Source organism: Granulicella sp. WH15, assembly GCF_009914315.1.
Taxonomy (GTDB): Bacteria; Acidobacteriota; Terriglobia; order Terriglobales; family Acidobacteriaceae; genus Edaphobacter.
This window is the reverse complement of the sequence record NZ_CP042596.1, coordinates 2,873,571-2,930,508: the sequence shown is the minus strand read 5'-3', so window position 1 is coordinate 2,930,508 and position 56,938 is coordinate 2,873,571. Positions and strand designations below refer to the sequence as shown.

Genomic DNA, 56,938 nt, shown 5'->3' with positions numbered 1-56,938 from the left:
GAGGAACTCGCGCCAGGCGGATTCGCTGATGCCCTTGGTTGGGTCGTCAGCAGGGCCGAGGCCGAAGTAGAGGCGGGTATCTACCCAGTGGGCTGCGCGGGCGGGGTGAGCCTTGTCGCCTTTGAGGGTGGATTGAGCAGGAGATGCAAGGGCAGTCAAGAAAAATACCGCCGCCGCGCAGATGCGCAGACGACGGTATCTTTGGTGTGATTTGGGATCGGCCATCAGGCGTTCATGCTGACCGATTCCTGGGCCTTGAGCGCGTTCTCTTCCTTCATCTTGCGCGAAGCCTTGTTGCGCTGGGCGCGCAGCTTCATGAAGGACTTGGCCTCGACGTAGAGACGGGGCACGTCCCGGTTGACGATGGCCTTCCAGACCACGCGGAACGCGGCCTTGGGACGGAAGTAATACTCGTCGTAGAAGCGGTGCACCATCTCCATGACGTACTCGACCGGCAGGCCGGGGTACTCGATGTGAGCCATCTGGTGGCCCTGGTCGTCTTCCATCTTCTGGTTGGTGATGAAGCCGTTTTTGGCGGCGAAGTCGTAGAACTCGGTGCCGGGGTAGGCGTGCGCGATGGAGACCTGAATGGTCTCGCAGTCGAGCGACTTGGCGAAGTCGATGGTGTTGCGGATCGACTGCTTGGTCTCGCCGGGCAGGCCCAGGATGAAGTCGGCGTGGATGATGAGGCCTAGTTCGTGGCAGTCCTTGACGAAGTCGCGGGCGCGTTCGACGGTGGCACCCTTCTTGATGTTTTTGAGGATCTGCGGATCGCCCGACTCGAAGCCGACGATGAGCAGGCGGCAACCCGCCTCCTTCATGGCCTTGAGGGTGTCGCGGTCGGTGGTGACGCGCGAGGTGCAGGACCAGGTGAGGCCGAGGGGCTTCAGCTTCGCGCACAGCTCGATGGTGCGGGCCTTCTGGATGTTGAAGGTGTCGTCGTCGAAGAAGAACTCTTTGACGTGGGGGAAGAGCTGCTTGGCGTGGGCCATCTCGGCAGCCACGTCGTCGGTCGAACGCTTGCGCCAGGCGTGGCCCGAGAGCGTCTGGGGCCAGAGGCAGAAGGTGCACTGCGCCGGGCAGCCGCGCGTGGAGTAAAGCGATACGTACGGGTGCAACAGGAAGGGCACGTTGTAGCGCGTGACGTCCATGTCGCGGGCATAGATGTCCGTGACCCAAGGCATGTCGGGCTTGTCGAGCTTCTCGACCTGCGGGCGATCCGGATTGTGGATGTGCGCACCGTCGGCTCCACGGTAGCTGATGCCGAGGATCTCTTCGAGCGGCGAGCCATTGGCGAACTCGACGACGGAGAAGTCGAACTCGCGGCGGCAGACGAAGTCGATGGCCGAGCACTCGTTGAGAGCACGGTCGGGGTCGGTGGTGACCGGCGGCCCGACGAAGGTGATCTTCATGGTCGGGTTGGCGCGCTTGATGGCCTGGGCGAGGGCGTGGTCGCCAGCCCAGCCTACGGTCGAGGTGAAGAGGACGAGGAACTCATAGCCCTTGGCGATCTCGATGGTCTCTTCGGCCGAGATGTGATGCGGCGGAGCGTCGAGCAGGCGAGAGCCTTCGAGCAGACCAGCCGGATAGGCGAGCCAGACCGGATACCAGTAGGACTCGATCTCACGCACGGCGGGCCAGCGGGAGCTTGCGCCTCCGTCGAAGTTTTCGAAGGAGGGAGGATTCAGGAGAAGCGTTTTCAGGGGCTTGTTCATTTCGTGTGTCTCGATCTTATCATTCAGGCCGGGGCCTGCTGGGGCTCATTCTTGGTTTGGACGGTTGTGAAGCAGGGAAGGTACTCCCCGGTTCAGGGCTGTTTCTGTGGGAAATCAGGGGGTAGTGGACAGGCTCGTGGACCGCGTGCCACTGGTCAGCCAGTCCTCTAACCCACCTGTTTGCTTCAGAAGATGGATCTCGTTCTGGCGTAGCTGGAACTGGGCCTCCAGCATCTCGATATACCGTTGCCGCTCCAGAATACGGGCATTTTGCTCGTCTTTGGGGGTGAGCGGCGGGGTGGAACCGGCGGGCGCGGCCTGGAGCTGGGTGAGGAGAACGTCCAACTGCTGCTGGGCCAGGTCGCGGTCGAGCGCGGCCAACTCGGCGTGGGCGGATAGCTCGGCCATGCTGCGCTGGAGCTTCATGCGGCCCTCGCGGTAGGTGTCGCGGTCGAGGATGGCCTGCTGCTCGGCGTGGACCGCGTCGGCCTGAGAGATTCGAGCATGGGCCTTGTGGGCCGCGTCGAGGACCGGGATGGTGATGTTGAGGGCGAAGCCGTACGCATTCTCGGATAGACCCGGTCTGCCGACGCTGGGGTAGTAAACCACGTAGGCGTTGTTGTAGAGGCTGACCCGGCTGTACTGGGCCCCGAAGGAGATCTGCGGGCGAAGGACGTAGCGGGCGTCGCCGAAGGCCTGCTCGCGGCGGGCGCGGGCGGTGGCGAAGGAGGCCGCGACCCCGGCGCTGTCGGGGAGAGATGCCACGTCCGTCGAAGTGAGAGCCGCGGGCGGCTGTCCGCCGGGGCCGGACTCGAAGGGGAGACGGGGAATGCTGGCCGGGTCGGCGAGTAGACCCGAGACGGGGACGCCGATGAGGCGCGAGAGGTGGTCCGCGTCGGCGGCGATGGCGTCGTCGAGCTGGAGGCTCTGCAGGCGGAGCTGTACGCCGGTGCGGCGAGCGCGAGTGTACTCCATGGCCGAGTCCTGGCCGGAGTCGAGGCGGTCCTTAGCGATGGCTTCGAGATGGGCGGCGTACTCGGTTTCCTGGGCCAGAGCGGCGCGCTGCTGCTGGTCTCGGGTGAGCGTCAGGTAGGTGACGGCGGTGTCCTCGGCGACCTGCTCGCGCACCTCCTTCAGGGCGAAGCTGCTGGCCGACAGGCCCTGGTCGGCGGAGCGGATGTAGTCCTTCTGCGAGTAGCTGAAGACCAAAGACTGAGCGGAGACGCTGAAGACCGTCGGCGTGCCCAAGGGGAAGCCGCTCGAGTATCCCGCACCGGAAGAGGCTCCGGAGACTGACGGGATGTAGGCATCCTTGACCTCTTCGAGGCTGGCCTTGGCGCGGGCGACGTCGGACTGGGCAATCTTGATCCGGGGGCTGTTCGAGAGCGCGAGGTCGACCGCCGAGGTCAGCGAGATCTGCGCGGAGGCCGTATCCGCCAGCCCGGCCACGGCCAGCAGCAGCCCGGCGGCGGGGAGGAGGCTCGATCTCAGGTCCTGTATCTTCGCTTTCGGCACGTTGCTTGTTTCCTCTTCAATCAGCCATTTCCAGCTTACTTTGTTTCAGGGACGTTGATTCAGGTCTCAACCCAACTCAACCCAGACTGCTGAGGGCCTTGCGGGCGGGACCGTAGTTGGCAGCCAGGGCCAGCGCAGCCTGGTACTGCTGTTTGGCTCCGGTGCGGTCGCCACGGGCGGCCAGGAGCTTGCCTAGCTGCACATGAACTTTGAAGACCGGCGCGGCGTCGGTTTGCGTACCCGAGTCAAGGTACTCGCGCAGGGCCTTTTCGGCTACGTCCGGCAGGCGGTTCGCATCGGTCAGGATGCTGGCGGCGTCCACCAGTACCTCGCCACGGGTGCGGTCGGCGGCGAGGGCCTTCGAGATGGTGGTGGCGGCCTCGTCCGGGCGCTGGTGGCGCTGGTAGAAGAAGCCAAGGTCGATGTAGGCCTCGGCGGACTCGCCTGCTGCGACTGCTGCCTTGAACTCGCGCTCGGCTCCGGCCAGGTCGCCTTGCTTTTCGGCCAGAAGGGCCAGCAGGCGGTGAGACTGGGCGGGGAAGCGGCTCGAGATTGACTGGGCCAGGCGGTGGGCCTTATCCGATCCGCCGCCGACGATACCGGGGGCGGCGATATAGTACTCGCCCAGGTCGCTGGCCGCGCGGGCGTTCTCGGGGCTTAGCTGTACGGCGCGCTCGAAGGCATTGTGAGCTTGGCGGGCCAGTCCGAAGGCGGAGAGCTTGTTGGCATGGGCAGCTTTCAGACCCAGGGCGCGGCCGAGCCACATCTGGTTCTCGCCGCTGGTGGGGGCAGCGGCGACGGCCTTCTGGCACTCGTCGACGGCGGTGTCGGCCATCTCCTCGGCGTAGGCGGCGCGGCAGAGCAGTTGGTGGGCGCCGGCATCGGAGGGATTCTGGGCCAGTTGCAAGCGCAGCAGGGACGAGGCCTCGTCCACCTGGCCGTGCTGTAGTGCCCGGTAGGCGGGGGCATTGTCCGCGCGGGCGGAGACGCCGTTACCCAGGGCGACGATCAGAAGCCCCGATATCAGCAGACGTGCTGGATGCAATACGCTCACTCCACCGGCTTCACTTCGAGGCCGTTTGCGAGATCGTGATTGCTCGTGGCGCTGAGCGCGACCGTGTCCTTCTCGGTCAGGCCGCTGAGGACCTGTACCCGGGTCAGGTTGACGGAGTCGATCTTGACCGGCGTGCGCACGAGCTTGTTATTGATCACGCGGTACACGAAGTTGTTGGCGCCCTCGATGTGCAGGGCCTCGCGGGGGATGCTCAGGACGTTGAAGCGCTCCGAGGTTGTAACCGTTACGGTTACATTGGTGTTGGGCAGCAGGTCTTCCTTGGCGTCATCGACCGTGATGAGGCACTCGCCCACGCTGCGGGTTCCGTAGGGAATGACCGTCGTCGGCGCGCGCAGAATGTGGCCGTGCCACTCTCGGTTGGGCTTGGCGTCCCAGACGATCTTGACGGCCTGACCGGCCAGCAGCTTGCCGATCTCGGGCTCGTCGAAGTAGGCGCGGACCTGGATACGGTTGAGGTCGGCCACGTCCATCAGGTCGTCGCCGCCGGGGACGTAGTCGTACTCCGAGACCGGGATCGAGTAGACCGTGCCCACGATGGGAGAGCTGATATTCGCGTCGGCGAGGTTGCTTTTAGCCGCGGCGAGTGCGGCTGCGGCGTCCTCTACACGGGCCTTCGAGGTGGAGAGATCGGCCGGGGCGTAGCGGCCGGTAGCGCGGAGCTGCGCGTTCTTGAGAACCATGTCGGCGTTATCTGCGCGCTGTCTGGCGGCGGCTACCTCGCTGGCCGAGGCCGACCCGCGCTGCTGGAGCTGCTGGACCAGTGTGAGGTTCCTGGCGGCGCTCTCCTGCTCCGTCTTGGCCGCGTCGATGTCGGCCTGGAAGCGGTTGCGCTCCTCGAGTGCTCCGCCCTGCACCATCTGCTGGTGGTCGTGCTGGGCAGTGACGAGGTTGGTGGAGGCGGTGGCCAGGCGGGCGCGCACGTCGGCATCGGCCATCCGCAGCAGCGGGGTTCCGGGCTTGACGTGCTGGCCGACCTCGACGTAGATCCTATCGATGACGCCGGGGTAGGGGGCGTGCGCCTGGAACTCTTCCACAGGCTCAACCTTGCCGTTGGTCGAGACGGTGCTCAGCAGGTTCTGGTGGGTCACGGGGGCGACGCGCACCTCCACCTGCTCGCGGGTGAGGGAGCGAATGCCAAAAAAAGCGGCCGTGATGAGGGCGATGATGCCTGCCCAGATCCAAAGCGAAGAACTCCGTCGGTATTCAGCAGTGGCCATAGTGGTGACAAAAGACAGTATATAAGACGCCATCCCACTGAAAACGAAGCATCTATTTTAGAGAACTCTAGAGAAGTCTTAAGAAGGGGCTGTTATTTCTGATTCTCCCTTACGCGAAGCGTCCAAAACCGCACGAAGTGCCGCCTGCCCGGCGTGAGGGCGCTTTTGGACGCTTCTACTGCCCTGGAGCGAAATCGACCAGATGAAGCTCGAGACCGCCATACTGGGGGTGGGTGTTCTCCTTCAGCTTATAGACCACGTCGATCTTTGATCCGGCGGTGATGCCCAACTCGCTGATCCGCTCCGCCCAGCTCTGCGCGCCGGAGCGGCTCCAGCCCATTGCGTTGAGCGGACGCTCGCCGGGGGCTGCGGCCAGTGGCAGGCAGACGTGGACCTCCTTGATGATTCGCGGAAAGCCGGTGAGCACGAGGCCGCGGCTCAGGAAGACGGGCTCGGGATGGTCCATGCCGAAGGGTTCCAGGCGCTCGAGCCAGGCGTAGAGGTCCGGCGTCAGCTCGGAGAAGCTGACTTCCAGGTCGCAGTTGACCTGAGGGGCCAGCATCTCGCCGGTCAGGACTCCGGCTGTGTGGTTCTTCATGCGCTCTCGCAGGCGGGTTAACTCGGCTGTCGGCAGGGAGAAGCCCACCGCGTGGGCGTGACCTCCGAAGCGGGTGAAGACGCCGTCTTCGGGGTCGGGGCCATGGACCGCCGTGAGGGCGTCGAGCAGGTGGAAGCCCTCGATGGAGCGGCCCGAGCCGTGCGCCTGGCCGTCTTCGTCGGTCATCACCAGCGCGGGACGGCCGGTGCGGTCGACCACGCGGGAGGCCAGGATGCCGAGGACGCCGCGATGCCACTCGGGATGGCCGAGCACGATGCACTCGGGCGGGTACTGGCCGGTGGCGTCGCGCAGGGTTAGAAGCTGCATCTCGATGGCTTCGAGTGCCGCCGCCTCGCTGGCGCGGCGGTCCTGGTTGAGCGTGTCGAGGCGCGTGGCCAACTGCCGGGCCTGTGCCTCGTCCCGAGTCAGGAACAGCTCGACGACGTCGCTGGCGACGTCCATGCGTCCGGCGGCGTTGATCCGGGGCGCGATGCGGAACCCTACCTCGGTCGCCGTCGGGGAGCGGTCGAGCGGCAGCTTGGCCACCTCCATCAGCGCCCGCAGGCCGGGCTGGACGGGGTTGCGCAACTCGCGCAGGCCGAGCCAGACGATAGCCCGGTTTTCGCCGGTCAGCGGCACTGAGTCGGCTACGGTCGCGATGGCTACGAGCTTCAGGAACGAGGGTAGCAGGCGGTCGTTCAGGAACGTGCGCTGGGCTTCGGTGGTCGCGGCCGAGGCCAGCAGGGCGTGGGCCAGCTTGAACGCCACGCCCGCGCCGCAGAGGCTCTTGTTGGCGTAGCCGCAGCCTGCCTGGGCAGGGTTCACGACCGCGATGGCGTCGGGGACGCCGGTTACGCCGTCGGGCAGGTGGTGGTCGGTGACGATGAGGTCGAGCCCCAGCGCGCGGGCCTCTTCGGCGGCGGCAAAGGCGCGTATGCCGGTGTCGACCGAGATGACCAGGCGCACGCCGTCGGTGGCGGCCTCGGCCAGGCGGCTGTTCTGGATGCCGTAGCCTTCTCGCAGACGGTGGGGAACGTGGTAGCTCACGCGGGCGGGCTGGGCGGGTGTCGCAAGGCGCTCGATGGCGGTTTTCAGCAGCACGGTCGCGGTGGTGCCGTCGACGTCGTAGTCGCCGTAGATCAGGATCGGCTCGCCAGCGTGCACTGCCGCCTGGATACGAGCGACGGCGGTGGCCATGCCCAGCATCGTGAGGGGATCGTGCAGGTCGGCGAGTGTGGGGGTGAAGAAGGTTTGGGCTGCGGCGGCATCGGCGATACCGCGAGAGACCAGCAGGCGGGCGATCGGGGCAGGGCACTCGAGCGCCTGCCGGAGCCGCGCCGCCAGCGCCTCATCGGGCTCGCACACTACCCACCGCTGCCGTGCTTCCATGGTTCGCTTGTCTCGTTTTGTGGGTTTAAATAGGCGCAGACGTATCTATGGGGCTGCTTGGGAGGTGGCAAGGCGACCGGCGACTAGTCCCGGTTGTCCTTGTCGTCCATCACCAGGCCGCTCAGGTCGGTGGCGGCCTCCATCAGGTCCTGGAAGCGGTCGTACCACTCCGTCGAGGTCTCGAAGAGGAACATGACGCCCTGATGGGCGAAGCCGAGCTGCACGTAGCCGGCCTTGCCGACGTGCCGGATCAGTGATTCGGCGTCGTCCAAGTCGACCTCCTCGCGCGCGGGGAAGTCCTGCTCCTGCAACTGCTCGATGAGGATCTCGACGTCGGACTTTTCGAGGATGACCTCGCTCATGGTTACGAAGGGGGCTCCGGCGGCCTTGGCGTGCTCGACAAAGTCCTTCCAGCCGTCGGCGTTCTCCTCTTCGAAGAGCACCGTGGGAACCTCTTCGGTTACGTAGGCGGGCATCCGCCTCATTCCCAGTCCGGCGATAAACGCCACCATGTCATCTTTAAGCGAAAGTAGGTTATCTGCTTGCATCCTTTCTATTGTCTCACCGTTCGCCCCTGGCGGATGCGACCCATTTTGCGGTGGAAAAGGCGTCCCAATTAGGTGGGGCGCGGGGTGCGGGCCAGTGCGGGGAACTCCCGCATAATGCTATACTTCACCTCAACGACCATGATTTTTTCTAAAGATTACGTTGGATATCTGACGCGGCAGACCCTGAAACACCTGGTCGCCGCGAAGATGATTCACACCGATAAACCCGCCATCGTCGAAGAAAAGGTCACCGCTGGAATGATCGACGAGCTCTCGCTCGAGGATCGCATCAACGATGAGGTTCGGGTCATCCTCGAAGCCTTCCAGGACGACATGCGCAAGACCGGCGCGAGCTACCCGGAGATGTTCAAGAAGGTAAAGATGGAGCTCGCCCGCAAATATAAGGCGGTGCTATGAGAATCTCCGACGATAAGGTCAACAAACTCGCACACACAGTTGCGGACACGCTGGCTGAGATAGCCGAGGTCGATTTCCTCGAGGACCGCAACACGATCCGGCAGGAGGCCCGCAAGGCGCTGCAGAAGCTGCTCACCGAGGAACTGAAGATCGACGCGGCGGCACGGCAGAAGATCGCTTCGCAGCGCAAGATCATCGTCGAGGGCTCGCAGGAGTGGGATATTCTCTACCGCAAGTACTACAACGATGAGGTTAAGAAACTCGGTCTCTAGTTTCGAGTTATTTAGTCTTTGGGGTTTAACAAACGCATCTATCTTTGCTATACTTAGAAAGTTGCGAACGGGGGATGCAAGGTCTTCCTAACTGGCTGCGAAGCTGGTCTGCAGCACAAATGGCGTTATGGTGTAACTGGTTAACACGTCGCCCTCTCAAGGCGAAGAGTCCGGGTTCGAGCCCCGGTAACGCTACCAAAATTATTCCCTCCGCAATATTGAAATGAAGTTAGAGCAAGAGTTCCTTCGTGCCGCTTCGGTTGGCAGGTGTTTTTTCTTGCGTTCTCCCGCCAGCTTCTGACCAGCGGGAGAACCCATGCTCTTTACGAACTCATGCCGCAACAAGAACAGCACGAAGTGCCTAGTTTGAGTAGACGCGCATGTACTGCACGATCATGTCCGACTGCTGTGGAGTCTGGTCAGTGGGCCAGCCGCCTCCCAGTCCCAGGTCGATGATGGGGTAGTAGGGCTGATTCATGATCGACGGCGTGGCTGTCTGCCAGATCACGGCCCCGTCGAAGTAGAAGGTGATGTTACTCGCGGTCCAGAGCATCCCATAAGTGTGGAAGGCGGTTGCCATGTTGGCTACCTGGGACTGGTGATAGGCGAGCTGCGTGCCGGTCCCCCAGTCGTGCAGCGTGGTGTTGATCAGGGTTGGAGCGAACATATAGGCTTCCACGAAGTCCAGTTCCCCGGCAGGCACGCCCTGACTTAGATGGGATGGATTCATAAACCAGAAGGCAGGCCAGGTGCCAAGCCCTGCAGGAAACTTGGCGCGCATCTCGAAGTAGCCGTACTTCTGCGAGAAGCCTGCTCCCTTGCCATCCACGGTAGCAAGCACGCCGGAGTACCAGGCCCCATTTGTCTTTTGTAGACGAATATCAAGGCCTTGTCCGGGAATAAGTGAATAAGGGTTCTTACCTGCGCCATCATTAATTCCCGCCATGTAAGTGGGGGTAGATGGATTGGAGGTATCGGACATGCAGCACTGGATGGTGTGGGTGTACCACTTAGTGCCTGCGCCGTTCGTATCCGAAATACTGAGCGACTGGAACTCATCGTCGAAGGTAAGGTGATAGCCAGCAGGGACAGTGGATGAGTTAGTGATCGTACCTGTCGAGCCGGTTGAAGTGCCGCCGCCTAAGTTGAGGGGAGTTACTCCGCTGAACTTCCAGCGCTGGTTTGCGGAGGAGTTACATGTCTGTGCGTCGACAATGGTAAAAGAGCCTGCGGCGTTAATGCAGGTTCCTGTTGCCGATTGAAGAACGTAAGAGCCATCCGATTGTGGCTTGAGTGAGAAGATCTGATTCGTATTGGCCTTGCAAGTAGTGATGGTTACAGTAGACCCGCTTGCTGTGACGCAACGATTGCCGAGTATCTCGATGATCTCGTACTGCGAGTTCCCGAGCGAGAGCACCTCCATCACATCGGGTTGCGCATACCAGTAAGTTGTAAGTTGATCTCCCTCGGTCGACTTACCGTAAAGAATAGTAAGGGAGTTACCCTGCGTTGTAGCTTCGTTCAGCAGGGAAAATACTCCCAGACCAGATGTAGAGGTCGTTCCGCCAGATCCAGAGGTTCCGGTTCCGGTACCCGTGCCCGTGGTTGGGTTTGAGGGCGGCGGCGTGGTTGTTCCGGTTGAGCCGCTGGTTCCCAGGTTGAGCTTGGTTGCTCCGCTGAACATCCAGCGCTGCTGTGGCGAGGATGTATTGCAGGCTACAGCGTTGACGATGGCGAAGGAGTTGGGTGCATTGATGCAGGTATTGCTGCCGGATTTGATGACATAAGAACCATCCGACTGAAGGTTCAGAGTGAAGATCTGGTTCGCGCTTTTGGTGCAGGTATTAATGGTCACGGCGGAGCCGTTTGCGGTGATGCAACGGTTGCCGAGCGTCTCCATAATCTCGTACTGGGAGCTGCCAAGCGAGACTACTTCCATGACATCCGGTTGTGCGTACCAGTAAGTCGTAAGTTGATCTCCCTCGGTCGACTTACCGTAGAGCACGGTAAGTGAGTTACCCGTAGTGGTGCCTTCGTTGAGAAGAGAAAATACTCCAAGGTCAGATGTGGATCCTGTTCCCCCGGATGGAGGTGTGGGTGTCGTCCCCCCTGTTCCGGTACTGGTCGAACTCCCGGAGCCCAGGTCGAGCTTGGTAGCTCCGCTAAACTTCCAACGCTGCTGCGGCGACGATGTATTGCAGGCTACAGCGTTGACGATGGTAAAGGAGTTGGCCGCATTGATGCAGGTGTTGTTGCCGGACTTGATGACATAGGAGCCATCGGATTGCAGATTCAGGGTGAAGAGCTGATTCGAGCTTGCACTGCAGGTGTTGATGGTTACGTCTGCGCCGTTCGCGGTCATGCAGCGGTTGCCGAGTGTTTCCATGATCTCGTACTGCGAGTTGCCGAGTGAGACAACCTCCATAACGTCCGGCTGTGCGTACCAGTAAGTCGTAAGCTGGTCTCCTTCAGTCGACTTACCGTAGAGCACCGTAAGTGAGTTACCCGTAGCTGTGCCTTCATTGAGAAGAGAGAAGACGCCCAGGTTGGTTCCAGTGCTGGATGAGCTTTGCGCGTTGGCAGAGGGTGTTGGATCCTGCGATAGGTTCAACGCGTTCTTGACCGAAGTCATCGCGGAGTTGCAGGAGGTGAGTAAGAGCGCAAAAACAGTCAGGACGAGGAGATACATATAGCGTCTTGCCTGATGAGTAGCCTGCATGATGGAGCCTCCGCATTGCAACCAGGGTTCAACTGTTCGTCGGTATAGGTAGACCAGGCGGACTACAAAGTAAAGGCAGCAGTGTGGCAGTAATGGGCGGAGCGGAGTTTTCAGAGGTTTTGTTTTAGAGAGTAGTGGTCGCTCTGAATGGGTAAAGATAATAGAAAATCACGCGGCTCGATGGGCAGAGTCTACCACTTTTCTCGGAGAGAAAAGATTAAGTGTTTTTTGTGTGGGGAATACTAAGTGCATTATTTTGCACACTCCTGTTTATTCCGGATTTACTGGCGGTCGTCGGTGTCTGAACTACTGCTCTGTGTATGGCCTGACCGAAAGAGTCACTTTTGTCTGAGAGAGCGATTCTGCGTGGTAAAAGTCGACGGTCTGGCGGGCGCAGTCTCCTGGGGTTGTGTTGCCGTTTCTGACTGGAGGCGTGCGGTTCTTTTGCGGCGTTTCTCGAGCGGGGGGAGCAGGAATGGGCGAGCGCTGCGAATCGCGAGCGATATACTAAATCTGTGAGCAAAACGTTTTATATCGAGACTTTTGGCTGCCAGATGAACGCCCACGACTCGGAGAAGGTCGTCGGCACGCTGGAGCAGCAGGGCTATGCCCAGGTGCAGGATGAGGCCGAGGCGGGGTTGATCCTGTACAACACCTGTTCGATCCGCGACAAGGCCGAGCAGAAGGTCTTCCACCGGCTGAACGAGTACAAGCGGATGCAGGGCGAGGGCAAGAAGTTTGCCGTGATCGGCTGCGTGGCCCAGCAGGAGGGCGAGAAGATCTTCGACCGCGCGCCGTATGTGTCGATCGTGGCGGGGTCGGCCTCGTACCGCAACCTGCCTGGGATGCTGGATCGGCTGGAACGTGGCGATACCCGTATCACAGGGCTCGACGACAAGAAGACCACCGAGACCTTTGAGACGCCGTTCGTCGCGCGGACGAATCAGCATCGTGGATACATCACGATCATTGAGGGATGCGATAAGTTCTGCGCCTACTGCGTGGTGCCGTATACGCGTGGCAATGAGCGCAGCCGCACGGCCGCATCGGTGATGGAAGAGGCGCGGCGGATGGCCGACGCCGGGTACACCGAGATTCAGTTGCTGGGGCAGAACGTGAACAGCTACCGCGATCCTTCGGGAGCGATGACGTTTGCCGAACTGCTGCACGCGGTGGGAACGATTCCGGGGATTCGCCGGGTGCGGTTTACGACTTCGCATCCGCGAGACTTTACGCGGGATATCGTGGAGGCCATCGACGCGACGCCTACGCTGTGCGACCATGTGCATCTGCCGGTGCAGAGCGGGTCGAGCGCGGTGCTGGCCGCGATGTCGCGAGAGTACACGCGGGAGTGGTATCTCGAGCGGATCGCATGGATGAAGGCGGCGAAGCGGAGTATCTCGATTACTTCGGATATCATCGTCGGCTTTCCGGGTGAGACTGAAAAGGATCTTGAGGATACGGCTACGCTGCTCGATGAAGTTGGTTATGACGCGATCTTCGCGTTCAAATACTCGATGCGGCCGAATACTCCGGCGATCCACATGCCCGACAGCATCCCCGAAGAGGTGAAGGTGGCACGGTTGCAGGTGCTGCTGGATCGGCAGCGGGAGATTCAGCGGGTGAACTACGAACGGCATCTGGGCGAGGTGATGGAGGTGATGGTCGAAGGCCATAACCGCCAGCGGAACCAGGTGGTGGGACGCAGCAGCCAGAACAAGACCGTCAACTTCACCACGTCGCAGTTGATCTTTCCGGCGCTCGGCAGCTACCAGACCGTGCGCGTGACCCAGACCTTCCCCAACAGCCTGCTGGCCGAGGCTATATGAGCGCGGTGATTCCAGAGTCCGAGATCGAGGTTCAGATTCGCGGGTTGATGCTGGACCCGGTGACGAATATGCCGATCGTCGTGCTGAAGGATATTGCGGGCGATACGGTGCTGCCGATCTGGGTCGGGGTCTTCGAGGCCAATGCGATTGCGCTGGAGTTGGAGAAGACGACGACGCCGCGGCCGATGACGCATGATCTGCTGCGGAACCTGGCGCGCGGGCTGAACGCGACGGTGACCAAGGTGGTGGTCTCGGACCTGCGGGAGGACACGTTCTTTGCGACGATCTGGATGCTGCAGGAAGAAGAGCTGGTGACGCTCGATGCGCGTCCCTCCGATGCGATTGCGATGGCGCTGCGTTGGGACTGCCCGATCTATGTGAGTCGGCGTGTGCTGGAGCGGTCGCGGCAGAGCGCCAATGAGACCGGCACGAACGTGAATGCAGATGAGCTGCGGCGGTGGCTGGAGAACTTAAATGATGAAGATACCGGTCGCTACAAGATGTGAAGATACGTGCCGATAAAAGTAGTCATGCTTTGGTCTTGAGATTTTCCTGAACGCGTCGCCTAGAATAGAAGCAATGGCAACCCAGATCGTCCGTCCCGCACGCACCCTGCAAGGCTCGCTGCTTCTTCCCGGCGACAAGTCCATCTCTCACCGCTACGCTATGCTCGCCGGCCTCGCCGAGGGCACCACGCGTCTCTCGAACTTCTCCACCGGAGCCGATCCGCACAGCTCGCTGGCCTGCATGGCCGCGCTGGGGGCTAAGGTCGAAGACAAGGGCACTCACATTGAAGTCACGGGCACCGGCGGGCAGTTCCATCAGCCGACCGTGGCGCTCGACTGCGGCAACTCCGGCTCGACGATGCGGATGCTCTCTGGCCTGATCGCGCCGCACCCGCACACCTTTACGCTGATCGGCGATCACTCGCTGACGCTGCGGCCGATGGAGCGGATTCGCAAGCCGCTCTCGGCGATGGGGGCGAAGATGGATCTGGTGGAGGGCCATGCGCCGATCACGATTCACGGTGGGCCTCTGAAGGCGATTGATTTTGAGACGCCGATCCCCAGCGCGCAGGTGAAGACGGCGGTTCTCTTCGCCGGATTTCAGGCTGAGGGAACGACCTCGCTGGCCGAGTCGATCCGGACGCGCGACCACTCCGAGCACGCGCTGCGGGCCTTTGGGGCCACGCTTACGCGTAAGGATGATCGGCTCTTTATCGCCGGGGGGCAGAAGCTCACGGCTATCGAGGCGACGGTTCCGGGGGATCTCTCTTCGGCTGCGTTTTTCCTGTGCGCGGCGCTGCTCTTTCCCGATGCAAACCTGATTCTGGACTCGCTAGGGATGAACCCGACGCGCTCGGCGCTGCTCGATGTGGTGACGCTGCTCGGCGGCAAGATCCGCGTGCTCAATGTGGAAGAGAAGCACGGCGAGCTGATGGGGACGATCCAGGTGAACACGGGTGCGCCTGTCACTAAGGGGCAGCTTGAGATATCGGGTGCGCTGACGGCTCAGTTGATCGATGAGCTGCCGGTGCTGGCTGCGATTGCTCCTTATACCCAGCATGGGATTTTGATTCGCGATGCGAAGGAGCTGCGGGTCAAGGAGTCGGACCGCATCGACTTGGTGGCGCGTAACCTGCGGGCTATGGGGGCGACCTTCACTGAGCATGAGGATGGTCTGGATATTCCCGGCGGGCAGAAGCTGCATGGGGCCACGATTGATTCGGGCTCCGATCACCGGATTGCGATGGCCTTTGCCATTGCTGCTCTGCGGGCTGAAGGGGAGACGGAGATTGACGGGGCTGAGGCTGCCGGGATCTCGTTTCCGGAGTTCTTCAGCCATCTCAAGGAGCTTTGCGGGAATTGATGGGGTGGGTTGGGGAAGCAAAAATCCCCAGCTCCTCTGCTTTGAATTGGGCAATGCAGAACGAGATAACGGCAACCAGCATCATCAGATCAACGACTTGAGTTACGCGGGAATAGAGGTTCTGGCAAACTAATGCCATGCATAAAGTGCTGATGACTGGTCACGCCGAAACATCATTGGGTGCGTTCGATTTCAAGGTGGGAAATTGGAACGACGGAATTGGCCTTATGGTGCGGGATACGGGCGCTGGGGATAGAGGGTTCAATGGGGCTGGTATCTGGCCAACAGTTGAAAAAGCTCAGCAGATCGCAGATCAAACCGCAAAGCGGTTGCTAGACCCCAACTGCGCGATTGTTTGGACTGCAATTTCAAACTGAGGCACTACTCAAGAAACCTTGGTATTTTGCCGTCAAGACATACCTCGAGACACTGCGCATTTACTGTTGCCTGTTTTTGTTCGTCATTCCTCCTCTTCGCTCCTGAATGACGACAAATATGCAGTAGCAAGTGAGCTCTTGCGCCGGGCGGGCGGCACTTCGTGCGGTCTTGGACGCTACGCGTGTGGCTAGGTGACCTTGAGGACCACGATGGTCTCGTCGTCGAAGTGCTCGGTGCCTGCGCGGAAAGTGTGGACTGCTTCCAATATGGCGTCGACGGCCTGCTGGGCACTCTGGTGTGCGGTGGGGTGGTGCGCCAGCAGCGTGGCCAAGCGCTCGCTCGAGAACATCTCGCCGTGGCCGTTGGTGGCGTCGACGATGCCGTCCGAGAAGAAGACCAGCAGGTCGCCGGGCTGGGTCTGGATCGTCAGCTCGTCGTAGGTAGCTCCAGGGAAGAGTCCCAGCGGAAATCCCTCGGCGCAGATGGTGCGGATCTCGAGCGCGTCTGTGGCGGAGTTGCCGCGGGTGACGTGGAGCGGTTGCACCGATCCGGCGTTGGCTACGCGGAGGGTGCGGTCGGCGTCGTTCCACAGCGCGATGAGCATGGTGACGTACTGGGAGTCGAGCTTGCGCTCCTGCAATGCGTCGTTCAGTGCCTTGAGCAGGGCGGAGGGCAGCAGGCGCTGGGGCGTCAGTGAGCGCAGGATGCCGCTGACCAGCGCGGCGTAAAGAGCGGCGGGTGCGGCTTTGCCGGAGACGTCGCCGATGGCTAGCGTGGTGCGCATGGGAGCCGGAGCATCAGCCGGAAGCAGAATGGGGTTGGCCAGGCTCTGCGAGTCGGCGTCGAGGCTGGTAGCGGGGCCGTAGTCGAGGAAGTCGTAGAGGTCGCCGCCGATGGAGCGAGCGGGCTGGAAGCTGGCGGCGATCTCGGCGTGGGCGGGGCGCGGCGGGGCGCTGGGGAGCAGACGAAGCTGGACCTCGCGGGCCATGTCGAGGTCGCGCTCCATGCGGTGCTCTTCTTCGGCCAGCCGCTGGTAGAGCCGCGCGTTGGCGATGGAGATGGCAACCTGCGCGGCCAGCGTGGTGAGGGTGCGCTGGTGGTCCTCGTTGTAGTAGTTGACGCGCGTGTGCTCAAGGTCGATGACGCCGATGACGTTGCCCTTGTAGAGCAGCGGCGCGGCCAGCTCGGAGCGGGTCTCGGGATTCTCGTTGCGGTAGCGCGGGTCCTTGCGCACGTCGGGCGAGAGGATGGGCGTGCGCTCGAGCGCGGCAGTGCCGATGATGCCTTCGCCGGGCAGAATGGTGCGCTGGCGGGTGACGCGCTCGCCGTAACGGGTGCTGAAGCGGTGCTCGTACTGCTCGGTGCGCGGGTTCCAGAGCAGGATGGTGAACATATGGAAGTCGATGACGCGCTTCATCAGCGAGCCGATGCGCTCGAGCAGGTCGTCGGGGTCGAGGATGCTGGTGATGTCGCGGGAGATCTCCTGTAGCACCGTCAGCGTCTGGGCCTGGCGCGAGACGCGGGTGTAGAGGCGGGCGTTCTCAACCGCGATGGCCATGCGGGAGGCGGTCAGCTCCAGCAGGCGCTGGTGCTCGACGGTGAAGTAGCCGACCTCCTCGGACTCGATATCGAGCACGCCGATGACCTTGTTCTTGACGATGAGGGGGACGGCCAGCTCGGAGCGGACGAGGGGATTGGCCGGGATGTAGTTCTCGACCAGGGTGACGTCGGGGACGAGGATGGAGTGGCGTTGGACGGCGGCCTGGCCGACGATGCCGCGGCCCAGTCGGACGCGGGTGCGCTCGACCTCAGGGCTGTGGCCGGTCTGGAAGCGCATCCATAGCTCGTGGGTGCGGTCGTTGATGAGCAGGATGGCGAAGATGCGGAAGTCGATGACGGCGCGGACGAGGTCGGCCACGCGGTGCATCAGGGTGTTGAGGTCGAGCGTGGTGTTGAGGGCGTCGGCGAGGCGGAAGAGGAAGTCGAGCTGTAGAGGCTCGAGCCGGATGTGGGGATCGGCGGCGTGGGGGTGGAAGAGGGCCGGTTTCTTCTCCGTAGGAGGGTAGTCGCCCTCGTAGGCGTGCTCCGGTGTCAGCTCCGGTGCGGACTCGGGCGGCTGCTTTTTGCCGGGTTTTAGAGTTGTCGCCATGAGTAAGGGGATGTCGCTTCTTCCAGAGTAACGAAGGAGAGGGAGGTGCGGTATAGAAAGCTGGGCTTGAGGCTAGAGGTATTGGAAGAGTCACCCGAGCGCAGGGCGGCTGACCCTGGTTTTGCAGAGGGGGAGGTGCGCTTTGGAGGAGTCATATCTCTTATTTTCAAGAGATATGACTCCGGTTTAGTAGCCGTTGGAGGTTGGAGCGGCGGGCGAGTTGCCGGATAGCTCGCCGATGATCTTGACGCTGGCGCTGGCCCCGATACGGGTGGCTCCGGCGAAGAGCATGGCGCGGGCGTCGGCCAGCGAGCGGATGCCGCCCGAAGCCTTGACCCCGGCGCGGATGCCGGCTGCTCCGCGAAGAAGCTGGATATCGTCCACGGTGGCCCCGCCGGTGGAGAAGCCGGTGGAGGTCTTGAGGAAGTCGGCCCCGGCGGAGAGGGCCAGCTCGGCGGCGCGGAGCTTCTCCTCGAAGGTCAGCAGGCAGGTCTCGAGGATGACCTTGACGATGGCTCCCTGGGCGTGGGCCAGCTCGACGACACCGCGGATATCCTGCTTGACGGCCTCGTAGTCCGCGACTTCTCCGGACTTGAGCAGGCCGATGTTGAGGACCATATCCACGTCGTGCGCGCCCAGCTTGAGGACGCGGACGGCCTCGTCGCGCTTGGAGCTGGAGAGGGTGGCTCCGAGGGGGAAGCCGATGACGACGCCGACGGGAACGCCGGTGCCTTCGAGGGCGTGGACCGCTGTCGACACCCATGTCGGATTGACCATGGCGCAGGCGAAGCGGTGCTCGGCGGCCTCGGCGCAGAGGGCCAGTACCTGGTCGCGGGTGGCGTCGGGCTTGAGGAGGGTGTGGTCGAGGACCGCAGCGAGCGCGGCGGGGGAGCTAAGGGCGCTTTCGGCGAAGACGGCGGCGTTGTAGCCGGTGGGGTCTTGAGCGAGGGGGGAGGCGGACGACATGAAGAGACCTTCTGCGGGCGGGTGCCCAGTTGCTAGTTCCAGTGGCTAGTTTAGGCCAATGAGGGGGGAGGCGTCATGCGGAGGGATGTGAACTTAAAGACACGGCTTTCCCCGGATTCCCCATCCTGCAGATGGAGTGGTACAGTTTCCGCGCGATTTAAACGCCGCAAGGCAAAGGCGGGAACGATGCGATTCAATCGAAGGGCGTTCGTTGGCTCGATGGTCTCGGTGGCGGCCATGCGGCTGCTGCGGGCTCAAACACCCAGCCATGAACGGAGCCCGGAGTGGGGTTCGCCGGTCATCGACTGCCACTTCCACCCCCGTCCCACCCTCGCGGCGAACCTCGCCCATCTGAACGGCTCCGGCTGCCAGGCCGCCTATCTGCTCACGCGGCTCCAGAGCGCGGACGACGCCCGCCGTTTCATGGCGCAGGAGCCTGCGCGCTTCCACGGCTACTCTGTCAGCACCGACGTCAGCGCTCCCGATGCCGTCAAGCTGCTCACCGCCGCCGTCCAGGCTGGAGCCCACGGTTTTGGAGAGGTGAAGTACCACGTCGAGGCCGACGGCCCCGAGATGCGCCGCCTCTACGCCGCCGCGGCCGAGCTTGGCGTCCCCATCACCATCCACTTCCAGGAGGTCCCCCATACCCCTACCGAGGGCCTCTTCAACACCGGCTTCAAGCGCTTCGACAAGATCTTGAAGGCTTATCCCAAGACCACCTTTGTGGGCCACTGCGACGCTTTCTGGGCCAATGTCAGCGCCGACTACCGCAACGAGGAGGCATATCCGCGCAAGCCCATCGTCCGTGGCGGCATCACCGATCGCTGGCTCTCCGACTACCCCAACCTCTTCGCCGACCTCTCCGCCAACTCCGGCAACAATGCCCTCACGCGTGATCCATCCTTTACCGCCGGGTTCCTCTCTCGGCATCGCACCAAGCTCTTCTTCGGCAGCGACTGCTCCTGTGCGGACGGCCACGGAGCCGGTATCTCCCAGGCTGGGAATCCGGCTGCTGCCCGGCTTGCGGGTAAGTGCGTCGCCCGCGAGACGCTCACTACTCTGAAGGCCAATACAACGCCGGAGCTATTCCGCACGCTCGTTTGGGAGAACGGGCACCGCGTTTATCAACTTATGCGCGGCTGAGGTTGCCTCCGGGATGAGTTTGGGCATCTATCAGGAAAGATATGCGTAAAACCCCGATCGTTCTTGCCTCCGCCGCACTCCTCCTCACTGCCTGCAGCACCAAGCAGAAGCCCTCCTCGGAGAATTTTTTGGCGGCGCTGAACGCTTATCTTGCGGATCATCCCGACTGTCTCCTCGACTCTTCGATCAGGTTCCCTTATGAGACCGGCGACCCGCTCCAGATCAGGCAGCTCGATGCGCTGGTGGGGGCGCAGATCCTTACGGCGGCCCGGGAGCCGATCATCCATGTGACCCGCTACACCATGACCGATACCGGCCAGCGCGTGGGGGCGCATCTCTGTTATGGGCACCGCCTGGCTACCGCCATCGTCAGCTCGACGCCGCCCACGCAGGTCGATGGGTTCACCGAGACGCAGGTGGTCTATCGGTACGAGATGCAGGAGGCCCCCATCTGGGCCAAGGGGACCGCGGTGCAGGCCGTCTATCCCAAGTTGGCCGAGGCTCTAAGCGGCAACGCCACCGCCAAGAAGGCACTGGCCCTGACCGGCGTCGGCTGGAAGGTTCCTGACTGATTCGACGGGGTTCGACTGATTGACCGCCGGGCCTTTTAGAATAGAAGCCATGCTGCTTGAAGGAATCCATCTGCCTATCACCACGCCGTTCTATCCCGACGGCCGCCTGAATCTGCGCAAGCTCGAACAGAATGTGGAGCGTTACTCCCGGACGCCGGTCGCGGGACTGCTGGTGCTGGGTACGAGCGGCGAAGGTTCCAGCCTGACCGATGCGGAGGCGGGTAGTGTGCTTACGGCCGCTATTGGCGCGGCTGCCAGCCACAAGGTGATGCTGGCGAACGTGGGCCGCAATAGTGTATCGGCGACGCTCGAGCTGGCTGCTGTGGCGGCTGAGGTGGAGTACGATGCGGTCGCCGTCGCGGCTCCGGCGCTTTCATTGAGCCGACTCGAAACCCTCACTTACTTTCAGGCGGTTGCGGATCGCTCGCTGTTGCCGGTCGTGATGCTGAGCGAGGCAGGCAGGGAACTCACTGTCGAGATGATCGCCGAACTGGCTGGTCATCCCGCGATTCTCGGTGTCATCGACCATGCTGCCGTGGGGGATCGGCTGGCCGCGATGGTTGAGGCTACCCGTGAGGTCAGCCGCGAGGTTACGGTCACCACGGTATTTGCCGCCGCTACCGGGCGCATGTTGAAGCCGCAGACGACGGGCGGCAGCTTCGTCTCGGCTGAAAGCCTTGGCGGAGGGACGGCTGTGGTGGCTGCTCCAGCCGCTCCGGCGCTGAAGACCCGTACCAAGCGGGTTGGCTTCCAGATTCTCGGCGGCTCGACGGCGGGGATGCTGGATGCGCTTACGAGCGGAGCAGTGGGGGCTGTGCCGCGCTTCGGAGCCTGCGCTCCACAGGCTTGCTACGAGGTCTTTCAGGCGTGGAAGGACGACGATCTGCCGCTCTCGGCGGAGAAGCAGGAGCGACTCCGCGCCGTGGCTGCCGTGATGGAGGGGACGGAAGGTATTGCGGCGATCAAGTTTGGCTGCGATCTGAACGCCTACTTCGGCGGGTTGCCGCGCCTGCCGCTGCTTGGGCCGACGGGGAGTGAGCGGACGCGGATCGAGCAGCTTATGGCGGCTCTGCACAACTAGGATTTCTGACGTTGGTTTTTCGGTCTTCGTGAAAAGAGAACGCCCCATTCATCGCGATGAATGGGGCGTTCGGATGATGCGGCGTCTAAGACGGGATCATGCTCGGGGGCGGATGGGGACACCCATGCCGTTCAGGCGGGAACGGGCCTGCATGGCCTCGGGCGAGTTGGGGAAGCGCTGGATCAGCGTCCGCATCTCCCGGATGCCCGCGTCGTTCTGCTTCAACTGCATCAGCGCCGAGCTCTTGTGCAGGTGAGCCGCCGGAACCTTGTTGTTATCGGGGAACTGCTCAATGACGTGGTCGTAGTTTTTTGCCGCGACCGCGTACCGCCCCGCGCGATACTCCATCTCGCCCAGGTAGTACCACGCGTTTCCCGACAGCGTGTTGTCTGGGTAGGCCTTGATGAGGTCCCCGAACTCCGACGTGGCGAGGGCGTACTTCGCCGACATGTAGTCCCCCAGAGCAGCCTTGTAGAGATCCTCTACCGGTGGCGCATCGCTGGTGGGGGCCGAAGGGGGGAGCGCGCGGACCACGGGGGCAGGGGTGCGCGTGGCGTCAGGCGCGGGAGCGTCGATGGCCGCTGGAGGTGCCGAAGCCGGAGCCGCAGCGGGGCCGCCGCCGATGGGCTGAGGGGCGTTCATCGACTGCTGCTGGCTCTGCACATCCTGCATGATCTTCTCAAGCCGGACCATCCGGGCCTTCAGCTCATCGAGCGAGTCGTTGAGCGACTGGATCTGTCCGGAGACCTGGTCGATCTTGGTGCCGTCCGCGCCCTCCCGGGCTGCCAGTTGCTTCTGCAACGTGTCTACCGAGAGGCCCATGCGGTTGACCGAGTCGGCGGACTGCTGCACCAGGTCCTTCAGCACGCCCATGCGCTCGTCGTTCGACTGTTGCAGGCGAGCCACGGCATCCTGTAGCTGCTGCACCTGAGTCTGTAGCTGGATCATATCCTTGTTGACCGCGAAGGCCGGCTTCGGCGCCAGAATCAGGGCCGAGGTAAGCACGAGGGCTGAGGAGAGACGAAGTGCGCGATTCATGCGATCTGCTTTCCGGGGCGCACTGGGGAGGTAAACGGACAATCCCAGGTTGCTCCATCAAATGCATTGCTAAGCGGATAGGCGCGGCGGGAATGAAGCCGCCGCGCCTGTCCAGTGAACGAGTTGATTAGCGGTCGAGCGAGAACTGAGCCCGACGATTCTCCTGCCAGCAGCTCTCGTTCTCTTCGGTGCAGAACTGCTTCTCTTTGCCGTAGCTGACCACGCGGATGCGGCCCGGAGCCACGCCTGCGTTGACCAGGGCGGTCTTGGCCGCGTTGGCGCGGTTCTCGCCGAGGGCCAGGTTGTACTCGGCCGAGCCGCGCGAGTCGCAGTAGCCGCCGATGATGATCTTGATGTTCGGATGAGCCACCAGGTAGGCCGAGGCCTGGGCGGCGTTGGTCTGGGCATCCGGACGCAGATCGTAGCTGTCGTAGTCGAAGAAGACGTCCTGCACGGCGGCGTGGAAGGCGGCATCCGAACCCATGTCACCGGCTCCAGCAGTGGTCGAAGCCACCGGCGCTACGGGAACCCGCACGGTCACGCGGACGTTGGCCTCGGTGGTGCCGCCGTCGCCCTTGGCGATCAGGTGGAAGTTGGTCGAGTTCGACGGCGAGACGGTCTGGGTGCCGTTCACGTTCACCGGGCCGATGCCCTCAATGGTCACGGCGCTGGCATTGGTGGTCCGCCAGTTCAGCACCACGGAGCCGCCGAGGTCGATGGCTGAGGGATCGGCGGTCAGGGTAGCGGTCGGCGCGGGCGCGGAGGCTGCGGGAGCCGGTCCCAGGCTGTTCGGGTCGATGCCGCTGGCCTTCTTGTGGCAGCCGGTCGCGAGCGTTAGGGCAGCGGCTGTGGTGGCGAGAAGAAATGCCTTGCGAAGGCTGGGATGCGTCATATTCATCGTTGTACTCCTGCGCGAAAGTCGCGCCTCAAAATTGTTCAGGTCACTGCGAACCGTTGCGCCGATCGCAGGGTGTCAGTTATAGGATGCTTGTTTTGCTTACAGCTACTTCCAACTCCAGTTTGGCATGTCCGCCCCGGGGCCCGTTAGTGCGTGCCGCTCTGTCCCATCGGCCAGCATAGTCCAGATCTTATGGTCGTTTGAGAAAACGATGTGCCGTCCATCCGGCGACCACGACGGGAAATCGCACTCGCCGCTGTCGTGCGTCAACTGAATCCAGCGCTTGGTGGCGATCTCCATGACGTAGATATCCTGCCCGCCCGGTGCGCCCGGGCCGTACTTCCGATTCCAGGCGAAGGCGAGGAACTGGCCGTTGGGCGACCAGGAGGGCGACGATACGTATCCGCCGTCGGTCATGCGCTGGATGGCCGAGCCGTCCGTATCCATCACGTAAAGCTGAGGCAGGCCCGTTCGACCACTGATCCAGGCGATCTGCGAGCCGGTGCGCGGGTTGTAGACCGGGGAGGCATCCGGACCTTTGAAACTGGTCACTCGCCGTCCCAGCGCGCCGTTTACGTCCGAGATCCAAATCTCCGGGTCTCCCGTGCGCGAGGAGGAGAAGGCCAGCTCCTTACCGTTCGGAGCCCAGGCCGGAGAGACGTTGGTGCCGTCCGCCGAGGGAAAGTTGACCATGCGACCCAGCAGCAGCGAGTACATCTTGATCTGGAAGCCGTACTTAGAGAGGGAAGAGAAGGCCAGGCGGGAGTTGTCCGGAGAGACGCGGGGCGAGATGGAGATGGTGCCCAGGTGAGTGATGGCGTGCTGGTTCGCTCCGTCGTAGTCCATCTCCCAGATCTCTTTGTCGCCGACCGCTCCGTGGACATAGTAGATCTTCGTCTCGGCGATGCCGGGGACGCCGCCGCCCAGCCGGAAGATGATCTCGTCGGCGAAGCGATGGGCGATCTGGCGGGCGTTGTCCTCGGTAGCATCCTCGGCGTACTGCTTGGCCAGCACCTGCGGGAACTGCGTGTTCTTCACGTCGAAGAGGTAGCCGTTGACTGCCAGCCTGCCGCCGTTGACGCCCAGAGCGCCGAAGGCCACCATGGCCGCGGCCGAGGGCGGCGCGCCCCACTGGCCCAGGCTCATCTCGTTCGGCGAACCCGGCGTCACATTCGGGGCCAGGGACTTCGAGACGATATCGAAGATGCCCGCGTTGGTCAGGTCGGCGAAGAGCGTGGTGTCGAAGGTCTGCTTCAGTGACCCATTGGCCGGGTCGGCAGAGCCGGGCTTGAAGTTGGCGACCGCAACCCGTATGCGCTCGGCGTTGCCGCTCTGGGTCTCGGTCTTGAAGCCGTCCTGCGCCGACAGCGGGGAGTGCAGGACGAAGGTGCACACGAGCGCAAGCAGAATCGTTCTGCGAAGGTAGCGGGCGGGGAGGAAGTGAGCCATGCTTGACATTCTCCCCTATGGTAGACGGAAAAGGGCCGGGATGGTGAAGTGGCTTCGTCCTGGCGGTACTCTTTCGAGTACTGTTTCATTGTGGTGCAGGTGGGTATCACTTTGGGCCGTCGCTGCCGTACTCTTGAGCCGTGCACCTTGAACGCAACGTCTCCCTTGCTCCCTACACCACGCTTCGCATCGGCGGCCCGGCCCGTTTTTACACGCGCGTCACAACTTATGCGGAGTTAATCGAAGCCCTCGGCTTTGCTCGCGCCGAGGGGCTACCCAGCTTTTTGCTTGGCGGCGGCTCCAATCTGCTGGTCGCGGATGAGGGGTATCCCGGCCTGGTGATTCACCTTGGCCTTGCTGGCGATACGGTGGTGGACGGGGAGTTGCATGAGGTCGCCGCCGGAACCGAGTGGGACTCCTTTGTGCGTGGGGCCTGCGAACTGGGATATAGCGGCGTCGAGTGCCTCGCGGGGATTCCCGGGCTGGCCGGGGGGACGCCGGTGCAGAACGTCGGGGCTTATGGGCAGGAGGTCGCCCAGACGATCGCCCGGGTGACCGCTTTGGATCTCGAGACGCTTGCGACGGTTTCCTTTGCCAACTCCGAATGTCGATTTGCCTACCGCCAGAGCCTCTTCAATAGCACGCACCGCAATCGCTATATCGTCACGGCGGTTCGGTTTCGACTTAGCCCGGAGGGGCGGCCCAATTTGACCTATGCCGATCTGAAGCAGCACTTCGGCGATGCCCGGCCTGCGCCGCTCGAGGTCTACGAGGCTGTACGGGGGATTCGCCGCTCCAAGGGGATGCTGCTGGTCGAGGACGATCCGGACTCCCGTAGCGCCGGGAGCTTCTTCAAGAATCCGGTGATCCCGGTGGGGCAGCTTGAAGGTATCGCCAAGGCTGCTGGGGTTGCTTCGGTGCCTAACTGGCCCAGTGGCGTGGAGAATGCCAAGCTACCTGCCGCTTGGCTGCTCGATCAGGCTGGTTTTCATAAGGGCTTTGCGTTGGGAGAGGTAGGTATCTCCTCGCGGCATACTCTGGCGCTCATCAACCGGACGGGGAGGGCGACCTGTGTCGATATTCTTCGGCTGCGCGATGCCATCGTCGCCGAGGTGCAGGGGCGGTTTGGGATTCGGCTCGAGCAGGAGCCGGTCTATCTGGCATAGGTTTCAGGCATAGGAGATAGACTTCCTCTCATGGCCTCCGGAATGGACATACAGGCGCTCTGGCTCACGTTTCGCCTGGCCGGTACGACGACGCTGCTGCTGCTGATCCTTGCAGTGCCGCTGGCCTGGTGGATCGCGCAGGGCAAGGGGCTGGCTCGCGCCCTGACGCAGACCGTCGTCGCGCTTCCTCTGGTGCTGCCCCCGACTGTGCTGGGCTTCTATCTGCTGGTGATGCTAGGCCCGCTTACGGCTCCGGGAAGGTTGCTGACTCGGCTCATCGGGCATCCGCTTGCCTTCAGCTTCAGCGGGCTGGTGATCGGCTCGATGATCTACTCGCTGCCCTTTGCGGTGCAGCCACTGGTGGCGGGCTTTCAGGGCGTCGGGCGCGAGTATCTCGAGGCTGCTGCGGGGCTTGGAGTCGAGCCAGCCGTTACTTTTCGGCAGGTCATTCTGCCCATGTCGCAGGGAGCGGTCGTGGCCGCGGCAGTTCTCACCTTTACCCATACGGTGGGAGAGTTCGGCGTGGTGCTGATGCTCGGCGGCAATATCCCCGGAGCTACGCGCACGCTCTCCATCTCGCTTTTCGACCAGGTGCAGGATGCGCAGTACGCCGCCGCGAATCATACGGCGCTTGTCCTCGTTGTAATTGCTGTGGCTGCGCTTCTGCTGGTTTATAGCGGCATGATTCCGCGGTCGCTGCGGGGCAACGATGTCCTCTAGCCCTTACCTCGAAGTCGTCCTTCGGCACCGCGCGGGCACGCTGGCGCTCGATGTGGCCTTTACGGCGGCCGCACCGTGGACCTTGCTCTTTGGCCCATCCGGCAGCGGCAAGAGCACCATCCTGCGCGCCATCGCAGGGATGCTGCGACCGGATGAGGGAAGGATCGCTCTGCGTGGGCAGGTGGTGGTCGATACGGCTGGCTCGCTTTGGGTGCCGCCCTATCGCAGGACAGTTCGCTGGGCGGGGCAGGGGGCTGTCTTGTTTCCGAAGATGTCGGTTGAGGAGAACCTTGCGTTTGCGCTGCTGGGCGATGCCCGGAGGCAGAGGACGGCGGGCATCGTGCAGGAGGCGGTGCGGCAGTTTCATCTTGCGGCGCTGGCGAAGAAGATGCCGGGAGAGCTGTCTGGTGGGGAGCGTCAGCGAGTCGCGGTTGCCCGGGCTGCGATTGGGGCCAGAGAGAAACTGCTGCTGCTCGATGAGCCCTTTACCGGGCTGGATGTGGGGATTCGAGATGAGTTGATTGAGGATTTGCGTGGGTGGCTCGGTGGAACCCCGGTGCTGAGTGTGACGCACAGTGTCAGTGAGGCTTTTTTGCTGAAGGCCGAGGTGGTGCGGATCGGTGGGGGGAGGGTTCTCGATCAGGGGGCTGCGGAGATTGTGTTGAGGGAGGAGCGGCGAAGGGTGCTTTCGCTGTTGGGGTAAGTGCATCTGGCTGGGAAAGAAAGCATACCTCGGAGGCGAAAGCCCGCTTTGGTGGTGGGTTTTCATGCCCGGGCTAAAGCCCGGACATGCCCCAGAAACAACAGCAAAAGCAACGGTTTGTGCCGTTACAACGCCGGTGCCAGGCCGAAGTCCTTCAGGCGGTTCTGCACCTTGGGGGAGCGCATCCACGCCATGAACGTCTTCGCGTCCGCCAGGTTCTTCGAGCCTTTCATCACTACACCGCACTGCTGGATCTCCGGGTAGACCTTCGGCACCAGTACGTAATCGCCGATCTCTTTGTAGTGCTGCTGGCTCGCCATGGTCAGGGAGATGAAGCCCATCTGGGCGTTGCCCGAGTCGATAAACTGCCCGGTCTGCGCGATGTTTTCTGCTACGACCAGCTTCGGCTTCAGGGCGTCGAGGGTCTTCATGGAGCGCATGGCCGCATAGGCCGCTCGTCCGTAGGGAGCATGAAGCTCGTCGGCTACGGCGATGCGGGTGACCTGTGGATCGGCCAGCTTGTCGAGGGTCAGGGGCTTGATCGGCGAGTCTTTGCGGGCCCAGAGCACTAGCGTGCCCTTTGCGTATGGCTCCGGCGCTTTCTCCTCGGCGAGTTCGGCTGCAACGATCTTCTCGGGGAAAAGAAAGTCCGCCGAGAGGAAGACATCCATCGGTGCGCCGTTCAGGATCTGGGTCGCAAGCGTGGCCGAGGAGCCGAACGAGAGCTCCAGGTGGATGCCGGTCTCCTGCTCGAAGTCCCGGGCAAGGACGGGCAACACGGGCTGGAGGTCAGAGGCAGCGGCGATATGCAACTCGCGTGTCTGGGCAGCAAGTGGTCCAAATGGGAACAGCAGGGCAAGCAGGAACAGGAAGGCGGGAAAGATTCTCGAACGGCTCATGGCGGTGACCTTTTCTATACGTTCAAACTGCTATGCTTAAGGCTGATTATGAGTGGAACACACCAGTTACGATGCACGGAGTGCGGCGCGCAGATCGCCGGAGAGGCGGTAAGCAGCAACTTTCGCTGCACAAACTGCCAGGGGTTGTACGAGGTAGTTTATCCGTGGAGCCTGAAGGCTGACGAGATTGCCCGTGCCGAGGCCCGTCTGCCCAACCCCAGCGCGCTGCGCTGGCTGTGGCAGGAGCGCAGGACCTCGACTATGCCGGTGGATCAGTCCGGCGTTTGGCGGTTCCGAGACCTCTTTCCTATCGTGAAGGACTTCGACAAGGTGGTGACGCTGCGCGAGGGCAACACGCCGCTGTATGACCTGCCGCGCTGCGCGGCATCGGCGGGGATCGACTGGCTGCTGGCCAAGCATCAGGGTATGAACCCGACCGGTTCCTTCAAGGACACGGGCATGACGGCGGCGCTCTCGGTTGCGGCCGAGCGCGGGTTCGAGTGGGTAGCCTGTGCCAGCACCGGCAATACCTCGGCGGCGATGGCGGCCTATGCGGCGCGCGCGGGGTTGCGGTCGATCGTGTTTATTCCCGAGGGTAAGATCGCCTGGGGCAAGCTCGCGCAGTCGATGGACTACGGTGCGCTGACGGTGCAGTTGAAGACAGACTTCGACGGCTGCGTCAGGCTGGTGAACGAGCTGGTGCAGGCTCAGCCGATCTATCTGCTGAATTCGGTGAATCCTTATCGGCTCGAGGGCCAGAAGACCCCGGCGTTCGAGATGGTGGAGCAGTTGGACTGGCAGGTGCCGGAGCATGTGATCGTGCCGGGAGGCAACCTGGCCAATGCGTCGGCGCTGGCGAAGGGCTTTCTGGAGATGCAGCAATTGGGGCTGATCTCGAAGGTGCCGAAGATCAGTATTATTCAGGCCGAGGGCGCGAACCCGCTCTTCCGGTCGCTGAAGGAGAACGGTGGGACGAAGTTGATTCCCGTGACGGCTGAGACGCGGGCGAGTGCGATCAGGATCGGTCATCCGGCCTCCTTTACCAAGGCCGTGCGGGCGTTGCAGTCGACCGGCGGATGGTGCGAGCAGGCCTCCGAGGCCGAGATTGCGTTGGCAAAGGCGCAGATCGGAGCTGAGGGCGTGGGCTGCGAGCCTGCGTCGGCGGTGACGCTGGCCGGGCTGAAGAAGCTGGTGGCGCAGGGCAAGGTTCTGCGCGAGGAGCGGGTGGTGCTGATTCTGACCGGCCACACGCTGAAGGACTCGGACTATACGATCAACTTCCATCGGGGCGAACTGCTGACGGAGGCGGAGCTTGCGGGTGCCTCGGCGGCTGAGCGGGATCTGGCAAAGTCGTTGCAGAAGCCCCCGATTGTGCTCGATGCGGATCGCGATACGGTGCTGCGGACGCTGGATGCGCATATGCGTCAAACCACGCTGCAACCTGCCTGAGCGTATTAGGTGTGGGCCTCCCGCTGGTCGGCAGCGAGCATATTTTGTTTCCGACCACCGGGAGGACCACGCGAAGCTCTAAAAAGGCGTATGAACGCCCGCCCGCTCCACGCGTAGCGAGCCTGTCCGGCAGGACAAAGTTTTACGGATACTAGGACGAAGATGAACTCACTGAAGATTCGACTGCCGGCGACCTCCGCCAACCTGGGACCGGGCTTTGATGCCCTTGGCCTGGGGATGGCGCTCTACCTGACGATTGAGGCCCGAGTGGCTGGGGACCGGACGGCGCCGGAGTTCCGCGTGGATGCTACTGGCCGGAACCCCGAGCTGTGCAGCTCGCTCGAGCGCAATTTGATCCTCGATACCTACCGGGGCGTCGCGCCGTCGGCTCCACCGCTGCACCTGACGCTCGACAATGAGATTCCTTTGGGGATGGGCTGCGGGTCGAGCGCGGCGGCTCTGCTGGCTGGAGTACATCTGGCGAACCACTTTGGCGGGCTGGGGTGGACGCCGCAGCAGGTGCTCGAGGAGGCTTGTCACAGGGAGGGGCATCCGGACAACGTGGCGGCCTGTTTTTACGGGGGGATGACCGTCTCGTCCGTTATCCAAGAGAACGGGAGCGGCGGAAAGGTGATTGCCACGACCTGCGGCGAGGTTCTGGGCTGGAAGCTGCTGCTGGCGCTGCCGACGGCTTCTCTGGCGACCGAGAAGGCGCGGGCGTTGTTGCCGGAGGGCTACTCGCGGGCCGACGCCGTGGCTAACGTGCAGGCGACCGCGCTGCTGGTGGCGGGATTCGCGCTGGATCGGCCGGAGCTGCTGCATGTAGCAATGCGGGATAGGATTCACCAGCCGTATCGGCTGGCGGCTTGTCCGCTGCTGGGCAGCCTGCTACCGCTGAGCGGGACGCCTGGGGTGTATGGGGTGGCGTTGAGCGGGGCTGGTCCGTCGGTACTGCTGGTCTGTGATCCGGCGTATCCTCAAGAACAGATTGAGGATAGGATTCGACTGGCGGCTGGAGACCCGGGGCTGGAAATTATCTCGACAAAGATTTCGGCAGGCGTAAAGACGCTGGTGTTATCGGAATAGTTGCGGTGGTTACCTAAGTTTTTACAAAATAACTTTACTTATTTCGTCCCCTCTCTTAAGGTAACAGGGTGGGCAGTTCTGGGGAGGGCTGCTGCGCCGCCCGTTGACCTCGTTCGCGAGGTCCGGGCGTTAAACTTTTAAGTCACCCGTATTTGCACGTGGGCTATCTCGTTTAGATATCGCTCCTTGGGGGCTTTATCGGCCGTTCTGTACCGATGTTGAAACTTCCACACCCATTTCGCATCTATTATGAGTGCAGCACTTGAAATGGTGCAGCAAATAGCGCCAGCGTCAAGGCACGACCGAAGACGCGGCGGGAGGATGGACAAGATGGCAGGACAGTTCGTATCGGAAGTGAATGACAGCAACTTTGAACAGGACGTCCTGAAGTCGGACCAGCCCGTACTTGTAGACTTCTGGGCCGCATGGTGCGGTCCGTGTCGCGCGCTTGCTCCGGCGGTCGATGAGGTTGCGACCGAGTACCAGGGCAAGATCAAGGTGATGAAGATGGATGTCGATAAGAACAGCGCGACGCCCTCGCGCTTCGGTATCCGTGGTATTCCCGCGCTGCTCCTGTTCAAGGACGGCAAGGTTGCCGATCAGATCGTCGGCCTGGTTCCCAAGGACACGATCGCGCAGTCGATCACGAAGGTGATTGGCGCGAAGGTAACTGCGTAAGATTCAGGTTTTTCTCTGGTAACAGACGCCCGGCGGCTTCGGCTCCGGGCGTTTCTGCGTTCAGGCGCGGCCATGAACTGCTAGCATTTGCACATGGTGGAGTGGGTTCTTATCCGCGGGATCATGGTGGCCTTTTTCATTCTGGCCAACAGCTTCTTCGTTGCCGCGGAGTTCGCGCTGGTCAGCATTCGGGAGACGCGGGTGGAGCAGTTGATCGCTCTGGGGCGGCCCGGTGCGCGGACGCTGCTGCAGTTGAAGCACGCGATGGATGACTTTCTGCCCGCGGTGCAGTTTGGCGTGACGCTGGCGGCGCTGGCGCTGGGCTGGGTGGGCGAACCCGCGGTGGCGGAGACGCTGCTGGTGGCGGTGGAGCGGGTGTCGCCGCATACGCCGCCGCATGTGATGCTGTACGTTCATGCAGCGGCTACTACGATTGCGTTTGGGGCGATTACGTACTTTGAGGTGCTGCTGGGGGAACTGGTGCCGAAGTCTCTGGCCTTGCAGCGGGCCGAGCGGATCGCGATGGCGGTGGCGGGGCCGATGGATGTGTTTATCCGCATTACGCGGCCTGCTATCCGGTTGATGAACTCGTCGGCGAGCATGGTGTTGCGGGTATTTCGCGCGCCGCTGCATGGGGAGGGCGGCGCGGTCCACTCGCCCGAGGAGCTGAAGCTGATTGCAACGGCGACGCGCAGGATGGGGCTGCTGCCGGTCTTTCAGGAGGAGATCATTCACCGGGCGATTGAGCTGAACCATGTCTCGGTGCGCGAGATTATGACTCCGCGAGGAAAGATCTTCTCGCTGCCGGTGGACCTGCCGGTGGAGCAGGCGAGCGCGCGGATCGTGGATGAGCAGCACTCGCGGGTGCCGGTCTTCGACCCGAAGGTGGGGCCGGATCATATCGTCGGGATCGTTTACTCGAAGGATATCTCGCGGCTGATGCACTTCCGCTCGACGACGCTGGCGCTGGGCGGCACGGGCAAGATGGGGCTGACGCTGCGGCAGGTGATGCGCGAGGTGATCTTCGTGCCGGAGACGAAGCTGGCGGTGGAGCTATTGCAGGAGTTCCAGGATCGGCGCAGGCAGATTGCGATTGTGGTGGATGAGTTCGGCTCGACTGTGGGCATGGTGACGGCTGAGGATGCCTTGGAGCAGATCGTCGGCGAGCTGGAGGATGAGTTCGATGTGGCCTCGCGGGCGACGCCGTTTAACGCGACGGGAACGGTGGTGCTGGATGCGGGGATTACGCTGCGCGACCTGAGCAACCAGTTGCACTGGGCGTTTCCGCGGCAGCCGGGTGTGGAGACGCTGGCGGGGTTTGTGCTGTCGGAGCTGGGGCACCTGCCGACGGTGGGGGAGAGCGTGGTCCACGCGGGGCGGCGATATACGGTGGCGGAGTTGGTCAAGCGGCGGATCAGCAAGGTGAGGGTGGATCTGGAGGCGGTCGGGACGGACGTCAAGACGGACCTGCGGGCGGCGGCTACTGAGGACGATGGGCTGGAGGTCTCGGCTTGATACGAGCTGCGAAGCGGCTGGCGGTGACGCTGCCGGTGCTCTGGCTGGTGGTGACGGTGGTGTTTCTGCTGATTCACCTGGTGCCGGGCGATCCGGTAGTGCAGATGCTGGGTGAGGGGGCTACGGCCTCGGATGTCTCGGCGCTGCGCCATGCGTATGGGCTGGATGCTCCGCTGTCGGCGCAGTATGGGCGGTTTTTGTATGGGGTGGCTCATGCGGATCTGGGGCAGTCGCTGCGGCTGCACGACAGCGTGATGCACCTGGTGGCGTCGCGGTATCCGTACACGGTGGCGCTGGCGTTCTGCGCGATGGCGCTGGGGATTCTGCTGGCGGTTCCGGCGGGGATCGGGTCGGCGCTGCACCGTGGGGGATGGCAGGATCGGGTGCTGGGGGTGGTGTCGCTGGTGGGGCTCTCGTTTCCGAACTTTGCCTTGGGGCCGATCTTGATTTTGGTGTTTTCGATTCGTCTGGGGTGGTTGCCGGTGTCGGGGGCTGGGTCGGTGGCGCATATGGTTCTGCCCGCGATTACGCTGGGGCTGGGGATGGCGGCGATCCTGACGCGCATGGTGCGGACGGCGATGCTCGAAGAGCTGGGGCAGGACTATGTGCGGACGGCGCGGGCCAAGGGGCTGAGCGAGCGGCAGGTGGTGTATCGGCACGCGCTGCCCAATGCGATGATTCCGATCTTGACGGTGGTGGGGTTGCAGTTTGGGTCGCTGCTGGCGGGGGCGATTGTGACGGAGACGATCTTCAGCCTGCCGGGGATCGGGCGGCTGACGCTGTCGGCGATCTCGAACCGCGACTATGCGCTGGTGCAGGGGTGCATTCTGGCGATTGGGCTTACTTATGTCGGGGTGAATCTGCTGACCGATATTGCTTATACCGTGGCTAATCCGAGGATGAGGGTGCAGGGATCTTGAGAATGATTTGCATGATGTGGCTTTTTGTTGGGGCTGTGGCTTATGGGCAGACGCCGCAGGTTCCCAAGGTTGTGCCGGTGCCTCCGTTGCCCAACGTGCGGCCTGCCCCGGCTGAGCCGACCTCTCCTCCGGCGCGGGATTTTGTCGATGCGGTGACGGGGGTGAAGATGCATCTGCCTGCTGGGTGGAATTTGAGCCGCAGGGATGGGGAGTTGAGTACGTTTCGGCTCGATGCGCGCTCGGCGGTGCCGCAGACTCGGCTAAGGGCGGTGGCGGCGCTGGGGTTCAATCCTTATCCGTGGTCTACGTTTAGTGGGGAGTACTTCTATCTTAGTGCTACTCCGCGTAGTACGGCGGAGGCTTGTGCGGCGCAGGCTACGGGGAAGCCGAATAAAGCTGCTACGGCGACGACGGTGGATAGCGTGGCGTTTGCTCATGGTCATGATGAGCATGGGAAGATCTGCGTCGAGTCGCGGGATGAGGTGCTGACGGCTCTGCGGAAGGGAAGTTGTGTGCGGCTTGATCTGGTGATTACGACGTTTTGTGCGGAGCCTAGCGGGGCTCGGGATCTGACCGAGAACGAGATGGAGAAGCTGCGGGAGAGGTTGCAGGGAGTGGTGGGGGCGGTGAAGTTGAAGTAGTTCACGCGAAGCGTCTAAGACCGCACGAAATGCTGCCCGCCCGGCGTTAGGGCGTTTTTGCTTTTGTTTGTGTGGCTGAGTGAGGAAGCATACCTCGGGGGCTAAAGCCCGCTTCTGTGGTGGTTTTGAGGTCCGGGCTAAAGCCCGGACCTCCCCTAGAAGCAACGGCAAAAGCAAAAGCAGATTCCTCCGCTTCGCTCCTGAATGACAACCAAGAGAACAAGCAACGGCAACGGCGCTCTTGCGCCGGGCGGGCGGCACTTCGTGCTGTTTTGGACGCTTCGCGTGAGGGCGTCAGCCCAGGTGCAGGTCGATGATCTCGGGGTGGAGTTGGCCGTTTTCTATCGTGACCAGGGCCACGGTGACGGGCAGGCGGAATCGGCGCGGGCCGGGGCTGCCGGGGTTCAGGTAGAGGACTCCGGAGCGGTGTTCGATGGAGGGCTGGTGGGAGTGGCCGCTGATGACTGCTGCTACTCCGGCGGCGTGTGGGTTGATGTCGAGATCGTGGATCGAGTGGACGAGGTAGAAGAGCTTGCCCGCCAGCTCGACGGCCTCGGTGGCGGGCAGTTCGGCGCAGGGGCCGTAGATGTCGATGTTGCCGCGGATGGCCGTTATCGGGGCGATCTGCGCCAGGGTGGCAAGGAAGTCGGCGTTGCCGATGTCTCCGGCGTGAAGGATGTGGTCGACGCCTTGCAGGGCTGCGATGGCCTCGGGGCGGAGGAGGCCGTGCGTGTCGGAGATGACGCCGATCTTGAAGGTCATGGGAGTTTAAATGCCGGTTGTGAGGCGGGTGCGCGGGTCGAGGTAGTCGCGGAGGGCGTCGCCGATGAAGTTGAACGAGAGGACGCAGAGCATGACGGCCAGGGCGGGGAAGAAGACCATGTGGGGCGAGTCGAAGAGGTGGGAGCGGGCGTCGTTGAGCATGGAGCCCCAACTGGCCGCGGGCGCGGGGATGCCGAGGCCGAGGAAGCTGAGGGTGGCTTCGGCGAGCACGGCTCCGGCCATGCCGATGGCGGCCTGGACGATGAGCGGCTGAACGATGTTGGGCAGGATGTGACGGACCAGGACGCGTACGTCTGACGCTCCGAGGGCGCGTGCGGCTTCGACGAACTCGCGTTCTTTGACGGTCATGACCTGGGCTCGTACGAGGCGAGCGTAGCCGACCCAGCCGGAGATCGAAAGGGCCAGGATGAGGTTGAGCAGGCCGGGGCCGAGGAAGGCGACGAAGGCTATGGCGAGCAGGATGCCGGGTAATGCCAGGAAGGCGTTCGAGAGGTAGACGTTGACGAGCGTGTCGGCCAGGCCGCCGTAGAAGCCCGCGAGGCTGCCCGCGATGAGGCCGATGGCGAGCGAGATGGCCACGACGCTGACGGCGACGATGAGCGAGATGCGCGCTCCGTAGAGGGTGCGGGAGAGAACGTCGCGGCCAAGCTCATCGGTGCCGAACCAGTGGGCGGCGGAAGGAGTGAGCATGCGGGCGTCGAGGTTGAGCTGGGCGGGATCGCTGGGAGCGAGCAGCGGCGCGAAGATGGCGGCGAAGAGGAACAGCAGAACGAGCAGGATGCCGATCGCCGCGAGCGGCTGATGCCGTGCCGTTGCGATGAGATTGTTGCCGCCGCTCTTCATGGAACTATCTTCTCAGAGTTGGCACGCATCGTTATGGAGTACGAACATGCGTGGCTGAGTGAGACGCTTGTTGATGGCAGCAAGCTGCTGCCAAGTGACGGTATGGTGAATGCCGAAAGACGGTATAGCGAAGTCCGTAATAAGGTAAGACTGATGCCGTAATCGGGTATGACCATTGCTATGATGAGGTGGACGACCTCATCCGAAAGGCTTTCTTCTGAGAATCCTGATCTATGGCTTGAACTATGCCCCGGAGTTGACCGGCATCGGCAAGTACACGGGCGAGATGGCCTCGTGGCTTGCGAAGCGGGGGCACGAGGTGCGTGTGGTGGCCGCGCCGCCTTACTACCCGGCGTGGCGTATCTGGGATGAGTATCGCTCGAGCCTCTACAGGACGGAGCGTGTGCCGGGGCAGCCGGTCGTCTTCAGGACGCCGCTCTACGTGCCGGAGAAGCCGAGCGGGATGCGCCGGATTCTGCATCTGTTTTCCTTTATGGTGGGCAGCCTGCCGGTGATGCTGCGGCAGGTCTTCTGGCAGCCGGAGATCGTCTTTACGGTGGAGCCTACGTTCTTTGGCGCGCCTCTGGCCCTGTTTGTCGCGCAGACTGCGGGCGCGGCGTCGTGGCTGCATGTGCAGGACTTCGAGGTGGATGCTGCGTTCGAGCTTGGACTGCTGCCCGCGAAGGGGCCGATCCATAGCCTGGCATTGACCCTGGAGGTTTTTTTTACCAACGCTTTCACGCGGGTTTCGAGCATCTCAACCAAGATGGTCGAGCGATCGGTGGCGAAGGGCGTGCCGGCGGAGCAGGCGGTGCTGTTTCCGAACTGGGTGGATGTGGAGGCGATTCAGCCGCTGGAGGGGCCGAACGGCTTCCGGCGGGAGTTGGGGCTCGAGGATAAAATTGTGCTGCTGTACTCGGGCAATATGGGCAATAAACAAGGGCTGGAGGTACTGGGGCCGATCGCACAGTCGTTCGCTCCGGGTGCTTCGCACGCCGATGAGCGGGTACACTTTCTGTTCTGCGGAGATGGTACATTCAGGCCTAAGCTGGAGGCCATGGTGGGCGGCCTGCCCAATGTGACTCTGCTGCCGTTGCAGCCGTTTTCCAGGCTGAACGAGTTGTTGAATGCGGCGGATATTCATCTGCTGCCGCAGCGCGCGGGCGCGGCCGACCTGGTGATGCCGTCGAAGCTGACCGGGATGCTGTCGAGCGGGCGGCCGGTGATTGCGACGTCGGATGCGGGGACCCAGGTGGCGCATGTGGTAGGCGATGAGGCCAGGCCGTGCGGGCTGGTCGTTCCGGCCGAAGACGCCGAGGCTCTGCATGCCGCGGTGGTGGAGTTGATTATGAACCCCGGGCTGCGCGCGGAGTTCGGCGCTAATGCACGGGAGTATGCGGTCGAGCATCTGGGCCGGGAGCAGGTGCTGCTGCAGTTCGAGCGGGATCTGGCTCAGGCGATTTGACTTAGTACTTTGGTGTAACACTGGCTCAAGTAAAATAATGGAATCGAGCAAAACTGTTTTAGGGGAGAGTGTCGGTTTGAAGAAAGCTTTGATCACGGGAGTCACCGGGCAGGATGGAGCGTATCTCGCGGAGTTTCTGCTGGCTAAAGGCTATGAGGTTCATGGCATCAAGCGGCGCTCGTCGCTCTTCAACACGGCTCGTATCGACCATATCTACGAGGATCCGCACAACCCGAACCCGAAGCTGGTGCTGCACTACGGCGATATGACGGACAGCACGTCGCTGATCCACATTATGCAGAAGGTGCAGCCGGACGAGGTGTACAACCTGGCCGCGCAGTCGCACGTGCAGGTGTCGTTCGAGGAGCCGGAGTATACCGCGAACTCGGATGCGATCGGCGTGCTGCGGCTGCTGGAGGCGATCCGCATCCTGGGGCTCGAGAAGAAGACGCGCTTCTACCAGGCGAGCACGTCGGAGCTTTACGGGCTGGTGCAGGAGATTCCGCAGAAGGAGACGACGCCCTTCTATCCGCGCTCTCCCTATGCCGTGGCCAAGATGTACGGCTACTGGATCGTGGTGAACTACCGCGAGGCGTATGGGATGTATGCGTGCAACGGCATCCTGTTCAACCACGAGTCGCCGCTGCGGGGTGAGACGTTTGTGACGCGCAAGATCACGCGCGGGCTGGCGCGGATCAAGGTGGGGCTGCAGGAGTCGCTGTACCTGGGCAATCTGGACGCCAAGCGGGACTGGGGCCATGCGCGCGACTACATCGAGATGCAGTGGATGATGTTGCAGCAGGAGAAGGCGCAGGACTTCGTGATCGCGACCGGGGTGCAGTACAGCGTGCGCGAGTTTGTGAAGCGCTGCGCGGAGTTGCTGGAGCTGGACCTGACGTGGAGCGGCTCGGGCGTCGAGGAGAAGGCCGTTGGACCAGATGGCAAGGTGGTGGTGGCGGTCGATCCGCGCTACTTCCGGCCGACCGAGGTCGAGACGCTGCTGGGCGATCCTTCCAAGGCCAAGCGCGAGCTGGGCTGGACGCCGCGGACGAGCTTCGATGAGCTGGTGCGTGAGATGGTAGAGGCAGATCTGCAGTCGGCCAAGCGGGATGCGCTGGTGCGGAAGCACGGCTTCAATGCGTACAACGTGCGTGAGACCTAGAGTGCAGGCGCGGGCCGGGGGAGTGAGTCCCCGGCCTACTCCCATTGTTTCCAACTTTGAGTAAGGGTGATCTATGTCGTCGAGCTTTATGCCGCAGGATGCACGTATCTTTATCGCCGGTCATCGCGGGCTGGTTGGCTCGGCAATTCATCGCGGGCTTGAGCGCAAGGGATATACCAATCTCCTGACGAAGACGCGTGCCGAGCTGGACCTGCTGGACCCGGCTGCCGTGCGGTCGTTCTTTGAGCAGGAGAAGCCGGAGTTTGTCTTTCTGGCGGCGGCTAAGGTGGGCGGAATTCTGGCCAACGATACGTACCCGGCGGACTTCATCCGCGACAACCTGGAGATTCAGACCAACGTTATCGATGCGGCTTACCATAACGGTGTGACGCGGCTGCTGTTTCTGGGGTCTTCGTGTATCTACCCGAAGATGGCTCCGCAGCCGATGCCGGAGTCGTGCCTGCTGACCGGGCCGCTGGAGCCTACGAACCGGGCTTATGCGCTGGCGAAGATCGCCGGGATCGAGATGTGCTGGAGCTACAACCGGCAGTATGGCACGCGCTACCTAGCCGCGATGCCGACGAACCTCTATGGGCCGAACGACAACTTCGACCTGAAGAACTCGCATGTGCTGCCGGCGTTGATCCGCAAGACAGCCGAGGCGAAACGGGCGGGAGCCGGAGAGATCTCTGTGTGGGGAACGGGGACGCCGCGGCGTGAGCTGCTTTACTCGGATGACCTGGCGGATGCATGCATCTTTTTACTGTCGCTCGATGAGGAGCGTTACGGCTCGCTGCTGACGCAGGATGTGCCGCCGCTCATCAACATCGGGACAGGGGAGGATGTGACGATCCGGGAGCTGGCGGAGATCGTAGCGAAGGTGATTGGGTTCGAGGGCGGCCTTGCGTTCGACACGACCAAGCCCGATGGCACGCCGCGCAAGCTGATGGATGTGAGCAAGCTGCATGCGCTGGGGTGGGGCCACACGGTGGAGTTGGAAGAGGGAATCGGCCTGACCTGGGATGCGGTGAAGGATCAGCTTTAATTCTTCACGTATTTTTTGGCTGGGCAGGGGTTCGTCTTGGTTATGAAGAGATTCGGGATAGCCGGTGCGTTCCTGCTGCTGATGCCGTTTGCTGGGGCCTTGGGACAGGAAGATACGCCGCCGGTCCAGAGTGTGGCGGAGCAGTTTTTGCTTTCGGCGGCGAATGCCGACCGGGTTGCGCATGGGCTGGCTCCGGTGCGTGTGGATGGAAGGCTGGTGAGGGCTGCGGCGCTGCACGCACGGCAGATGGCGGCCCATGGGGCGATCTCTCATCAGTTTCCCGGGGAGGCTGAGCTGGCGGAGCGAGCTTCGAGTGCGGGAACGCACTTTTCGCTGGTTACCGAGAATGTGGCTGAGTCGGCAGATCCCAGCAATATCCATGAGCTGTGGATGCATTCGGCTGGGCATCGGGCCAATCTGCTGGACCCGCAGGTGGATTCGGTGGGGATTGCGGTGGTGGCGCGGGATGGGCAGTTTTACGCTGTCGAGGACTTCGCTCGTACGGTGCGGAGCTTGACGCTGGAGCAGCAGGAGAGCGCGGTTGCGCAGCTGATCGAAGGGGCTGGGATTACGGTTTCGGCCACGACGGATGAGGCGCGCAAGGCTTGTGCTTTGAGCTCGGGCTATGACGGGGTGAGGAAGCCGCTGTTTGTGATGCGCTATAGCACTTCGGACCTGTCGCGGCTGCCGGAGCAACTGCGGACGAGGATGGCTTCGGGGAAGTACCATGAGGCGGTGGTGGGGGCTTGTGAGTTGAGTCAGGCCACGCCGTTTAGTGGGTATGCGGTTGCGGTGATGCTGTACCGCTAGGCACTTCGTGCTGTTCTCGGGGCTAAAGGCTGCATCTGTGATGAGTTTTGAGGTCCGCCTTGGCTGCTTCGTTCTCGTACACGCAGATTCGCAGGTCAGCACGGTCAAGTCGCTAGAAGCAATCGAGCTTGAAGCCAAAGCTGTTGACGCCGCCGCAGCGCAGATACCAGGTAAGGCAGAAGAGCACAGTCAAGGCGACGGCCGCCCATAGGAAGACGCGAACAGGAAGTGTCTTCCATAGCGAAATACCGCTGTCGGGGTTTGTCTTGGCGGGGAAACAGAAAAAGAGACCGCTGGCGAAGCTGACGTAGGCAGAAAGAGCAAGCCGGGAAAGTCCCAGGGTGACGCGTTGCTGCCAGGTGGTGTTGGGCTCGAAGAAGCCGCTCATGAGGGCGGAGTAGAGCGATAAAATGCAAAGGACGAACGATACTACTTTGCCGAGTTCGAGAAGCATGGTGCGCCTCCGGCCACAGCTTCATCCAAGGTATTGGACGAAGTATAGTGTGAGGCGAGGTGCCAAGTCGAAGCAGGAAGCGAGCTTCAAGATGGCGCAGATGATCCTGCCCAAAAGGCTCTTTGTGCTTAGGATTCTGTTGTGTGTGGAGGGTATTTTTGAAGGGAAACCGTAACCCTTTAGAATCTGGCTCCTGAGGTAGGACTCGAACCTACAACCCTTCGGTTAACAGTGGCAACGGTTCGAGTCTCAGTTTTGTCACGCTCGAAGCTGTGTTTTCTCCGTTCACATCTGAGAGGGCCGTTTTTTGGGATGCTCCCGTCCTCAACTTCGTTATGGATCTCCGTCCTGGTTTAGAGGAGGAGTTTCATCCCCTGCAGGTTTCACGGTTCATTCAAGGGATACGGGGCGCTTCTATAGACACGGAAACTGAATCGCTTGGCCCAGCTCGCCGCTACTTGGTATCTTTTCCCTTTGCCAGTAGATCAGCCTTCATCGAGCATATTCCGACGTACGACGAAGCGAAGCAAAAGCTGAGAGATGGGGAAGAGCCAATGTTGGCTACTTCCCTGATCGCTGGCGAAATCCCGGAGGGAGCAGACCTAAGCGTCGGCGGTGTGAGGATTTGGTTTCCCACGGATGCCATTATTGCGTTAACTCTCGCAACAGGCACCGAAGTCAGCCTTGGCTTCGTTGAGCTTCGTGCCAGCGAGGGAAGTCTTTGTCAACGATTCCACATCAATTTCATCAATAGTCCGTACAAACATGGACATATGGCGATTTCTGACGTCATCCACAGTGACTATCGAACTTCAGGGGTTGGGCCTCTTATCACCTCGATATTAGCTCTCGCGGGGGATAGCCTCCAGGTCGTTCGCAGGCTGATCGATGCAATCGAGACGTCACAATCGTCTCTCCGAACTCCCGAACACGCCTTCGCATTCATTGTGCGAGGTCTAGACGGGCTCGCAAATTCACTCCAACTCACCCGGACCAACCTGTCGGATAGCCTTTCCGTTCAAGAGGCAACGGAGGTGAGGGCTATCTTGCACCATGCCAAACGTTCGATCCAGAAGCTGGCGAAACGAGGTGTCGGCAAGTCGGGAAGCGTAGATGCGACTCTGTTAAATCGCATAGCGAGCCGCGCCGAACATGCCGACGCAATCGAAGATTCGTTTGGCCTCTCGATCACACGCCTCCTAAAACACTTTAGCCTTCAAGATCAAGAAGCTATCGAAGAGTTTTATAGTGCCGAGCCTCGCCTCGATGGGCTCACATGGAATCAAGCGCTCAACAAGTATCGTGGCGGAGTCATTCATCGTGGTTTTCTTGACTATTCGAGCGACGTGTTAATGGACGATGTCGTTTGCTGTACCCGGCACCTGATTGACGTCGCGATTCGAGTGTGTTTTCGGGTAATCGGATACGAAGGCACCTACAACCCTTTCAACAAATCAGCCATGCAGCGCAACGACGTGAATTGGGTTGTTGATCGAACCTCCATCGCTCAGTTTGGCTTCAATGGTCGGAACCCAAAACTATTCAAGACCGTTGGTTTTGAAAACATTTCTTTGGAGGGAGAGCCATGAGCATTGACGATCCGATCGAAGTACGTCTCCAGCGAGTCAAAGAAGACATGGAGTTCGACATTTCGAAAAACTTGGCATACGCTACAGTCGCCGGCACTCTATCGTTGATGCCGGGCATCGGGTCAGCCATACAGAGTTTGATCGACGGCAAGGCAAAAGCGAATATGGAGCATCGATGGATTGAACTGTTCCTGGAACTCCGAGAGCAGATTGAAGCCGTTCGGGGTTCTATCCCAGATGATTCTTTTTACGGCTCGGAAGAATTCCAGACGCTATTGGCTCTCGCTCAGGAGCAACTCTGGACGACACACGATAAAGAAAAGCTGCGGATACTCGCCACCGCGCTCGCGAACAGTGGCACAGAGGAGTTTCAGAAGGACGATAAAGAGCTTATGCTTCGAGCTCTTCGAGCCCTAAGCCCCAGCGACCTAAAAAATCTTGATCACGAGAATTTAAGAAATTGGACACCGCTCACTAAGCGCTTTGACTACGGCCCGGATGTGCTTGGAAGTCTCTCGCGTTTGGCGAGCTCGGGTCTGGTGATAGAGAAGTTTCTGCGTCCAGATCCAAACGCGAGCGAGGAGCAGAAGCTCACCTCTTTGCTAAAGTTCGGAACTTGGCGCACATTCCAGCTGTCGCCATTCGGAGAGAGATTCCTGCGGTTTGTTGCGAACCATGGAAGGAAGGTCGACTCAGACGTTGCCAACGGCTAAAGCCGGCTCACGAACGTTAGAGACTTTTTGGGCGTTATGAACGTGATCACATAAGTTGATGCTTACTTCGAGAAACAAACCTAGAGGGTTGATAGGAGGCATTCATGACTGGCGAAACATCCCCAGACGAGGAAATCGAGCAAGCCATCCAGAAGTCGGCTGAAAGGGTCGAGGAGCTCGCTCTGAGTATTCGGGATACATCCGCTGGCGAGGAGGATGTCTGGTTCCGCAATCTTCTGTTAGGTATTCTCAACTCGGCCTTGCTCGACTTCCGCTATCTTCAAATTGGCAAAAAGCAGCGCTCTCCATATCTGGCGGCGTGGAGCTGTCGCAATTTACTTGAGCTGAAAGTTATCGCCATCTACGTGCTTGCGTCAGCAGACAATGCCAGAACCTTCAAGAATGATTTCGTCGTCGATGCGAAGGAGTTTTACGAGGCCATCAGTAACAGACACAGGGCGACACATCCAAAGCTCATTGCGGCGTGGCAGGCTGGCATGCAAGAGTTTCAAGGCGATGACCGGCGCGCATTGGAGGCCGCACTGCAACGTGAGATCGAGCGCGGTCCGCAGACTCAGGAGACCGATGAAGAGACGGAAGCATACCGGAAACTGATGGGTGAATTCGGAATCAGTCCGAAGTCGAAGCCCATGCGATCCGGCGAAATCGCTAAACTGATCTCCCAGAACGAGGAATTCAGCCCAATGTTCAAGGTGTGCTCGAAAATCATGCACAGAACTGCCCTATCGATCGCTGCGAGCACAACAAAAGGTTCGCTGGATGAGGTCATTCCACTGCTGGCGTCGACGGGAGCAATCGAATTAATGGCTATCTATGACATGATCGACCAGCACTTCCGGGCTCACGGTGTGCAGTTGCCGTAACTGCGCGTGACCGCACCTCCGCTACGCATCCTTTTTGGGCTCTTGCATTCATTGCGGGATTTGATCGACAAACCAGATCGGTCTAGAGTCGTCGCCCTAGAAAATGCGGGGACAGATGGGCGACTATTAGTCGCAGTACCGGTTCCGATCAAGGAAAGGGCACCGGGAGGCGAGGCTATACGTCAGCTCACAATCCGTTCAGGATGATCGCAACGGGCATATTTGCGCAGTTCTGCGACGAGGATCAGGACACGTCCGCCGATTCTCCTGGTCGGCAAGCGTTTGGAGGCCACAAGGTAGTCAAGTCCACGCTGACTGATGGATAGAAGTTGCGCGGCCTCTTCACGGCTCACCAATATCTTGTCCTCGGGCGCGATGGTCACCCGCTGGGGTGGCTTTCTACGGCCTGGTTCGAAGACAAGCCCATCCGATTCCTGTGTGGACGATTGCAATCTACCTCTGGTGAATTCAACAACATTCTTTCCTGCCATGGCCCGTTTCCCCTTTGATTTTTCTAACTGCTCACTACTGACCCGGCCCGCGTTCGACCGCATTCATCCGTCGTCTGGCACTTCACAGGCCTAATCCAAACCCCATGCTGATCTCGGGCTCTTGATGCTGAGCCGGCACACTCTTTGCCGGTATCTTCGGAATACTCTGCTCCGGCTTATAGGCGCTTTGGTGCGAAACATCATGCCCTAATGCCTTTGGCAACTTCTCCAGACTGTCGGTAAAAATCTGCGCGTCGAATTGGCCGCGCGAGATCGAGACATAGGCCATACGGCTGTTGAGCAGATCTCTTGCGGCAAGCCCCGTATCTACGTTGACCAACACACGCTCCGCCGTCTGCCCTTGGCTTGAATAACTGGTGACGGCATACCCGTGATCGACATGCGGATGCTGTTGCGGATTGAATTCGACTTTGCGCTCATCGTCTAAGCGCAACCGCATTGTTCCGTCCCGCCCTATGCTCTCTACAGTTCCTAAGTCACGATTGGCAATCTTCAGTTCCTGGCTGGGCGCGGTGAACTGGATTCGATCTCCCACGGAGAACCTCTTCTCGTCCTCTCGGTAGACGGAGACTCCAACCTGGCGACGTGGGTCATATGTGGTCCGCTCCCCGTTCCCTCGCACCACCGTCAAAGTGTTCGCTTGAGAGTTCACAGATAAGACACGGGAGTATTCACCTTTCTCGATGCTGGTCTCCTTCGATGTGCGCGAGTACCGCAAGATGTCATCTACCTGATACTGCTGTGCCCAACCTCGATCCGCTCCGGTCATCTCCTGGCGCGGAACAAGCGTCCGCACGGAATGGTCCTGCCTGTTCACCAGTCCGCGCGATTGCAACTCATCATGTATCCGCAGATTGATCTCGCTGCGGGAACGATTGTCGGGCGAAACGACAAGGGTACCGCCGGGAGACTTGGCGTACTCCCGCGCGATGGCGGCAATACGCTCATCGTGTCCTTTCACCTGATGTACTCGGCCCTGCTGATCAAGACTCTCGACGGCGGCTCCTACTTGTCCGCGTGCCAACTGTTCGACGACCTGCTTCAACTCTGGATCGCGCTGCCGAACAATGTCATTCAACGTGGCCGTCCGCATCCCTGCCTCTTGCAGCTGCGCGAACGGACGGCCTGCTTCAACGGCCTCATGTTGGCGGCTGTCTCCTACCAACAACACACGATCATTCCGATGGAGACGTTCGATGAAATCGTGCATCTGGCGCGTGGAGGCAAGCGAAGACTCATCGAGCACATACAAGCGCTTCTCTCCAGTGTCGGACTGCGTCCCTTTCGCAAGGTGACGCTGGAGAGTTGAGGTCTCCATACCGGCCTCAGCCAACTTGTGTGCCGCGCGAGATGTCGGCGCGAATCCTTCGACCTTGTACCCCTGAGCTTCGGCACCTTCACGAACTACGGCGAGGGTCGTCGTCTTACCTGCCCCGGCGACACCATCCAGGCCAACGATCTTCTCGCGACTCAGGAATATCTCATCGACCGCTTGTCGTTGCGAACGATTCAGCTCACGGTGACGATCCTCGGTCCAGATGCGCAATTGCGGAGAAACCAACATCGGATCGTCATAGCCGCGCTGATTGCCGCGCTGCATGTGCCCGACGATCTCCCGTTCCATGCGGATCATTTCAGAGGTCGTATAAAGTGGAGCCGCTCGGCCATCCGTCCGCTCAATCGCCCGAAACTCCCCACGCGCTATCCGCTGTTCAAACTCCTGTCGCACCTGACTGTAGGAAGCCTGCCCCATACTGCGATCTATGGCTGCTTGCAGAATTGCGCGTTCGTCCTGAACAGCAGAGCGTTCAAAGACGTGATTGCGCGAATATGTCACTGACTGTTGCGCCGTCTTCTCCGGCTGCACTTCATGGTGCTGTCCCTGTGCCTTTGCGACGACACGATCTGCTTGATGTCCGAATCGAGCAGCCAGGTCGCGGTGCTGCTTCAATACCTCTTCAGGCGAATGGATCTCCTTGCTGTCGCGTGTGCGATGAGCAGCTACTTGTGCTGCGCCCGCGCCCTCTCTTCCAATCTCCTGTAGGTGTTCTTTGATCTGCACACGACGCGGACTCGATGCTTCCAAATACTCCTGCGAATATCCTTTGATCTCCGGCTGGCCATGCTTGCCGCGTTCAATCTCATATCCGAGAGCTTGCAGCTTCAAGGCAAGCTCGGATCGGTATACCGTGGTCGCGTACTGTTGCGACTGGAAAAGGCTGCGCTCTTGCAATGCGCGCGTCTGCCCATTGTCCCGCTCGGTCACATTGAAAACGACCGCGTGAGTATGAAGCTGCGGCGCAGCATAGCCATCCACTGGACGAGCGGTGTCATGCTCGAAGGTAGCGGCGACGAACTTGGCCGTTGTCTCCGGCGCATGGACGTTACCGATCCGTGCCTGCGTATACCGCTCCAACTCCTGCAACGCCACGCGAACGCTCTCGCGATGTGCTTCGCGCACACGATCATCGTCACCCACAAGGGCTGTTAGCGAAACAGACTTGGGCGCAGAGAACGTCGCATCCCACCCTGCACGGTGTTCTGAACTGGTGATCTGCTTGCCGTACTGATTCTCGTAGGTTCTGGCGGGCTGGTGCTTGACGAGTTGCGCATCGTTCGCTGGGTGCCGTCCTTCGCTCAAACGAGCAAACTCGTCAGCCCCTACGTTGCCACGCAAGCCCCACTCCTTTGCGAGGCTCCCTTGCCACTCGCTATGCCCTTGCTGATCGCGGCTCCAGTAGTTCTGTCGTTCAGAGGTGAACTCACGCGCGTGATACGTCCGTGCTTGTCCAGCAGACAGCGATTTAGAGATAGTCAACATATCTTGGCACGTGAGACAGCAGATAGTTACTGTCTTGGTTCACATCGTAGCCGAGATTTGTGGATAAGTGGGTCGTTATTGCCTAATTATTTTCAGGCTCATAATCGACAAAACACCTATGGCTATTGGTTATTTCTATCTTAAGCAAAGCTATTAGCGGAGTAATTGACCAGTGATTTGAGTAGCAATTACTCGAACTACGCAAGAGCTGTAGCTGACTCAATGGAGGCTCGATACGCTGCTTGAGAACAGTCTCAAACAACACCTTCCTCGTGAGTTCCAACTGGTGTATTCCATGCTCAAGACCGGGACACTCAGCCTCTCAAATAGCTCTCGTCAAGCAGCCCTTTGAGATGAGTTGAAGGCAGATTAACGTGAGGGCTATCGATGCTGCTCGAAGTTGAGCAAAGAGATGCGAATTTGGTGGGTGATCTGACCTCGAATACTCTGAGACATCAGAGGTCGCTCCGTCAATCAATCCACTTCGATTCGTCCCACGGTTCTGAGTGCAAATGTGTAGCATCCGATGGAGACGATCCGGGGAAGATAATACGTCGCTGAGACGGTGGTTTTGGGGAGTGCCAAGGGGGTGGAGTAGCGAGTTGCCGTGCAGTAGGCACTTCCCGGCGAACTTGAGTCGATGCCGGTCGGTCACTCCCACGAAGCGTTTCTGGATTTGGCAACTTCTTGAGACCGAATCTGTGACTGATTGCAGGCCCGAACTTCGTCCATCCAAGCTGTATCTTCTGCCCACTAATCCCGTGGGCAATTCGCAACCGAATTCGAGCGACAATCCCGTCTCGATTCTCGGGCCAATCTCGTCCGTAATTCGTTGACCATTGCGACTCCGTAACCTCTCGTCGAAGTTGTCTCCATTCGTACCCGATGTCCTGTCTCATCATGAATGCCAAATACGCGACGATCATCCAGGCCGCGACACCATAAAGCAGCGGTTCATTGACAAGTCGGCGGAAACTTACGCCGTCATAAAAATCTTCCCGCAGGAGCTTTTCGAGCTCGGTGGAATCCATGCCTTCAACGGCGGTTCTTTCTATGCCTGTCCATCCTTGTTCAATGGCAAAAGACGAGAGGTTCAAAGAGAGGTCGTTCTGCCTTCTCTCGGTGACATCGGGGGCGAACAGCCACTGTCTCTTGCGCCCGGGAGCCGTCTCCATGAGCCATCGGATTTGAGTCCTGGCAGCAGGTTGATTTGCATGTTCGGAACTGTGCCAATATGCGATCAGATAATACCGCTGTAGTGGCGGGACTTCCCACCGCAACCATGCCCAGAAGCCGAGTAATGGCAGGCACGGAAGGAGGACCAGGATCAACGCGATCCGCCAGGGAAATACAAACCGAATACGGGAGAGTTTCATTACGGCTTGTCCGTAGTTTTGGGACTGGTCCGGCGACGCCTCTGCGCCATGTAATCTTGCGCTCTCTGCTCCTTAATGGAGTCCGAATAGGCTGACATCTTGCGTAAGTCTTCGGTCGTCAATGGGCCTTCCGACGCTCTCGCGAACAGATTCAGCATGAGCGAACGCATTCCCATGATCTCCGCCAGCAAGATCGGATCGGTTTGCTCCTCTGAGCCAGCGCTGGCTCGGGCGTGGGCGAGCGCAGCCTCGCGTAGCCATTCCGCAACCTTCTTACCGGCGTTCGCGACTGCTGCCTCAACCTCACCGAACTCGGCGTCGGTAAGGCGCGTTGCAATGGATCTTGCGCGGGAAGTCTCATTTCCCGAGACGGTAGACGCCGACGGCAAAGAAGTTTCTCGCGGCTTGTCGTTATCGGAGGCCATCGATATGCCTACTGGAACAGGTGTCCCTTGAAACGCTTGGATGCTTCGAAGGCGTTATCGGTTCCTGAAAACCGCCGCCGCTTATACGAATGTTATCCATTTCAACGGCGTTTACAGTCGGAAACGCAAAATCACAAGCTATTGAAAGCAAACATGTTATCAATCGTGAATTTTGGGTAGCTCCACAGTTCACATTTGGGGATGACGTGTCAGCTTATACCCGCTGCGAAGCAGCGCAAGTTTAATCCGTGGGACATCACAGCGTCTTCTAAGATGGCAGAACAGAACGCACTACGCCAGCGTGGCGACCATCGACCGGAAAGAGGGCCGGTCCCGGTCCAAGTAAATTGGCTCCTGTCAGCGGTCCGAATAGTCGCTCCAACACTTCTTCGAGCGAGGTAAGTGGATCGAACCGGCTACGTGCGATGATGCGTTGGTCTGGCCGTTCGGCTTTTGTGCCTTTGGCATTTGCCTTGGTATGTTTGGCCACTCTCATATTCCGGATGTCTGGCAGCGGTTGGCCCGGAGCTCCCCCCAACCAGCGGTAGGAAATAAGTTCCAATTTTGGAGTGACAATGATCCAGATTATGCAGCCGCTCGGCTTGTCCATAAGCTTTAGGCTGGCCGTAATACTGGCCGCCTTGCCACCCACCATTGAGGTTTTAAATTGAATGTGCCTGACGATCCTGCCGTGGCTCATTACCAGGTCGTATCCTCCGGCGTCGAACTCGGAACGAAGCACCTCAACATTTGTGACACCATGCACCCACAACCACCGCAAGGCGTCGCCTACGAACACATGCTCGACAATCCGCTCGCGCAGTGTCGACTGGAGATAATGCGAAGTCTCGCCGCCAGATTCGATGTCCATCCGTGCTCCCTTAGTACATCTAGTAATGGACATTAGCAGATATAGAAAACACCCTCAGGCCCGACTGTCCGTCTTTGCGAGCCGTTTGTTCGGCCCAGATGTTCGGGTGGTTTTTGCCCGGCGGGTCGGCGGGAATAGTCGCTTCTGCCATGCATGAGCAATGCCCAGGGTGGGAAGACGGGCTCAAAAAGGGGGAAGATGCAGGAAGGGGGAACGTCTTCCTGCCGCGCTGCCGGCGAGCGGGGGCTGGTAGCTGGATGAGGGTGCAGGGAGAAACCAAAGAGGTTTCTCCCTGCGCAATTTCTAGGTGTGAAAGAAACGAGACGGCAGGTTCGCCGCCTCGCTGGGAGATGACGCTATGCTGTGTTCCTGGCTTCTGTTTTGGCTCCGGTCGAGCGTTCCCCTCCGGTAGTTTCCAGAGCAGAAAGAATGACGGCGGCGGTCTTCTGAATCACTTCCAAGCTCTCGGTCAAAAGTGCGGCGTTGCCGTGGTACAGGTGGATATAATCGGCGGATGCCCGTCCGCTGTCGAGGCCGATGGTCTTGCCGACAACAAAGGCGATTGCTTCGGCTTCAGTCTCGCGAACGGTCTTGGTGGTGGCGGTGCGACGTTCCGCCTTGTGCAACATCTCGTGCGCGAGTTCGTGAACGAGGGTCGAAAACTCCTCGGCGGTTTCCTGACCGGGAAAGAGAACAATCTTCCCGCCATAGCTGACACCCAACGCGGGGGAAATGCTCTCCTTCCAATCAAGCTCGATCCCCTGAGCAATGACAAGATCAATCAAACGTTCGCGGTGTTCTCCGACATTACCCTTCACGCGCTCGGACAGTTCGGGGAGTTCTGCGCCGTCGGTCTGGCTGACATCGAAGACGTAGGCCGAACGAAATCCCACCAGTACCGGCTGGTTCTGGGTGCGGATGTCCTTCTCGACTTCCGCATCTTTCTTCCGCCGAATCCCAATCATCGGCACGAGAATGCGAATGCCTTTCTCGCCCTTCTTGACTCTCCGGCCAAGCTGGTTCCACGCATACATTCCGGCTACGCGGGTTGCGTCCGGTCTCTGCCGCGCAATCTCCATAATGTTCCCGAAGCTATAGTTGTGAAATTTCCCCATCGCCAAAAGATAGGCTGTGAGTCCTTCGCTGTGTCCCTGCTCCAACTGCTCTATGAGGGCTTGCACGTTGGCCGCGATTACCTCTCTCGCGGTCTGTTGCTTTTGCTGCTGCTGTTTAAGGTTCTGGGTAAACGGGGTGACGGTGGCGGTGGTGGCTTGTGTGTTCATGGGTGCTTCCTCCTTGGCGTTGGCCTTTGCATTTCCGCGTTGAAACGCGGCATGTACATGCCGAACGCCTCCTGGCGAAGGTGGGGGGTAGCAACTGCAAGCCGAGGGGTATCCCCACCCTTGCAACGAGAGCGCAGCGGAAGTGGAAAGGGCGGAGCGCAGCGGAGGTCTGCACAAGCGAAGCGCGGAAGATTGGGGAGTGGCTTGCGGGTGCGAGGGGATACCTCCCCTTAGAGGTTTTGGCGGTTGCTGTTGTTCCTTCTCGGAGGGGCGTTGCGGGGAGGGCGGACCGCCCCGCAGAGGTGGGGGCGGAGGATGCAAAGCAGCCGCAGACGGGAGGAGACTTCCTCCCAAACGAAGCAAAAAGTCTTTACGTTATCTCGTCGAGCAAGAGGAATAGGTGCGGTAGGCCTGTGTAACGGGACTACGACGCAATGTTGTATCGGCAAGACGGCAAGTGCTTGGCGCGGAACGATATACTGTCAGCACTCGACTCGACACAAAAAAGCCCACAACACCCTCACAGTCGTATACAAAAATCAGGATCACTTCTGACCGGAGTTCCCTCGTACCGATATGGCCCTTTTAGCAGACGGACTTTGCATCAACGAAACCTATGAGGTCGAGGCCTTTCTCGGTGAGGGAGCATTCGCCGAAGTGTATCGGGTCAAACACAGGTTTCTCGGACGGCAGGCGATGAAGTTTTTCAAAGCACCTGGCTGGTCGCCGGACGAGGTTTCCGCGATGCTCGGAGAAGCCGTCTTGCTGTCCAAGATCAACCATCCCAATATCGTTCGGGTATATGACGCCAATACGGCAAGTCTGATGGGGGACACCTTTGGCTTCTTCACAATGGAATACATCGCCGGGGGCAGTCTCTCCCAATACTGGCGTTCTTTCGGAGCGCAGTTCATGCCGGTAAAGGATGTCGTTGAAGTGATGCGGCAGGTATGCAAAGGGATTGCGGTTGCACACTCACACAATCCACCCATTATCCACCGAGACATCAAACCCCAGAACATCTTGATCGGTCACGAAACCAACGGCATTCGGGCGCGGGTTTCAGACTTCGGACTAGCGAAGAATGTCAATCCACTGACGCTCATGGCCACGTCACGCGGTACCGTTTCTTTTAAAGCACCGGAAGCGCTTCAGGACATTCAAGGCGACTCCTTGAGTGGGGACGTTTGGGCTCTCGGAACCACTCTTTATCTGTTGCTCACTGATCGCTTGCCATATGAAATCGAAGACGGGCTGTCGCATGGAACTGCCGACACATTCAGCAACCCGCCTCCACCGCCTAGCCGATGGAACGCTCTCTGCGATTCTGAGTTGGATCAGGTCGTCCTCAAAGGCTTAAAAGTTGATCCGAAGGAGCGTTATGGATCGGCCATGGAGTTCCTGACTGCGCTTGAGGCATGGCGACCTGACACAAAGCGAACCGACAGAGCTAAGAGTGGTTCCGGCAGCCCTGGGAATACCTCAAAGGGAGTACTGGGAACCACCCCTCAAGCGAGGGAGCACTTAGGGCGGCAACTGGCTTTGCGGTCGATAGCAATCGCACAGGACCCAGCAAGACTCAGCGAAGCCGTGCGCCTGATGGAAAAGGCGCTCAACGAATCGCCGGAACTGAATCGAGAATATGAAGCAAGACTGAGGTTGTGGCGTCGTGGTATTTCGATGTGAGGCAGATGTAGATGACGAATCGTAGAATCCTTATTGCCAATCACGATCAGCGGGTCTCCAACGAACTCTCGTCTTTTTTAAGGCGCAGCGGATACGACGTGTCACTCGCCTGCAATTCGGACGATGCGATTCGAGTTGCAAAGAACGATCCTGCGCTGCTTATCATTGATCCGGTCATGCCAGGCCTATCAGGCCTTGAAGCTGCGAATCACATCTTTGCAGCGACGGGCTGCAAAGTTCTCTTCCTAACTGATCTTGCCGGAGACGAAGACTTTCAAGCTCTCGTTGATGGTCTGGTGCGCGATGGAATCGATTGCGCTGCATTTGCTACGAATAGACCTAACGCTGATCTCGTTGCATATATTCAAGCTGCAATCGGCGTCGGATCTCCGGCTGAACCCCTCACAACCTCATCTTCTACTCAATCTCCCGAACGGCCTCCAGACAGGTCAGAGGGGGCGAATGACGTAGCGCCTACGGGTCAGATTCAGGCGTCTCCCTACACGCCATTGTTCGCAGTCGCCAACGCAAAGGTGTATCAGTCGAACGCCTTTCGTCTCACGGGACTTCAGGTGAGCGCAACTTCACGCGAAATCAAGCGTGCCTACCAAGAGTTTGGGATGAGCAAGAGCTTGAATCGTGCGTGGAAGCCAAAGTGCTTGATTTCGAGTGCCGTCGAGCCAGATGACGACGATCTGGAAGCCGCATTTGCTTTGATAAGCGATCCGGAGAAAAGGCTTCTACAGGATTTCTTTTGGTTCTGGCCGGATGGTGCGGAGGATAGCGCATTTGCTTCACTTGCAGCGAATGATTCGGCTCTGGCTTTAGCCGAGTGGGGACGGCGGTCTATTGGAGATGATCCCCGAGGTATCGCTACCCATAATTTAGCCGTGTTTAGTCACTTGAGGGCATTGGAGGGTGAAACTTCTGGCATCTCTGGCCAAACCATTTCGGCTACTACGCTATGGGGGGACGCTTTCCGTCATTGGCAGACTGTCGCAACCAATAGTCGTTTCTGGGATCACTATATTCAACGCATTAAGGAAATGAATGATCCGCGTATAACTCCAGAGCTTGCGCGAAGTATGTGGAGAACGCTACCGGAGGCGCTGCTTTACATCAACGCTCAGAATGCCGTGAAGGCCGGAGAAAAGAGTGAATACGCCGAGGCCGCGCGGCAACGGCAGCTAATGTATTCATCCGGCCTCGGAACGGAACACGCTGATAAAGCCCTTTACCGTGCGCTCACTCCTCTTCTGGAATATCTGACGCTCATCTGCCAACAGGCGACATCAAAGGTGGACGCTGCTCCCGAACAAGGAGCGACGGTAGTGGAAAGTCTACGAACTGCGAAGACACCCATTCTAAAGACGCTGAACTGCCTCGTCGGAGTCAACGATCAGCGCCGCAATGATGCTCACGATCAAGTCGCACGTACGATTCGAGGATGCCTCATAGACTATGTGAACAAAACTGATGGGTGGGCTGTGGCCCTTCCACTCTTTGAAGACTGCATGGCACTTGCTCACAGCGAAGAACTTCGAGCGAGACTGGCAGAGGAGATTGGGGTAGTAGAGCGGAAATTGGCTGCTTCTGGACAGGGGCGTCCTGGGGCATCCGCTGGGACTCGGAGCCAGTCTTCTTCGCGTGGTGACACTAGACAGGCCTCGAGCGCAGCTCAAGGCACCTCCAAAGCAGTTCGACGGGGATATGCACTCGGACAAGTATGGCGCAAGCTACCAAAGCTTGGCAAGATGGCAGTCGGTATGGTGGTCGCCATTCTCGTGATCGTGATTCTAGTTCTTTCGAGCGGTGGCGAAACGAACAATACAAGTGACAGCTCTCCTGCGTCGGGAACCACGCTTAACACGAATCCACCGGTCGCACCTATCTCGATTCCAGACTCCTCCACTGATAAAGGTTCAACTGCGGGCTCGAATCAGGCAAGCATCACGAGTTTGCGAGAGGAAATTGCACAATCGAAAGCTCGACTAGCGAGCCTTGAGGGAGAACTTCAGAGCCTCAACTCTGAGATGGATGATTACAAAAGCAAGATTGATGCTGACAAGGCCACCTTGGAGCACATGGAGAGCGACAATGGCGCAGGAGTTCAGATCGATCAAGATGAATATGAACGCGTGAGGAGTAGGCACAATCGGAACGTAAGGGACTTCAATGCGGACATTTCTCGTGGTCACAGCCTTCATAGTGAATACGAGGATTTGCTAGGCGAGACGAATACCAAAATTGATAATCTCAACAAGATGGTGAACGCCCAATGAAAGATTTTCGATCTGCCAATGAATTTAGAGGAATCCAGTCCCCTTCGATGTTAGGCGCCGAAGGTGTGGCCGGTCCCCGTCCATTGAGTGTGCCAGGGGACTTTTTCCTTGACCTTGCAAACTCCGCATGGGATATGCGGAAAGGTTGTGTTGACTCCGTCTCGGGAGAGCCAAAGCCCCACTTGGCCAAGATGGCTCGCCATGTGGAACGCCTCTGGGACTCTTTAGAGCGAGTTGGACTCAATATCCAAGATCACTACAACCAGCCATTTGACTCTGGGCAATCGCTTGAAGTCCTCGCATTCCAGCCGACTCCCGGCGTAGAACGAGAGACTGTGGCTGAAACCATCAGACCCACGGTGTATCTCCAGGGTCAACGTATACAGATTGGTCAAGTAATTGTGGCAACTCCGCAGATTCTCCCGAGGTAGCGATTAAATGGAACGGATGACGATTGATTACGGAATAGACTTGGGCACTACCAATAGCTGCATTTCTGTGCTCGAAAGCACTGGGGCCGTTATTATTCGCAACAACGAGGGATGGCCCTATACGCCTTCGGCAGTTTACGTTGACAAGGATGGCAGTATCCGTACAGGGAAGAGGGCTAAAGATCGTCTCGTTTCCCATCCCAGCGACGCAGTTGGAGGATTCAAACGGTGGATGGGAACGACCCAGCACAAGGAATTCGTTCGTAGCGGAATCCGCATGAATGCAGAACAGTTGTCTGCTGAAGTCCTAAAGGCGCTTCGTGATGAAGTTAAAAAGCAGAAGGGCGAAGATTTGGAAGCCACCGTAATTACGGTGCCGGCTTCTTTCGATCTTCCAGCTTCTGAAGCAACGAAGCGCGCGGCATCACTTGCAGGATTTGTATCGAGTCCATTGCTACAGGAGCCAATCGCTGCTGCTCTAGCATATGGATTTCAGGAAACTCAGAAGAATGCGTTTTGGCTCGTCTATGACTTTGGCGGGGGAACTTTCGACGCCGCAGTCATTCATGTGCGCGACGGAGAGATACAAGTAGTCAATCATGGCGGCGATAACTACCTCGGCGGCGGTGATCTTGATTGGGCTTTGGTTGACAACTTTCTAGTCCCACATCTGACGAGCGAATATGCCCTCACGGATTTTCGTCGTGGTAATGAGAAGTGGATTTCGGCGTTCGCAAAGTTGAAGGAGTGGGCGGAGGATGCCAAGATTGCCGTATCGAAAGAGAAAGCAGAGTCAATCCAGAAAGACTTCGTATGCAACGATGACAACGGGAGGCCCGTGGAACTGGACTACCTGCTTACAAGGTCGGAAGTTGAGTCAGTTCTCCGT

The 56,938-nt window shown here is 60.2% G+C and carries 51 protein-coding genes and 1 tRNA gene (2 of these 52 only partly in view); 29 read left to right on the top strand and 23 right to left on the bottom strand.

From position 1 onward, the window contains the following. From FTO74_RS12185 to FTO74_RS12155, 7 genes are all read right to left on the bottom strand, one after another. Positions 1–225, bottom strand: the beginning of a protein-coding gene (locus FTO74_RS12185) for a DUF3574 domain-containing protein (protein ID WP_162538397.1). 246 nt of this gene lie to the left of the window's left edge; only the first 225 of its 471 coding nucleotides appear in the window; its start codon is at positions 223–225; its stop codon lies beyond the left edge, outside the window. Further along, on the bottom strand, positions 225–1,715 hold the full coding sequence (gene hpnJ, locus FTO74_RS12180; RefSeq protein ID WP_162538396.1) for a hopanoid biosynthesis associated radical SAM protein HpnJ: 1,491 nt from the start codon (positions 1,713–1,715) through the stop codon (positions 225–227). Before hpnJ ends, FTO74_RS12185 begins: the two co-directional genes overlap by 1 nt. 114 nt (positions 1,716–1,829) lie before the next feature. Beyond that, complete coding sequence (locus FTO74_RS12175) at positions 1,830–3,230, bottom strand: TolC family protein (RefSeq protein ID WP_162538395.1); 1,401 nt, start codon at positions 3,228–3,230, stop codon at positions 1,830–1,832. Between the two features lie 76 nt (positions 3,231–3,306). After that, on the bottom strand, positions 3,307–4,275 hold the full coding sequence (locus tag FTO74_RS12170) for a tetratricopeptide repeat protein (protein ID WP_255462226.1): 969 nt from the start codon (positions 4,273–4,275) through the stop codon (positions 3,307–3,309). A 5-nt stretch (positions 4,276–4,280) separates the two neighbouring features. After that, on the bottom strand, positions 4,281–5,522 hold the full coding sequence (locus tag FTO74_RS12165; RefSeq protein WP_162538393.1) for an efflux RND transporter periplasmic adaptor subunit: 1,242 nt from the start codon (positions 5,520–5,522) through the stop codon (positions 4,281–4,283). A 175-nt stretch (positions 5,523–5,697) separates the two neighbouring features. Further along, on the bottom strand, positions 5,698–7,509 hold the full coding sequence (gene recJ / locus FTO74_RS12160) for a single-stranded-DNA-specific exonuclease RecJ (RefSeq protein WP_162538392.1): 1,812 nt from the start codon (positions 7,507–7,509) through the stop codon (positions 5,698–5,700). A gap of 83 nt (positions 7,510–7,592) precedes the next feature. Beyond that, a complete protein-coding gene (locus tag FTO74_RS12155) occupies positions 7,593–8,057 on the bottom strand; it encodes a hypothetical protein (RefSeq protein WP_162538391.1) in 465 nt (154 codons plus the stop codon). Positions 8,058–8,195: 138 nt separating this feature from the next. Between FTO74_RS12155 and FTO74_RS12150 the strand changes: the two genes are divergently transcribed. The 3 genes from FTO74_RS12150 (at position 8,196) to FTO74_RS12140 (ending at position 8,944) form a co-directional block, all read left to right on the top strand. Then, a complete protein-coding gene (locus tag FTO74_RS12150; RefSeq protein ID WP_162538390.1) occupies positions 8,196–8,474 on the top strand; it encodes a DUF507 family protein in 279 nt (92 codons plus the stop codon). Continuing rightward, positions 8,471–8,746: a DUF507 family protein gene (locus tag FTO74_RS12145; protein ID WP_162538389.1), complete on the top strand. Its 276-nt coding sequence runs from the start codon at positions 8,471–8,473 to the stop codon at positions 8,744–8,746. Before FTO74_RS12150 ends, FTO74_RS12145 begins: the two co-directional genes overlap by 4 nt. Positions 8,747–8,867: 121 nt before the next feature. Then, positions 8,868–8,944: transfer RNA gene (locus tag FTO74_RS12140), tRNA-Glu, on the top strand. 163 nt (positions 8,945–9,107) lie between these two features. Here FTO74_RS12140 and FTO74_RS12135 read toward each other — a convergent pair. Beyond that, entirely contained in the window at positions 9,108–11,465 is a 2,358-nt protein-coding gene (locus tag FTO74_RS12135; protein WP_162538388.1) for a ricin-type beta-trefoil lectin domain protein, read from the bottom strand. 515 nt (positions 11,466–11,980) lie between these two features. Between FTO74_RS12135 and miaB the strand changes: the two genes are divergently transcribed. From miaB to FTO74_RS12115, 4 genes are all read left to right on the top strand, one after another. Further along, positions 11,981–13,294 (top strand): tRNA (N6-isopentenyl adenosine(37)-C2)-methylthiotransferase MiaB, encoded by a 1,314-nt coding sequence (gene miaB, locus FTO74_RS12130; RefSeq protein WP_162538387.1) that lies wholly within the window; start codon positions 11,981–11,983, stop codon positions 13,292–13,294. After that, positions 13,291–13,800 carry a bifunctional nuclease family protein gene (locus FTO74_RS12125; RefSeq protein WP_162538386.1) on the top strand — a complete coding sequence of 170 codons (510 nt, stop codon included), beginning with the start codon at positions 13,291–13,293 and terminating at the stop codon, positions 13,798–13,800. Before miaB ends, FTO74_RS12125 begins: the two co-directional genes overlap by 4 nt. 73 nt (positions 13,801–13,873) lie before the next feature. Further along, positions 13,874–15,163 (top strand): 3-phosphoshikimate 1-carboxyvinyltransferase, encoded by a 1,290-nt coding sequence (aroA, locus tag FTO74_RS12120; protein ID WP_162538385.1) that lies wholly within the window; start codon positions 13,874–13,876, stop codon positions 15,161–15,163. 137 nt (positions 15,164–15,300) lie between these two features. After that, entirely contained in the window at positions 15,301–15,540 is a 240-nt protein-coding gene (locus tag FTO74_RS12115) for a hypothetical protein (RefSeq protein WP_162538384.1), read from the top strand. A 188-nt stretch (positions 15,541–15,728) separates the two neighbouring features. Here FTO74_RS12115 and FTO74_RS12110 read toward each other — a convergent pair whose 3' ends face one another. Continuing rightward, positions 15,729–17,690 (bottom strand): SpoIIE family protein phosphatase, encoded by a 1,962-nt coding sequence (locus FTO74_RS12110; protein ID WP_162538383.1) that lies wholly within the window; start codon positions 17,688–17,690, stop codon positions 15,729–15,731. A gap of 186 nt (positions 17,691–17,876) precedes the next feature. Beyond that, entirely contained in the window at positions 17,877–18,656 is a 780-nt protein-coding gene (gene deoC, locus FTO74_RS12105; RefSeq protein WP_162538382.1) for a deoxyribose-phosphate aldolase, read from the bottom strand. A 186-nt stretch (positions 18,657–18,842) separates the two neighbouring features. Here deoC and FTO74_RS12100 point away from each other — a divergent pair, with 186 nt between their 5' ends. The 3 genes from FTO74_RS12100 to FTO74_RS12090 are packed head-to-tail and all read left to right on the top strand — an operon-like array spanning position 18,843 to position 21,452. Then, positions 18,843–19,799, top strand: a complete 957-nt coding sequence (locus tag FTO74_RS12100; protein WP_162538381.1) for an amidohydrolase family protein — start codon at positions 18,843–18,845, stop codon at positions 19,797–19,799. A gap of 41 nt (positions 19,800–19,840) precedes the next feature. Then, a complete protein-coding gene (locus FTO74_RS12095) occupies positions 19,841–20,371 on the top strand; it encodes a lipoprotein (RefSeq protein WP_162538380.1) in 531 nt (176 codons plus the stop codon). 49 nt (positions 20,372–20,420) lie between these two features. Further along, positions 20,421–21,452: a dihydrodipicolinate synthase family protein gene (locus FTO74_RS12090; RefSeq protein ID WP_162538379.1), complete on the top strand. Its 1,032-nt coding sequence runs from the start codon at positions 20,421–20,423 to the stop codon at positions 21,450–21,452. Between the two features lie 96 nt (positions 21,453–21,548). Here the strand turns inward: FTO74_RS12090 and FTO74_RS12085 are convergent, their stop codons facing one another. From FTO74_RS12085 to FTO74_RS12075, 3 genes are all read right to left on the bottom strand, one after another. Then, entirely contained in the window at positions 21,549–22,490 is a 942-nt protein-coding gene (locus FTO74_RS12085) for a tetratricopeptide repeat protein (protein WP_162538378.1), read from the bottom strand. A gap of 127 nt (positions 22,491–22,617) precedes the next feature. Beyond that, on the bottom strand, positions 22,618–23,388 hold the full coding sequence (locus FTO74_RS12080; RefSeq protein WP_345933024.1) for an OmpA family protein: 771 nt from the start codon (positions 23,386–23,388) through the stop codon (positions 22,618–22,620). A 105-nt stretch (positions 23,389–23,493) separates the two neighbouring features. Next, positions 23,494–24,837, bottom strand: a complete 1,344-nt coding sequence (locus FTO74_RS12075; protein ID WP_162539849.1) for a DPP IV N-terminal domain-containing protein — start codon at positions 24,835–24,837, stop codon at positions 23,494–23,496. 140 nt (positions 24,838–24,977) lie between these two features. On the opposite strand from FTO74_RS12075, the gene FTO74_RS12070 reads away from it, so the two are divergent. Genes FTO74_RS12070 through FTO74_RS12060 form a run of 3 tightly spaced genes read left to right on the top strand, consistent with a single transcriptional unit; the run spans position 24,978 to position 27,426 of the window. Beyond that, entirely contained in the window at positions 24,978–26,003 is a 1,026-nt protein-coding gene (locus FTO74_RS12070; RefSeq protein ID WP_162538377.1) for a UDP-N-acetylmuramate dehydrogenase, read from the top strand. Between the two features lie 30 nt (positions 26,004–26,033). Beyond that, positions 26,034–26,723, top strand: coding sequence for a molybdate ABC transporter permease subunit (modB, locus tag FTO74_RS12065; protein ID WP_255462225.1), 690 nt, complete (start codon positions 26,034–26,036; stop codon positions 26,721–26,723). Next, entirely contained in the window at positions 26,713–27,426 is a 714-nt protein-coding gene (locus FTO74_RS12060) for an ATP-binding cassette domain-containing protein (RefSeq protein WP_162538376.1), read from the top strand. Before modB ends, FTO74_RS12060 begins: the two co-directional genes overlap by 11 nt. Before the next feature lie 125 nt (positions 27,427–27,551). Here the strand turns inward: FTO74_RS12060 and modA are convergent, their stop codons facing one another. After that, a complete protein-coding gene (gene modA, locus FTO74_RS12055) occupies positions 27,552–28,325 on the bottom strand; it encodes a molybdate ABC transporter substrate-binding protein (protein WP_162538375.1) in 774 nt (257 codons plus the stop codon). A gap of 48 nt (positions 28,326–28,373) precedes the next feature. Between modA and thrC the strand changes: the two genes are divergently transcribed. The 6 genes from thrC to FTO74_RS12025 all read left to right on the top strand — a co-directional run bounded on the left by thrC (position 28,374) and on the right by FTO74_RS12025 (position 34,614). Beyond that, on the top strand, positions 28,374–29,774 hold the full coding sequence (thrC, locus tag FTO74_RS12050; protein ID WP_345933019.1) for a threonine synthase: 1,401 nt from the start codon (positions 28,374–28,376) through the stop codon (positions 29,772–29,774). Between the two features lie 162 nt (positions 29,775–29,936). Then, complete coding sequence (thrB, locus tag FTO74_RS12045) at positions 29,937–30,860, top strand: homoserine kinase (RefSeq protein ID WP_162538374.1); 924 nt, start codon at positions 29,937–29,939, stop codon at positions 30,858–30,860. Between the two features lie 330 nt (positions 30,861–31,190). After that, the gene (trxA, locus tag FTO74_RS12040) at positions 31,191–31,538 is read left to right on the top strand and encodes a thioredoxin (protein ID WP_162538373.1); all 348 of its coding nucleotides are present in this window, start codon (positions 31,191–31,193) and stop codon (positions 31,536–31,538) included. A gap of 93 nt (positions 31,539–31,631) precedes the next feature. Further along, entirely contained in the window at positions 31,632–33,053 is a 1,422-nt protein-coding gene (locus FTO74_RS12035; RefSeq protein ID WP_162538372.1) for a hemolysin family protein, read from the top strand. After that, on the top strand, positions 33,050–33,973 hold the full coding sequence (locus FTO74_RS12030; protein WP_162538371.1) for an ABC transporter permease: 924 nt from the start codon (positions 33,050–33,052) through the stop codon (positions 33,971–33,973). Before FTO74_RS12035 ends, FTO74_RS12030 begins: the two co-directional genes overlap by 4 nt. Before the next feature lie 11 nt (positions 33,974–33,984). After that, a complete protein-coding gene (locus FTO74_RS12025; protein ID WP_162538370.1) occupies positions 33,985–34,614 on the top strand; it encodes a hypothetical protein in 630 nt (209 codons plus the stop codon). Positions 34,615–34,908: 294 nt separating this feature from the next. Here FTO74_RS12025 and FTO74_RS12020 read toward each other — a convergent pair whose 3' ends face one another. Both FTO74_RS12020 and FTO74_RS12015 read right to left on the bottom strand, forming a co-directional pair. Continuing rightward, a complete protein-coding gene (locus tag FTO74_RS12020; protein WP_162538369.1) occupies positions 34,909–35,376 on the bottom strand; it encodes a metallophosphoesterase family protein in 468 nt (155 codons plus the stop codon). Positions 35,377–35,382: 6 nt separating this feature from the next. Next, positions 35,383–36,240: an ABC transporter permease gene (locus FTO74_RS12015; protein ID WP_162538368.1), complete on the bottom strand. Its 858-nt coding sequence runs from the start codon at positions 36,238–36,240 to the stop codon at positions 35,383–35,385. A 217-nt stretch (positions 36,241–36,457) separates the two neighbouring features. Here FTO74_RS12015 and FTO74_RS12010 point away from each other — a divergent pair, with 217 nt between their 5' ends. From FTO74_RS12010 to FTO74_RS11995, 4 genes are all read left to right on the top strand, one after another. Then, positions 36,458–37,705 (top strand): glycosyltransferase WbuB, encoded by a 1,248-nt coding sequence (locus tag FTO74_RS12010; RefSeq protein WP_162539846.1) that lies wholly within the window; start codon positions 36,458–36,460, stop codon positions 37,703–37,705. Positions 37,706–37,781: 76 nt separating this feature from the next. Further along, complete coding sequence (gmd, locus tag FTO74_RS12005; protein ID WP_220399008.1) at positions 37,782–38,867, top strand: GDP-mannose 4,6-dehydratase; 1,086 nt, start codon at positions 37,782–37,784, stop codon at positions 38,865–38,867. 73 nt (positions 38,868–38,940) lie between these two features. Beyond that, positions 38,941–39,912, top strand: coding sequence for a GDP-L-fucose synthase (locus tag FTO74_RS12000; protein WP_255462224.1), 972 nt, complete (start codon positions 38,941–38,943; stop codon positions 39,910–39,912). 42 nt (positions 39,913–39,954) lie between these two features. Continuing rightward, positions 39,955–40,722, top strand: coding sequence for a CAP domain-containing protein (locus FTO74_RS11995; RefSeq protein WP_162538366.1), 768 nt, complete (start codon positions 39,955–39,957; stop codon positions 40,720–40,722). Between the two features lie 112 nt (positions 40,723–40,834). On the opposite strand, the gene FTO74_RS11990 is transcribed toward FTO74_RS11995, so the two are convergent. Next, positions 40,835–41,110: a hypothetical protein gene (locus tag FTO74_RS11990; protein WP_162538365.1), complete on the bottom strand. Its 276-nt coding sequence runs from the start codon at positions 41,108–41,110 to the stop codon at positions 40,835–40,837. A 401-nt stretch (positions 41,111–41,511) separates the two neighbouring features. On the opposite strand from FTO74_RS11990, the gene FTO74_RS11985 reads away from it, so the two are divergent. The 3 genes from FTO74_RS11985 (at position 41,512) to FTO74_RS11975 (ending at position 44,362) form a co-directional block, all read left to right on the top strand. Further along, positions 41,512–42,765, top strand: a complete 1,254-nt coding sequence (locus tag FTO74_RS11985) for a hypothetical protein (protein WP_162538364.1) — start codon at positions 41,512–41,514, stop codon at positions 42,763–42,765. Further along, complete coding sequence (locus FTO74_RS11980) at positions 42,762–43,478, top strand: hypothetical protein (RefSeq protein ID WP_162538363.1); 717 nt, start codon at positions 42,762–42,764, stop codon at positions 43,476–43,478. Before FTO74_RS11985 ends, FTO74_RS11980 begins: the two co-directional genes overlap by 4 nt. Before the next feature lie 104 nt (positions 43,479–43,582). Then, positions 43,583–44,362, top strand: a complete 780-nt coding sequence (locus FTO74_RS11975) for a hypothetical protein (protein ID WP_162538362.1) — start codon at positions 43,583–43,585, stop codon at positions 44,360–44,362. A 182-nt stretch (positions 44,363–44,544) separates the two neighbouring features. Here FTO74_RS11975 and FTO74_RS11970 read toward each other — a convergent pair whose 3' ends face one another. The 6 genes from FTO74_RS11970 to FTO74_RS11945 all read right to left on the bottom strand — a co-directional run bounded on the left by FTO74_RS11970 (position 44,545) and on the right by FTO74_RS11945 (position 51,650). Further along, the gene (locus FTO74_RS11970; protein WP_162538361.1) at positions 44,545–44,853 is read right to left on the bottom strand and encodes a helix-turn-helix domain-containing protein; all 309 of its coding nucleotides are present in this window, start codon (positions 44,851–44,853) and stop codon (positions 44,545–44,547) included. Positions 44,854–44,935: 82 nt separating this feature from the next. Next, positions 44,936–47,695, bottom strand: a complete 2,760-nt coding sequence (mobF, locus tag FTO74_RS11965) for a MobF family relaxase (protein WP_162538360.1) — start codon at positions 47,693–47,695, stop codon at positions 44,936–44,938. A gap of 470 nt (positions 47,696–48,165) precedes the next feature. After that, positions 48,166–48,870 carry a hypothetical protein gene (locus tag FTO74_RS11960; protein ID WP_162538359.1) on the bottom strand — a complete coding sequence of 235 codons (705 nt, stop codon included), beginning with the start codon at positions 48,868–48,870 and terminating at the stop codon, positions 48,166–48,168. Positions 48,871–49,070: 200 nt separating this feature from the next. Continuing rightward, positions 49,071–49,496: a hypothetical protein gene (locus FTO74_RS11955; protein WP_162538358.1), complete on the bottom strand. Its 426-nt coding sequence runs from the start codon at positions 49,494–49,496 to the stop codon at positions 49,071–49,073. Positions 49,497–49,764: 268 nt separating this feature from the next. Further along, positions 49,765–50,367 carry a hypothetical protein gene (locus FTO74_RS11950; protein ID WP_220399007.1) on the bottom strand — a complete coding sequence of 201 codons (603 nt, stop codon included), beginning with the start codon at positions 50,365–50,367 and terminating at the stop codon, positions 49,765–49,767. A 356-nt stretch (positions 50,368–50,723) separates the two neighbouring features. Further along, the gene (locus FTO74_RS11945; protein ID WP_162538357.1) at positions 50,724–51,650 is read right to left on the bottom strand and encodes an ArdC-like ssDNA-binding domain-containing protein; all 927 of its coding nucleotides are present in this window, start codon (positions 51,648–51,650) and stop codon (positions 50,724–50,726) included. 576 nt (positions 51,651–52,226) lie between these two features. On the opposite strand from FTO74_RS11945, the gene FTO74_RS11940 reads away from it, so the two are divergent. The 3 genes from FTO74_RS11940 to FTO74_RS11930 all read left to right on the top strand — a co-directional run. Next, positions 52,227–53,336 carry a serine/threonine-protein kinase gene (locus FTO74_RS11940; RefSeq protein ID WP_162538356.1) on the top strand — a complete coding sequence of 370 codons (1,110 nt, stop codon included), beginning with the start codon at positions 52,227–52,229 and terminating at the stop codon, positions 53,334–53,336. Positions 53,337–53,347: 11 nt separating this feature from the next. Then, positions 53,348–55,618 carry a response regulator gene (locus tag FTO74_RS11935; RefSeq protein WP_162538355.1) on the top strand — a complete coding sequence of 757 codons (2,271 nt, stop codon included), beginning with the start codon at positions 53,348–53,350 and terminating at the stop codon, positions 55,616–55,618. Between the two features lie 438 nt (positions 55,619–56,056). Beyond that, positions 56,057–56,938: the 5' end (the start) of an Hsp70 family protein gene (locus FTO74_RS11930; RefSeq protein WP_162538354.1), read on the top strand. Its footprint extends 1,611 nt past the window's final position; the window shows 882 of its 2,493 coding nt (coding positions 1–882); the start codon lies at positions 56,057–56,059; the stop codon falls past the right edge of the window.

Excerpts from the sequence above, each read along its gene's own strand:
- hpnJ (WP_162538396.1), bottom strand. The coding sequence starts at position 1,715 with ATGAACAAGCCCCTGAAAACGCTTCTCCTGAATCCTCCCTCCTTCGAA.
- FTO74_RS12165 (WP_162538393.1), bottom strand. The coding sequence starts at position 5,522 with ATGGCCACTGCTGAATACCGACGGAGTTCTTCGCTTTGGATCTGGGCA.
- recJ (WP_162538392.1), bottom strand. The coding sequence starts at position 7,509 with ATGGAAGCACGGCAGCGGTGGGTAGTGTGCGAGCCCGATGAGGCGCTG.
- FTO74_RS12155 (WP_162538391.1), bottom strand. The coding sequence starts at position 8,057 with ATGCAAGCAGATAACCTACTTTCGCTTAAAGATGACATGGTGGCGTTT.
- FTO74_RS12150 (WP_162538390.1), top strand. The coding sequence starts at position 8,196 with ATGATTTTTTCTAAAGATTACGTTGGATATCTGACGCGGCAGACCCTG.
- FTO74_RS12145 (WP_162538389.1), top strand. The coding sequence starts at position 8,471 with ATGAGAATCTCCGACGATAAGGTCAACAAACTCGCACACACAGTTGCG.
- FTO74_RS12135 (WP_162538388.1), bottom strand. The coding sequence starts at position 11,465 with ATGCAGGCTACTCATCAGGCAAGACGCTATATGTATCTCCTCGTCCTG.
- FTO74_RS12125 (WP_162538386.1), top strand. The coding sequence starts at position 13,291 with ATGAGCGCGGTGATTCCAGAGTCCGAGATCGAGGTTCAGATTCGCGGG.
- aroA (WP_162538385.1), top strand. The coding sequence starts at position 13,874 with ATGGCAACCCAGATCGTCCGTCCCGCACGCACCCTGCAAGGCTCGCTG.
- FTO74_RS12115 (WP_162538384.1), top strand. The coding sequence starts at position 15,301 with ATGCATAAAGTGCTGATGACTGGTCACGCCGAAACATCATTGGGTGCG.
- FTO74_RS12110 (WP_162538383.1), bottom strand. The coding sequence starts at position 17,690 with ATGGCGACAACTCTAAAACCCGGCAAAAAGCAGCCGCCCGAGTCCGCA.
- deoC (WP_162538382.1), bottom strand. The coding sequence starts at position 18,656 with ATGTCGTCCGCCTCCCCCCTCGCTCAAGACCCCACCGGCTACAACGCC.
- FTO74_RS12100 (WP_162538381.1), top strand. The coding sequence starts at position 18,843 with ATGCGATTCAATCGAAGGGCGTTCGTTGGCTCGATGGTCTCGGTGGCG.
- FTO74_RS12095 (WP_162538380.1), top strand. The coding sequence starts at position 19,841 with ATGCGTAAAACCCCGATCGTTCTTGCCTCCGCCGCACTCCTCCTCACT.
- FTO74_RS12090 (WP_162538379.1), top strand. The coding sequence starts at position 20,421 with ATGCTGCTTGAAGGAATCCATCTGCCTATCACCACGCCGTTCTATCCC.
- FTO74_RS12085 (WP_162538378.1), bottom strand. The coding sequence starts at position 22,490 with ATGAATCGCGCACTTCGTCTCTCCTCAGCCCTCGTGCTTACCTCGGCC.
- FTO74_RS12080 (WP_345933024.1), bottom strand. The coding sequence starts at position 23,388 with ATGAATATGACGCATCCCAGCCTTCGCAAGGCATTTCTTCTCGCCACC.
- FTO74_RS12075 (WP_162539849.1), bottom strand. The coding sequence starts at position 24,837 with ATGGCTCACTTCCTCCCCGCCCGCTACCTTCGCAGAACGATTCTGCTT.
- modB (WP_255462225.1), top strand. The coding sequence starts at position 26,034 with ATGGCCTCCGGAATGGACATACAGGCGCTCTGGCTCACGTTTCGCCTG.
- FTO74_RS12060 (WP_162538376.1), top strand. The coding sequence starts at position 26,713 with ATGTCCTCTAGCCCTTACCTCGAAGTCGTCCTTCGGCACCGCGCGGGC.
- modA (WP_162538375.1), bottom strand. The coding sequence starts at position 28,325 with ATGAGCCGTTCGAGAATCTTTCCCGCCTTCCTGTTCCTGCTTGCCCTG.
- thrC (WP_345933019.1), top strand. The coding sequence starts at position 28,374 with ATGAGTGGAACACACCAGTTACGATGCACGGAGTGCGGCGCGCAGATC.
- thrB (WP_162538374.1), top strand. The coding sequence starts at position 29,937 with ATGAACTCACTGAAGATTCGACTGCCGGCGACCTCCGCCAACCTGGGA.
- trxA (WP_162538373.1), top strand. The coding sequence starts at position 31,191 with ATGGCAGGACAGTTCGTATCGGAAGTGAATGACAGCAACTTTGAACAG.
- FTO74_RS12035 (WP_162538372.1), top strand. The coding sequence starts at position 31,632 with ATGGTGGAGTGGGTTCTTATCCGCGGGATCATGGTGGCCTTTTTCATT.
- FTO74_RS12025 (WP_162538370.1), top strand. The coding sequence starts at position 33,985 with ATGATGTGGCTTTTTGTTGGGGCTGTGGCTTATGGGCAGACGCCGCAG.
- FTO74_RS12020 (WP_162538369.1), bottom strand. The coding sequence starts at position 35,376 with ATGACCTTCAAGATCGGCGTCATCTCCGACACGCACGGCCTCCTCCGC.
- FTO74_RS12015 (WP_162538368.1), bottom strand. The coding sequence starts at position 36,240 with ATGAAGAGCGGCGGCAACAATCTCATCGCAACGGCACGGCATCAGCCG.
- FTO74_RS12000 (WP_255462224.1), top strand. The coding sequence starts at position 38,941 with ATGTCGTCGAGCTTTATGCCGCAGGATGCACGTATCTTTATCGCCGGT.
- FTO74_RS11995 (WP_162538366.1), top strand. The coding sequence starts at position 39,955 with ATGAAGAGATTCGGGATAGCCGGTGCGTTCCTGCTGCTGATGCCGTTT.
- FTO74_RS11990 (WP_162538365.1), bottom strand. The coding sequence starts at position 41,110 with ATGAGCGGCTTCTTCGAGCCCAACACCACCTGGCAGCAACGCGTCACC.
- FTO74_RS11985 (WP_162538364.1), top strand. The coding sequence starts at position 41,512 with ATGGATCTCCGTCCTGGTTTAGAGGAGGAGTTTCATCCCCTGCAGGTT.
- FTO74_RS11980 (WP_162538363.1), top strand. The coding sequence starts at position 42,762 with ATGAGCATTGACGATCCGATCGAAGTACGTCTCCAGCGAGTCAAAGAA.
- FTO74_RS11975 (WP_162538362.1), top strand. The coding sequence starts at position 43,583 with ATGACTGGCGAAACATCCCCAGACGAGGAAATCGAGCAAGCCATCCAG.
- FTO74_RS11970 (WP_162538361.1), bottom strand. The coding sequence starts at position 44,853 with ATGGCAGGAAAGAATGTTGTTGAATTCACCAGAGGTAGATTGCAATCG.
- mobF (WP_162538360.1), bottom strand. The coding sequence starts at position 47,695 with ATGTTGACTATCTCTAAATCGCTGTCTGCTGGACAAGCACGGACGTAT.
- FTO74_RS11960 (WP_162538359.1), bottom strand. The coding sequence starts at position 48,870 with ATGGAGACGGCTCCCGGGCGCAAGAGACAGTGGCTGTTCGCCCCCGAT.
- FTO74_RS11955 (WP_162538358.1), bottom strand. The coding sequence starts at position 49,496 with ATGGCCTCCGATAACGACAAGCCGCGAGAAACTTCTTTGCCGTCGGCG.
- FTO74_RS11950 (WP_220399007.1), bottom strand. The coding sequence starts at position 50,367 with ATGGACATCGAATCTGGCGGCGAGACTTCGCATTATCTCCAGTCGACA.
- FTO74_RS11945 (WP_162538357.1), bottom strand. The coding sequence starts at position 51,650 with ATGAACACACAAGCCACCACCGCCACCGTCACCCCGTTTACCCAGAAC.
- FTO74_RS11940 (WP_162538356.1), top strand. The coding sequence starts at position 52,227 with ATGGCCCTTTTAGCAGACGGACTTTGCATCAACGAAACCTATGAGGTC.
- FTO74_RS11935 (WP_162538355.1), top strand. The coding sequence starts at position 53,348 with ATGACGAATCGTAGAATCCTTATTGCCAATCACGATCAGCGGGTCTCC.